The 57,671-nt window shown below is 50.2% G+C and carries 50 protein-coding genes and 2 tRNA genes (1 of these 52 only partly in view); 43 read left to right on the top strand and 9 right to left on the bottom strand.

All coding sequences use genetic code 11. The annotated features are described in order from the left end of the window. The 3 genes from C9I98_RS14115 to C9I98_RS14105 form a co-directional block, all read left to right on the top strand. On the top strand, positions 1 to 518 hold the 3' portion of the coding sequence (locus tag C9I98_RS14115; RefSeq protein ID WP_107272139.1) for a sulfite exporter TauE/SafE family protein. The gene continues 256 nt to the left of window position 1, outside the view; the window shows 518 of its 774 coding nt (coding positions 257-774); the start codon falls outside the window, past its left edge; the stop codon is at positions 516 to 518. A gap of 44 nt (positions 519 to 562) precedes the next feature. Beyond that, positions 563 to 1,369, top strand: coding sequence for a prolipoprotein diacylglyceryl transferase (gene lgt, locus C9I98_RS14110; protein WP_036823867.1), 807 nt, complete (start codon positions 563 to 565; stop codon positions 1,367 to 1,369). A gap of 133 nt (positions 1,370 to 1,502) precedes the next feature. After that, entirely contained in the window at positions 1,503 to 2,354 is an 852-nt protein-coding gene (locus C9I98_RS14105) for a thymidylate synthase (RefSeq protein WP_036823868.1), read from the top strand. Between the two features lie 152 nt (positions 2,355 to 2,506). Here the strand turns inward: C9I98_RS14105 and C9I98_RS14100 are convergent, their stop codons facing one another. Then, complete coding sequence (locus tag C9I98_RS14100) at positions 2,507 to 3,658, bottom strand: Na/Pi symporter (RefSeq protein WP_036823877.1); 1,152 nt, start codon at positions 3,656 to 3,658, stop codon at positions 2,507 to 2,509. 481 nt (positions 3,659 to 4,139) lie between these two features. Between C9I98_RS14100 and nhaA the strand changes: the two genes are divergently transcribed. The 4 genes from nhaA (at position 4,140) to C9I98_RS14080 (ending at position 7,037) form a co-directional block, all read left to right on the top strand. Further along, the gene (gene nhaA, locus C9I98_RS14095; protein ID WP_036821179.1) at positions 4,140 to 5,315 is read left to right on the top strand and encodes a Na+/H+ antiporter NhaA; all 1,176 of its coding nucleotides are present in this window, start codon (positions 4,140 to 4,142) and stop codon (positions 5,313 to 5,315) included. Positions 5,316 to 5,325: 10 nt separating this feature from the next. Continuing rightward, positions 5,326 to 5,595 carry a hypothetical protein gene (locus C9I98_RS14090; RefSeq protein ID WP_036821185.1) on the top strand — a complete coding sequence of 90 codons (270 nt, stop codon included), beginning with the start codon at positions 5,326 to 5,328 and terminating at the stop codon, positions 5,593 to 5,595. Positions 5,596 to 5,746: 151 nt separating this feature from the next. Then, on the top strand, positions 5,747 to 6,634 hold the full coding sequence (gene nhaR, locus C9I98_RS14085) for a transcriptional activator NhaR (protein ID WP_036821176.1): 888 nt from the start codon (positions 5,747 to 5,749) through the stop codon (positions 6,632 to 6,634). A 106-nt stretch (positions 6,635 to 6,740) separates the two neighbouring features. Further along, positions 6,741 to 7,037 (top strand): ArsR/SmtB family transcription factor, encoded by a 297-nt coding sequence (locus tag C9I98_RS14080; RefSeq protein ID WP_036821174.1) that lies wholly within the window; start codon positions 6,741 to 6,743, stop codon positions 7,035 to 7,037. 71 nt (positions 7,038 to 7,108) lie between these two features. On the opposite strand, the gene rpsT is transcribed toward C9I98_RS14080, so the two are convergent. Next, the gene (rpsT, locus tag C9I98_RS14075) at positions 7,109 to 7,369 is read right to left on the bottom strand and encodes a 30S ribosomal protein S20 (protein WP_036821173.1); all 261 of its coding nucleotides are present in this window, start codon (positions 7,367 to 7,369) and stop codon (positions 7,109 to 7,111) included. 207 nt (positions 7,370 to 7,576) lie between these two features. Between rpsT and murJ the strand changes: the two genes are divergently transcribed. The 10 genes from murJ (at position 7,577) to C9I98_RS14025 (ending at position 22,366) form a co-directional block, all read left to right on the top strand. Further along, complete coding sequence (murJ, locus tag C9I98_RS14070; protein WP_107272138.1) at positions 7,577 to 9,136, top strand: murein biosynthesis integral membrane protein MurJ; 1,560 nt, start codon at positions 7,577 to 7,579, stop codon at positions 9,134 to 9,136. A 115-nt stretch (positions 9,137 to 9,251) separates the two neighbouring features. Then, on the top strand, positions 9,252 to 10,223 hold the full coding sequence (gene ribF / locus C9I98_RS14065) for a bifunctional riboflavin kinase/FAD synthetase (RefSeq protein WP_036818069.1): 972 nt from the start codon (positions 9,252 to 9,254) through the stop codon (positions 10,221 to 10,223). Further along, a complete protein-coding gene (ileS, locus tag C9I98_RS14060; RefSeq protein ID WP_036818071.1) occupies positions 10,220 to 13,051 on the top strand; it encodes an isoleucine--tRNA ligase in 2,832 nt (943 codons plus the stop codon). Before ribF ends, ileS begins: the two co-directional genes overlap by 4 nt. Further along, the gene (gene lspA / locus C9I98_RS14055) at positions 13,051 to 13,581 is read left to right on the top strand and encodes a signal peptidase II (protein ID WP_036818073.1); all 531 of its coding nucleotides are present in this window, start codon (positions 13,051 to 13,053) and stop codon (positions 13,579 to 13,581) included. Before ileS ends, lspA begins: the two co-directional genes overlap by 1 nt. A gap of 115 nt (positions 13,582 to 13,696) precedes the next feature. Further along, entirely contained in the window at positions 13,697 to 14,131 is a 435-nt protein-coding gene (fkpB, locus tag C9I98_RS14050; protein WP_036818075.1) for an FKBP-type peptidyl-prolyl cis-trans isomerase, read from the top strand. Positions 14,132 to 14,143: 12 nt separating this feature from the next. Further along, on the top strand, positions 14,144 to 15,085 hold the full coding sequence (gene ispH / locus C9I98_RS14045) for a 4-hydroxy-3-methylbut-2-enyl diphosphate reductase (RefSeq protein WP_036818077.1): 942 nt from the start codon (positions 14,144 to 14,146) through the stop codon (positions 15,083 to 15,085). A 126-nt stretch (positions 15,086 to 15,211) separates the two neighbouring features. Next, positions 15,212 to 16,021, top strand: coding sequence for a 4-hydroxy-tetrahydrodipicolinate reductase (dapB, locus tag C9I98_RS14040; RefSeq protein WP_036818079.1), 810 nt, complete (start codon positions 15,212 to 15,214; stop codon positions 16,019 to 16,021). Positions 16,022 to 16,587: 566 nt separating this feature from the next. Continuing rightward, positions 16,588 to 17,727, top strand: coding sequence for a glutamine-hydrolyzing carbamoyl-phosphate synthase small subunit (gene carA / locus C9I98_RS14035; RefSeq protein WP_107272111.1), 1,140 nt, complete (start codon positions 16,588 to 16,590; stop codon positions 17,725 to 17,727). Positions 17,728 to 17,743: 16 nt separating this feature from the next. Continuing rightward, positions 17,744 to 20,968 carry a carbamoyl-phosphate synthase large subunit gene (carB, locus tag C9I98_RS14030; protein WP_107272110.1) on the top strand — a complete coding sequence of 1,075 codons (3,225 nt, stop codon included), beginning with the start codon at positions 17,744 to 17,746 and terminating at the stop codon, positions 20,966 to 20,968. A 543-nt stretch (positions 20,969 to 21,511) separates the two neighbouring features. Further along, positions 21,512 to 22,366, top strand: coding sequence for a magnesium transporter (locus C9I98_RS14025; protein WP_036824126.1), 855 nt, complete (start codon positions 21,512 to 21,514; stop codon positions 22,364 to 22,366). A 103-nt stretch (positions 22,367 to 22,469) separates the two neighbouring features. On the opposite strand, the gene dacB is transcribed toward C9I98_RS14025, so the two are convergent. From dacB to C9I98_RS14010, 3 genes are all read right to left on the bottom strand, one after another. Beyond that, entirely contained in the window at positions 22,470 to 23,945 is a 1,476-nt protein-coding gene (dacB, locus tag C9I98_RS14020; RefSeq protein WP_245907163.1) for a serine-type D-Ala-D-Ala carboxypeptidase, read from the bottom strand. A 115-nt stretch (positions 23,946 to 24,060) separates the two neighbouring features. Beyond that, positions 24,061 to 25,050, bottom strand: a complete 990-nt coding sequence (locus C9I98_RS14015) for a porin (RefSeq protein ID WP_036827294.1) — start codon at positions 25,048 to 25,050, stop codon at positions 24,061 to 24,063. Positions 25,051 to 25,545: 495 nt separating this feature from the next. After that, complete coding sequence (locus C9I98_RS14010; protein WP_036827291.1) at positions 25,546 to 26,535, bottom strand: porin; 990 nt, start codon at positions 26,533 to 26,535, stop codon at positions 25,546 to 25,548. Between the two features lie 464 nt (positions 26,536 to 26,999). Here C9I98_RS14010 and greA point away from each other — a divergent pair, with 464 nt between their 5' ends. Continuing rightward, positions 27,000 to 27,473: a transcription elongation factor GreA gene (gene greA / locus C9I98_RS14005; protein WP_036828173.1), complete on the top strand. Its 474-nt coding sequence runs from the start codon at positions 27,000 to 27,002 to the stop codon at positions 27,471 to 27,473. Positions 27,474 to 27,564: 91 nt separating this feature from the next. Here the strand turns inward: greA and yhbY are convergent, their stop codons facing one another. Then, positions 27,565 to 27,861, bottom strand: coding sequence for a ribosome assembly RNA-binding protein YhbY (yhbY, locus tag C9I98_RS14000; RefSeq protein WP_036828171.1), 297 nt, complete (start codon positions 27,859 to 27,861; stop codon positions 27,565 to 27,567). 139 nt (positions 27,862 to 28,000) lie between these two features. Here yhbY and rlmE point away from each other — a divergent pair, with 139 nt between their 5' ends. From rlmE to nlpI, 15 genes are all read left to right on the top strand, one after another. Beyond that, positions 28,001 to 28,630, top strand: a complete 630-nt coding sequence (gene rlmE, locus C9I98_RS13995; RefSeq protein WP_107272109.1) for a 23S rRNA (uridine(2552)-2'-O)-methyltransferase RlmE — start codon at positions 28,001 to 28,003, stop codon at positions 28,628 to 28,630. Between the two features lie 49 nt (positions 28,631 to 28,679). After that, a complete protein-coding gene (gene ftsH / locus C9I98_RS13990; RefSeq protein ID WP_036822470.1) occupies positions 28,680 to 30,659 on the top strand; it encodes an ATP-dependent zinc metalloprotease FtsH in 1,980 nt (659 codons plus the stop codon). Positions 30,660 to 30,904: 245 nt separating this feature from the next. Continuing rightward, positions 30,905 to 31,735 (top strand): dihydropteroate synthase, encoded by an 831-nt coding sequence (gene folP / locus C9I98_RS13985; protein ID WP_107272108.1) that lies wholly within the window; start codon positions 30,905 to 30,907, stop codon positions 31,733 to 31,735. Between the two features lie 60 nt (positions 31,736 to 31,795). After that, on the top strand, positions 31,796 to 33,133 hold the full coding sequence (gene glmM / locus C9I98_RS13980; RefSeq protein ID WP_036816173.1) for a phosphoglucosamine mutase: 1,338 nt from the start codon (positions 31,796 to 31,798) through the stop codon (positions 33,131 to 33,133). A gap of 194 nt (positions 33,134 to 33,327) precedes the next feature. Further along, the gene (gene secG / locus C9I98_RS13975) at positions 33,328 to 33,660 is read left to right on the top strand and encodes a preprotein translocase subunit SecG (RefSeq protein WP_036816171.1); all 333 of its coding nucleotides are present in this window, start codon (positions 33,328 to 33,330) and stop codon (positions 33,658 to 33,660) included. Between the two features lie 11 nt (positions 33,661 to 33,671). After that, positions 33,672 to 33,756: transfer RNA gene (locus C9I98_RS13970), tRNA-Leu, on the top strand. A 58-nt stretch (positions 33,757 to 33,814) separates the two neighbouring features. Continuing rightward, positions 33,815 to 33,891, top strand: a tRNA-Met gene (locus C9I98_RS13965). 181 nt (positions 33,892 to 34,072) lie between these two features. Then, positions 34,073 to 34,528, top strand: coding sequence for a ribosome maturation factor RimP (gene rimP / locus C9I98_RS13960; protein WP_036816169.1), 456 nt, complete (start codon positions 34,073 to 34,075; stop codon positions 34,526 to 34,528). Between the two features lie 22 nt (positions 34,529 to 34,550). Then, the gene (gene nusA, locus C9I98_RS13955) at positions 34,551 to 36,038 is read left to right on the top strand and encodes a transcription termination factor NusA (protein WP_036816167.1); all 1,488 of its coding nucleotides are present in this window, start codon (positions 34,551 to 34,553) and stop codon (positions 36,036 to 36,038) included. A gap of 26 nt (positions 36,039 to 36,064) precedes the next feature. After that, the gene (gene infB, locus C9I98_RS13950) at positions 36,065 to 38,821 is read left to right on the top strand and encodes a translation initiation factor IF-2 (RefSeq protein WP_036816166.1); all 2,757 of its coding nucleotides are present in this window, start codon (positions 36,065 to 36,067) and stop codon (positions 38,819 to 38,821) included. Between the two features lie 93 nt (positions 38,822 to 38,914). Further along, positions 38,915 to 39,310, top strand: coding sequence for a 30S ribosome-binding factor RbfA (rbfA, locus tag C9I98_RS13945; RefSeq protein WP_036816164.1), 396 nt, complete (start codon positions 38,915 to 38,917; stop codon positions 39,308 to 39,310). Positions 39,311 to 39,313: 3 nt separating this feature from the next. After that, complete coding sequence (gene truB / locus C9I98_RS13940) at positions 39,314 to 40,264, top strand: tRNA pseudouridine(55) synthase TruB (RefSeq protein ID WP_036816161.1); 951 nt, start codon at positions 39,314 to 39,316, stop codon at positions 40,262 to 40,264. Between the two features lie 213 nt (positions 40,265 to 40,477). Next, positions 40,478 to 40,747 (top strand): 30S ribosomal protein S15, encoded by a 270-nt coding sequence (rpsO, locus tag C9I98_RS13935; RefSeq protein WP_005369538.1) that lies wholly within the window; start codon positions 40,478 to 40,480, stop codon positions 40,745 to 40,747. 248 nt (positions 40,748 to 40,995) lie between these two features. After that, positions 40,996 to 43,119, top strand: coding sequence for a polyribonucleotide nucleotidyltransferase (gene pnp, locus C9I98_RS13930; RefSeq protein WP_036816158.1), 2,124 nt, complete (start codon positions 40,996 to 40,998; stop codon positions 43,117 to 43,119). Between the two features lie 148 nt (positions 43,120 to 43,267). Next, on the top strand, positions 43,268 to 44,194 hold the full coding sequence (gene nlpI, locus C9I98_RS13925; protein ID WP_107272107.1) for a lipoprotein NlpI: 927 nt from the start codon (positions 43,268 to 43,270) through the stop codon (positions 44,192 to 44,194). Between the two features lie 118 nt (positions 44,195 to 44,312). Here the strand turns inward: nlpI and C9I98_RS13920 are convergent, their stop codons facing one another. The 3 genes from C9I98_RS13920 to C9I98_RS13910 all read right to left on the bottom strand — a co-directional run bounded on the left by C9I98_RS13920 (position 44,313) and on the right by C9I98_RS13910 (position 48,412). Then, complete coding sequence (locus C9I98_RS13920) at positions 44,313 to 45,188, bottom strand: U32 family peptidase (protein ID WP_036816155.1); 876 nt, start codon at positions 45,186 to 45,188, stop codon at positions 44,313 to 44,315. Positions 45,189 to 45,197: 9 nt separating this feature from the next. Beyond that, complete coding sequence (gene ubiU / locus C9I98_RS13915) at positions 45,198 to 46,205, bottom strand: ubiquinone anaerobic biosynthesis protein UbiU (RefSeq protein ID WP_036816152.1); 1,008 nt, start codon at positions 46,203 to 46,205, stop codon at positions 45,198 to 45,200. Between the two features lie 164 nt (positions 46,206 to 46,369). Further along, on the bottom strand, positions 46,370 to 48,412 hold the full coding sequence (locus tag C9I98_RS13910) for a sensor domain-containing protein (protein ID WP_036816149.1): 2,043 nt from the start codon (positions 48,410 to 48,412) through the stop codon (positions 46,370 to 46,372). 199 nt (positions 48,413 to 48,611) lie between these two features. On the opposite strand from C9I98_RS13910, the gene ubiT reads away from it, so the two are divergent. From ubiT to C9I98_RS13860, 10 genes are all read left to right on the top strand, one after another. Next, entirely contained in the window at positions 48,612 to 49,133 is a 522-nt protein-coding gene (gene ubiT / locus C9I98_RS13905; RefSeq protein ID WP_107272106.1) for a ubiquinone anaerobic biosynthesis accessory factor UbiT, read from the top strand. After that, positions 49,123 to 49,626: a GNAT family N-acetyltransferase gene (locus C9I98_RS13900; protein WP_107272105.1), complete on the top strand. Its 504-nt coding sequence runs from the start codon at positions 49,123 to 49,125 to the stop codon at positions 49,624 to 49,626. The genes ubiT and C9I98_RS13900 overlap by 11 nt, the downstream gene beginning before the upstream one ends. Before the next feature lie 130 nt (positions 49,627 to 49,756). Next, positions 49,757 to 50,158, top strand: a complete 402-nt coding sequence (locus tag C9I98_RS13895) for a DNA polymerase III subunit psi (protein ID WP_036825492.1) — start codon at positions 49,757 to 49,759, stop codon at positions 50,156 to 50,158. Continuing rightward, positions 50,148 to 50,594: a ribosomal protein S18-alanine N-acetyltransferase gene (gene rimI, locus C9I98_RS13890; protein WP_036825495.1), complete on the top strand. Its 447-nt coding sequence runs from the start codon at positions 50,148 to 50,150 to the stop codon at positions 50,592 to 50,594. The genes C9I98_RS13895 and rimI overlap by 11 nt, the downstream gene beginning before the upstream one ends. Before the next feature lie 190 nt (positions 50,595 to 50,784). Further along, positions 50,785 to 52,365: a peptide chain release factor 3 gene (prfC, locus tag C9I98_RS13885; RefSeq protein WP_107272104.1), complete on the top strand. Its 1,581-nt coding sequence runs from the start codon at positions 50,785 to 50,787 to the stop codon at positions 52,363 to 52,365. Positions 52,366 to 52,551: 186 nt separating this feature from the next. Next, complete coding sequence (glgX, locus tag C9I98_RS13880) at positions 52,552 to 54,639, top strand: glycogen debranching protein GlgX (RefSeq protein WP_170111219.1); 2,088 nt, start codon at positions 52,552 to 52,554, stop codon at positions 54,637 to 54,639. A gap of 3 nt (positions 54,640 to 54,642) precedes the next feature. Further along, positions 54,643 to 54,825, top strand: a complete 183-nt coding sequence (locus C9I98_RS13875; RefSeq protein WP_036831311.1) for a hypothetical protein — start codon at positions 54,643 to 54,645, stop codon at positions 54,823 to 54,825. Next, positions 54,812 to 55,606: a TatD family hydrolase gene (locus C9I98_RS13870; RefSeq protein ID WP_173424725.1), complete on the top strand. Its 795-nt coding sequence runs from the start codon at positions 54,812 to 54,814 to the stop codon at positions 55,604 to 55,606. Before C9I98_RS13875 ends, C9I98_RS13870 begins: the two co-directional genes overlap by 14 nt. 214 nt (positions 55,607 to 55,820) lie before the next feature. After that, positions 55,821 to 57,071, top strand: coding sequence for a NupC/NupG family nucleoside CNT transporter (locus C9I98_RS13865; protein ID WP_036831307.1), 1,251 nt, complete (start codon positions 55,821 to 55,823; stop codon positions 57,069 to 57,071). 271 nt (positions 57,072 to 57,342) lie between these two features. Further along, complete coding sequence (locus C9I98_RS13860) at positions 57,343 to 57,513, top strand: XapX domain-containing protein (protein WP_036831299.1); 171 nt, start codon at positions 57,343 to 57,345, stop codon at positions 57,511 to 57,513. Positions 57,514 to 57,671: the final 158 nt, after the last annotated feature.

Below are 57,671 nucleotides of genomic sequence, written 5' to 3'. Positions count from 1 at the left end.
GCGGGTTGGGCGGCAGTGTGGTGGCCGAGTTGGTGCCAACGGAACTATTGCCGCGTATTTTTGCCATAATAGTGTTACTGCTTGCCTGCCAGATGCTGGCATCAATGCGTTTCAGTGGGCAACGGCCACTGCCTAGTGCTGCTGGGATGTTTGGTTCGGGCTCGTTGATTGGTGTGGTATCAAGCCTGGCGGGGATAGGCGGCGGCTCGTTGACTGTCCCTTATTTAAGCTGGCACGGTATGGAAATGCGCAGGGCCATTGGCAGCGCTGCTTTTTCCGGGGCCTTGATTGCGGTCGCGGGTATGAGCGGCTTCATTGTGGCCGGCGTGGGGACTGCATCGCTACCGGCATTTAGCTTGGGCTATGTGTACCTCCCCGCTTTGTTTGGCATCGTGCTGACGTCCATGTATACCACCCGGTTCGGTGCGGCACTGGTGAGTAAGTTACCGACATTAGTATTAAAAAAGATTTTTGCCGTCTTTTTGCTGTTTGTCAGCATTAGGATGTTTTTGGGATAAGTAAAGGCTGCCACCTGATGGCTGCTGTCTGTTGAGAAGATTACATGAGTCAAGGTTATTTAACGTTTCCGAATATCGATCCGGTGTTGATTGAAATCGGCCCATTGGCAATACGCTGGTATGGCATGATGTACTTGCTGGGGTTTGTTTTTGCATTGTGGCTGGCGAATCGCCGAGCCGATAAGCCGGGCAGCGGTTGGACCCGGGATCAGGTCAGCGATCTACTCTTTGCCGGTTTTCTCGGCGTGGTGCTGGGTGGCCGTATTGGCTATGTCATTTTCTATAACTTCGATTTATTCATTTCTAACCCGCTGTACCTGTTCAAGGTATGGACCGGGGGCATGTCGTTCCACGGTGGCTTGCTCGGGGTGATCACCGCGATGTTCTGGTATGCGCGCAAGCATAACCGGACATTCTTTAATGTGGCCGATTTTGTTGCCCCATTGGTGCCGTTTGGCTTGGCTGTTGGCCGCTTGGGCAACTTTATCAACGGCGAGCTTTGGGGGCGTGTTTCAGACGTGCCTTGGGCGATGGTATTCCCGACCGGCGGGCCGCTACCTCGCCACCCGTCGCAACTGTACCAGTTCTTCTTTGAGGGCTTCTTGCTGCTCATTATCTTGAATATCTTTATCCGCAAACCACGCCCGGCAGGGGCGGTATCGGGCTTGTTCCTGTTTGGCTATGGTGTATTCCGCTTTGTGGCTGAGTACTTCCGCGAACCAGACGCGCACCTCGGCCTATTCGCAGGCTGGATCAGTATGGGGCAGATCTTGTCGCTACCTATGGTGTTCGGCGGTATCTTGATGATGGTTTGGGCCTACAAGTGCCAGCCAAAGGGCAAAACAGCCTAGTGAATTCCAGCCTTCGGGCTAATTGGGTGATGAGCAAAGGGCAGCCTCAACAGAGGCTGCCCTTTTTGGTACTGGCCTTTATGGTGTAGAATTGTGGCCAATTTTTATTGGGTAAACATAGGCCAGCGGGAAGATGAAACAATATTTAGAGCTGTGTCAGCGCATTGTTGACGAAGGGGTATGGATTGAAAACCAACGAACAGGCAAGCGATGCCTGACGGTGGTGAACGCTGACTTGAACTACGATGTCGCTAATAATCAGTTTCCGCTGATCACGACCCGTAAGAGCTTCTGGAAAGCGGCGATTGCTGAGCTGCTTGGCTACATTCGCGGGTATGACAATGCCGCTGACTTTCGTGCCTTGGGCACCAAAACTTGGGACATGAACGCCAATGACAACCAAGCATGGCTAAACAACCCACACCGCAAGGGTGAGGATGATATGGGCCGTGTTTACGGCGTGCAAGGCCGCAGCTGGCAGAAGCCTGATGGCTCCACCATCGATCAGCTGCGTAAGATAGTGGATAACCTAAAGAACGGCGTCGACGACCGCGGTGAGATCCTGACGTTCTACAACCCAGGTGAGTTCGATATGGGCTGTCTGCGCCCTTGTATGCACACCCATACCTTCTCGCTGTTGGGCGATACCCTATACCTAACAAGTTACCAGCGTTCTTGTGATGTACCGCTGGGCCTCAACTTCAACCAGATCCAGGTCTACACCTTGTTGGCATTGATGGCGCAAATCACCGGTAAGAAGCCGGGGCAGGCCTACCATAAAATCGTCAATGCCCACATCTATGAAGATCAGCTTGAGCTGATGCGTGACGTGCAATTGAAGCGAGAGCCGTTGCCACTGCCTCAACTGAAGATTAATCCAGAGATCAAAACGCTGGAAGATTTGGAAACCTGGGTGACGATGGATGACTTTGAAGTGGTGGGCTACCAGCACCACGACCCAATTAAGTACCCTTTTTCTGTATAAGAATGTTTCATGGGGTAACTGTTTATACCATCTGACACATTTGCATGGTGAATGAATTGGTGGTAATGGCAGCCCCTTTACAGGTTACATTTTCTCCAGATAACAAAAAGCCCCGCATGTGCGGGGCTTTTTATTGCTTGTTTTACAGTTAGTTAGGCTGTGAAGGCCAAGATAACGCCTGGGACCAGTACGAATACCGTACTTAGGTAAGCGACAACTGCCATCTTGCTCTTCGCTGCAAGCTCCCCCAGCCAGAACGCGCCTTTAATTGGTAGCTCACGCATGAACGGGATACCGAAGATAAACAGCGTTGCCATGATGTTGAAGATCAGGTGAACCAGTGCGATTTGCAGAGCGAACACAGCGAACTCACCACTTGCAGACGTTGCTGCGATTAGCGCTGTGATACAGGTACCGATGTTCGCGCCAACAGTAAACGGATACACTTCACGAACCTTCAGTACGCCAGTACCAACCAAAGGAACCATAAGGCTAGTGGTTGTCGAAGATGACTGTACCAGAATGGTTACTACACTGCCTGAAGCAATACCGTGTAGAGGACCACGACCGATTGCCGCCTTCAGAATGTCACGGGCACGACCAACCATTAGGCTACGCATTAGCTTACCCATCACACTGATTGAGATCATGATAATGGCAATACCCATGGCGATCATCACGATACCACCAGTCGTTGGAGCGAACATGCCACCTACTGATTTGAACAGGTCTGCTGTCGGGCCAGTTAGCGCCTTGATGAAGTTGAAGCTGTTTGCTGCACTCATGTCGCCAGCTGCCATAATCGGCGAGATCAGCCATTCAGAAATGCGGTCCAAAATACCGAACATAATTTCCAGTGGAAGGAAGATTGCCACGGCGATTAGGTTAAATACATCATGAATGGTTGCCGAAGCAAATGCACGTCGGAATTCTTCTTTGCAACGAGCGTGGCCAAGGCTGACAAGGGTGTTTGTCGTTGTCGTACCGATGTTAGCCCCCATAATCATTGGGATTGCTGTCTCAACCGGTAGGCCACCCGCAACCAAACCTACAGTAATAGAGGTAGTGGTGCTTGATGATTGGGTCAGTGCAGTCGCAATAAGACCGATCATTAAACCCGCAATAGGATGCGAAGCAAACTCAAATAGCGTTTTAGCCTGATCGCCAACCGCCATCTTGAAGCCTCCGCTGACTACGGAAACAGCAACAAGAAGTAGGTAAAGCATAAATGCAAGGTTAGCCCAGCGGACCCAGCGCATAGAGCTGCTCATTGGTTGTTCAGCAGTAGTGGCTTGGGTAGTCATAATCATTTCTCCGTGACAGGAATATGTCGTTTGGGTTTCATTTTTTTGAAATCTGAGGGCGATGGTAGAGATCGAATATTTCAGAAATATGACACTGACTGTCATAAAGTGGATTTCTGCTTTTTTTGCGACCGATACAGGGCTGAATTACTGTAAAGATTACTGAACTTTATTTTTAACTTGCTGATATTTATGTCTTATTTTTGATACAAAATGAAAACTGAACCAGAAGGCAGTTTTTTATTTTATTTGAAAATTTTCGCTTTTCGGCGACTGAGTGCCATGCTTTATGACAGGTAGATAGTGAAATATTTCAGGGTAATTATTGATAGTGCGGATATTACTTTGTATGAGCCTTAACACTTCGGTTTTTTCGATGTGTTACTTCTGAACAAACGATTTAACAGTTTCGTGCTGTGACGGCTAAACTAAATTTACATTTTTATTGTGATATCTGTTTCATGGATAGGAGTTCCGGTCGATGACCGATGCAATTCGTAAGTTTCTAAAGTTAGAGTCTGCTGGCGGAATTATTCTGATCATAGCTGCGGCTGTTGCGATGGTGATTGCTAACTCTCCGTTGCAGGATGTATATAACGGCACTCTACATTCTTATATTGCTGGGCTGTCAGTTGCCCACTGGATTAACGACGGCCTGATGGCTGTGTTCTTCCTGCTAATTGGTTTGGAAGTTAAGCGCGAGCTAATCGAAGGTGCGCTTAATACAAAAGAAAAAGCCATCTTCCCGGCGATTGCCGCTGTGGGCGGTATGATTGCCCCTGCGCTGGTTTATGTCGCATTTAACTTTGCCGATCCGCAAGCCATCCAAGGCTGGGCTATCCCTGCGGCAACCGACATCGCTTTTGCCCTGGGTATTATGGCGCTGCTAGGTAGCCGAGTGCCGGTGACCCTGAAAGTCTTCCTATTGGCTTTGGCCATTATCGATGACCTTGGCGTTATCGTGATCATTGCACTGTTCTACAGTAGCGACCTGTCTACGCTGGCGTTGGCTGTGGCCTTCGCTTCGACCGCGGCGCTGTTCGTGATGAACGCGAAGAACGTGACCAAGCTGTCTTGGTACTTGGTCGTCGGTGCGGTGCTGTGGATCAGCGTATTGAAGTCGGGTGTTCACGCAACACTTGCCGGTGTGGTACTTGGGTTTGCAATTCCGCTGTCTGGCGAAGATGGCCGCTCCGATACCCATTCGCCGCTTAAGCACCTAGAGCATGCACTGCACCCATATGTTGCATTCTTGATTCTACCGCTGTTTGCTTTTGCCAACGCAGGTATCTCGCTTGAAGGGGTGTCGCTATCGGGTCTGACATCAATGCTACCGCTGGGTATCGCACTGGGTCTGTTTATTGGTAAGCCGCTGGGCATCTTCACTGCTAGCTACTTGGCTATCAAGACCGGCATGGCAAAAATGCCAGAAGGCATTGGCTTTAAGCAAATCTTCGCCGTGTCTGTGCTGTGTGGTATCGGCTTTACTATGTCAATCTTCATCTCGTCGCTGGCTTTCGTTGGCGCACCAGAAGAATTCAGCACGTACTCTCGTTTGGGGATCTTGCTAGGGTCAACTGTGTCAGCGTTGGTGGGTTATGCCATGCTGAGCCGTTCTTTGCCAAAGCATGCTGCAACGTGCGCTGTTAAAAACTGAGGGGGTTAATATGAAAGGATTTGTTGCTCTTATCGCGATGGTGGCGTCGGCCTCAGTAGTGGCGGTCACACCTGACTACGACAGCTGCTTAAATGACAACAGTAGCGAGGTTTGCCAAGCTTACCTAGCGGGTTTAAACCAAGGTAAATCGGCGACAGTGACGGCGGCTAACATTGAACCTGAGAGCACTTTCCGCTCTCGTGCACTTGAACAACGTGTTGGTGAGCGTGCGCGCAAGATGGCACTGATTGAAAGGAAAGATGTGCCGTCGGCTAACTAATAGAGTTATATAGAACGCCAATTATCGCGTAATGCGGTAATTAGTGTTGAAGCTCCCAGGGCCTCAGCGTAAGCTGAACCCTGGGATTTTTTATATTGGGTAATAGTAAATGCAAGATATTACTCGATGTTTTGGATAATGGTTTCTTACGATGTCTCACTTAAACTATAACCACCTTTATTATTTCTGGATGGTATGCAAACAAGGCTCTGTGACCAAGGCGGCTGACGCCCTGTTCCTTGCCCCGCAGACGGTGACAGGGCAAATCAGGGCATTGGAAGAGCGTCTTAAGGGCAAGCTCACCAAGCGTGTTGGTCGCAATATCGAACCGACGGAGCTTGGTCAGTTGGTCTTCAAGTATGCCGACAAGATGTTTGACCTCAGTTACGAGATGCTCGATATCGTCAATTACACCCAGCGCGAAAACTTGCTGTTGGAAGTGGGGGTCGCCGATGCCCTGTCCAAGCGCTTGGTGAGCAAGGTCTTGATGGAAGGCCTGCCTGAAGATGAGCGTATTCACCTACGCTGCTACGAGTCGACCCACGAAATGCTGCTGGAGCAGCTCTCTCAGCATAAGCTGGATATGATCTTGTCTGACTGCCCGGTTGATTCAGCGCAGAGCCCTGGGCTTTACAGCAAGAAGCTGGGGGAGTCGACCATGAGCTTCTTCTGTACCGAGCCTGAGCCGGTGATGAACTTCCCTGCTTGTATCGAAGACTACAAGCTGCTGATCCCTGGGCGCAGGACTTCGATGGGGCGTAAGCTGCACCATTGGTTCGATCAGATGGGGATCACCCCGAATATCCTGGGCGAGTTTGATGACGCGGCGTTGATGAAGGCATTTGGCCAATACCAGCGCTCAATGTTTGTTGCCCCTTCTATCTATGCGGCTGAAATCGAGGATGACAGCAATATCCGCGAAGTAAGGCGGGTGAAGGAGATCCGGGAAGAGTATTACGTTATTTTTGCCGAGCGAATGATCATGCACCCGGCGGTGAAGAAAATTTGTGAGGCTGATTTTAGGAAAATGTTTAAATAACGTTGGCTTTTTGGGCCTGATAGCAGAAATAATGCCTGTTGTGGCTAGAAAACCCCTGATAAATTAAGTAAATTAGCGTTAACTTAATTTATCAGGTGGTAGCAGTATGGAACTACAGCAGATGGAGCAAAATGCCCCTAAGGCCGTAGCACTGCTTAAAGCCATGGCGAATGAACGGCGTTTGTTTATTCTTTGCTATTTGCTGGAAGAAGAAATGTCGGTCGGAATGATGAGCGATAAGCTGGGGCTAAGCCAGTCAGCGTTGTCTCAGCATTTAGCTTGGCTTCGGCGCGATGGCCTGGTGGAAACAAGGAAAGAGGCTCAGACGGTGTACTATCGCCTGAAGAGCGATGAAGTGAAGGCGATGATCCAACTACTTCATAAAATGTACTGCGGTGAGTGAGCCACGCAGTAAACGGCAGATATAAAAAAACCGGCGCAAGCCGGTTTTTTTATCGAAAATCAGCACTCAAATTAAAGAGCTTTGATTTTAGCTACTAGACGAGCTTTATGACGTGCAGCTTTGTTTTTGTGGATCAGGCCTTTAGTAGCCATGCGGTCCATAACAGGTTGCATTTCGTTGAAAGCTTGAGTAGCAGCTTCTTTGTTACCAGCTTCGATAGCAGCAACAACTTTCTTGAAGAAAGTACGCATCATTGAACGACGGCTAGCGTTGTGCTGGCGACGTTTTTCTGAAGTAAGCGCACGTTTCTTAGCAGATTTGATATTTGCCAAGGGTATAACTCCAAATCTTGGTACGGTGACAATTTAAGGCCGAGGACTATGCCTCTTAAACCGAACAATGTCAAATGATTTGTGCAAATAACCGCCTAACCAATTGAATTGGCACTTGCGGATTAACACGGTTAATATGGCGGCAGATTTTACCAGCATTTGGACTCAGAAGTCACCTTTTGGGGCCATCTTTATGAGGTTTTTTTTGTGAGCAAGCGTCTTTTACGCTCAGGACTGATTGTCAGTACCATGACACTGGTCTCGCGAGTACTGGGTTTGGTGCGTGATGTGGTGGTGGCAAACCTAATGGGGGCAGGGGCGGCAGCCGATGTTTTCTTCTTTGCCAACAAGATCCCCAACTTCCTTCGCCGCCTATTTGCCGAAGGGGCGTTTTCTCAAGCTTTTGTGCCGGTATTGACCGAATACCATGCCTCCGGCGATATGGATAAGACCCGCCACCTGATTGCAAGGGCATCAGGCACCCTGGGAGTGATTGTATCCATTGTAACCTTACTGGGTGTGTTGGGCTCCGGCGTCGTCACGGCATTGTTCGGGGCGGGTTGGTTTATCGACTGGCTCAATGATGGCCCGTCTGCGCCAAAATTCGAGCTCGCGAGCTTGTTGCTCAAAATCACCTTCCCGTATTTGTGGTTTATTACCTTTGTTGCCCTGTCTGGGGCCATCCTCAATACCTTGGGCAAGTTTGCTGTGTCATCGTTTACCCCGGTGTTCTTGAATGTTGCCATTATTGGCTGTGCTTGGTTCTTGGCACCGCAGCTGGCGCAACCCGAGATCGGTTTGGCGATTGGTGTTTTCCTTGGTGGCCTTATCCAGTTCTTGTTCCAGCTGCCTTTCTTATATAAGGAAGGCATGCTGGTGAAGCCCAAATGGGGCTGGCGCGATCCTGGGGTGGTAAAAATTCGCACCTTGATGATCCCGGCGTTGTTTGGCGTGTCGGTTAGCCAAATCAACTTGCTGTTCGATACCTTTATTGCCAGTTTCCTGGCCACGGGCTCGATTAGCTGGCTGTATTACTCCGACCGCTTGCTGGAGTTCCCGCTGGGGTTGTTCGGTATTGCCATCGCAACGGTTATCCTGCCTGCGCTATCGCGTAAGCATGTTGACCAAAGCCCTGAGCAATTCTCCCATACCATGGACTGGGGCGTGAGAATGGTGCTGCTACTGGGGGTGCCTGCCATGCTAGGCTTGATGGTACTGGCCAAGCCTATGTTGATGGTGCTGTTCATGCGCGGTGAGTTTAGCCCGACCGATGTGGAACAGGCTTCGCTGTCTTTGTTGGCCTATGCGTCAGGTCTGCTTAACTTTATGATGATTAAAGTGCTGGCGCCGGGGTATTACGCCCGCCAAGACACCAAGACGCCTGTGCGCTACGGCATTATCGCCATGGTGACCAACATGGTGTTTAACGCTATCTTCGCGTATTTCTATGGCTATATCGGCTTGGCGATGGCAACGGCCTTGTCGGCTCTGGTTAACGCCGGTTTGCTATACCGTGGCTTGCACCGTGGCGGGATCTATCGCATTAGTAAGGAAACACTGCGCTTTGTGGCGAAACTGGCCCTGGCGGGGGCTGCTATGGTTGGGGGGTTGCTGGCCGTATTGCCGGCGATGGCGCAATGGCTCGAATGGACCTTGGTGATGCGGGTTATCTGGCTGGCTGGCCTGATTGGCGCGGGTGCGCTGGTCTATTTGGTGGCTGTGGTGGTGCTGGGTGTTCGTCCACGTCATTTACGGGCTGCAAGCTAGTGCTAGACCGATATGATGGATCTGAAGCTATAAATTCACGCTGAAAGATGCATAACATAGGGGTTTGGGTATATAATCCGTCAGTTTTTCACTCTGCGAAAATTAATAACGGCGCATGGAATTAATCCGAGGTATACATAATATCCAATCAAGGCATCGCGGTTGCGTGCTGACGATTGGGAATTTTGACGGTGTTCATCTAGGCCACCAAGCAGTATTGCGTAAGGTGATGGCCAAGGCGCAGGCACTGGCATGCCCCGCGACTGTGATGAGCTTCGAGCCTCAGCCGCAAGAGTTGTTTGCCGGCGACCGTGCTCCGGCCCGCTTAACCCGTTTCCGCGACAAGTATTTGCAGCTGAAACAGGTCGGGCTTGATCGTTTTTTATGCGTGAACTTTAACAGCCACTTTGCCAACCTGACGGCACAAGATTTTATCCGTCGCTTGTTGGTTGAGCAATTGGGTGTTAAGTTTCTGGTAGTTGGTGATGATTTCCGCTTCGGCAAAGGCCGCAGTGGTGATTTTGCATTGCTAGAAGCTGCCGGAAAAGAATTTGGCTTCACTGTCGTGAGTACGCAAAGTTTTTGCGTCTCGGAGCAACGTGTCAGCAGCACAGCAATACGTCAGGCCTTGGCCAATGACAAGCTTGAGCTCGCTGAGTCCATGCTAGGGCGTCCATTCAGTATTAGTGGGCGCGTCTCCCATGGGCGGAAACTCGGGCGGACTATTGGCTTTCCAACAGCAAATATTCCCCTTAAGCGCCGCGTTTCTCCGGTGTCCGGCGTGTACGCTGTCGAAGTACACGGTGTTGCCAGCACCCCGCTACCTGGGGTTGCCAATGTTGGTCGACGACCAACTGTCAACGGGGTACGCCGCCAACTGGAAGTGCACCTGTTTGATTTTAAGTCTGATCTCTACGGAGCTCAGCTAGACGTCGTGCTAAAGCATAAATTGCGCGACGAAATTAAGTTTGAATCATTTGATGCACTAAAAGCACAAATCGAGCGTGATGCTCACTCAGCACGGGTGTGGCTGAATGAGCGTAATAATGTCCAACTTCGCCCAAGTAACGGAATCGAGAATCAATGAGCGACTATAAAGATACCCTGAACCTGCCTGAAACAGGGTTTCCGATGCGAGGCAACCTAGCTCAGCGTGAGCCAGCTATGCTAAAGCGTTGGTACGATGAAGATCTTTACGGTGAAATTCGTAAAGCCAAGAAGGGCAAAAAGTCCTTCGTACTACACGATGGCCCTCCATATGCCAACGGTGATATTCACATTGGTCACGCGCTAAACAAGATTCTTAAAGACATTATTATTAAGTCAAAGACTCTGTCAGGCTTTGATGCGCCATACATTCCAGGCTGGGACTGCCACGGTCTGCCAATCGAACTGATGGTAGAAAAGAAAGTGGGCAAGCCGGGCCATAAAGTGACAGCGGCTGAGTTCCGTGAAAAGTGCCGTGCCTATGCTGCCGGCCAGGTTGAAGGCCAAAAAGAAAGCTTCATTCGCCTAGGTGTACTGGGTGAGTGGGACAAGCCTTACCGCACCATGGACTTCGGTACTGAAGCTAACATTATCCGCTCTCTGGGTAAGATTGCTGACCAAGGGCATCTGCTGAAAGGTTTCAAACCTGTTCACTGGTGTACAGACTGTGGTTCGGCACTGGCTGAAGCGGAAGTGGAATACAAAGACAAAGTGTCTCCTTCTATCGATGTGCGCTTCAAAGCGGCAGACGAAGCGGCGACAGCGGCGAAGTTTGCGTGTGCAGACGGCCACACCGGCGAAGGCGATATCTCTATCGTTATCTGGACGACAACCCCTTGGACCCTACCTGCCAACCGTGCGGTAGCGGTACGTGACGATCTTGAGTACGTGCTAATCCAGGTTGAAGGCGAGCAGAAAGAGCGCCTAATCGTTGCTTCTGAGCTGGCGAAAGATGTGATGGATCGTGCTGGTATCGAGCACTACCACAACCTGGGCTTCTGTAAGGGCGCGGATCTGGAGCTAGTACGCTTCAACCACCCGTTCTACAGCTTTGACGTGCCAGTAATCCTTGGCGATCACGTTACGACTGAATCAGGTACTGGTTGTGTTCACACAGCCCCAGGCCATGGCCAGGAAGACTTCGCTGTTGGTCAGAAATACGATCTTGAAGTCGCTAACCCTGTAGGCAGCAACGGTGTTTACCTGCCGGATACCGAGCTTTTCGCGGGCCAGCACGTATTCAAGGCAAACAATGCGGTTGTTGAAACGCTACAAGAGCACGGTTCACTGCTTCACCACCACTCTTACGAGCACAGCTACCCGCACTGCTGGCGCCATAAGACGCCAATCATCTTCCGTGCGACTCCTCAGTGGTTTGTATCGATGGACCAAGCCGGTCTGCGTGCAAAAGCATTGGAAGAGATCAAGAGCGTACAGTGGATGCCGGAGTGGGGCCAGAGCCGTATCGAAGGTATGGTTGAAGGTCGCCCTGAGTGGTGTATCTCGCGCCAGCGTACTTGGGGTGTGCCAATTGCTTTGTTCGTTCATAAAGAAACATCAGAGCTTCACCCGAACTCACCTGAGCTAATCGAGAAAGTGGCTCAGCTTGTTGAGCAAAAAGGTATCCAGGCATGGTGGGATCTCGATCCTGCTGAGCTAATGGGCGAAGAAGATGCCGCAAACTACGAGAAGGTACTTGATACCCTAGACGTGTGGTTTGACTCGGGTGTGACCCACTACTCAGTGGTAGATAGCCGCGAAGAGTACAACGGCAACGCTGCTGATCTATACCTTGAGGGTTCTGACCAGCACCGAGGTTGGTTCCAGTCGTCGCTAATCTCATCGGTAGCGATGAAGGGCAAGGCTCCTTACAACCAAGTACTGACTCACGGTTTCGTGGTTGACGGCCAAGGCCGCAAGATGTCGAAGTCTATCGGTAACGTGGTTGCACCAAAAGACGTTACCAACAAGCTAGGTGCTGATATTCTGCGTCTATGGGTTGCATCGACTGACTACACGGGCGAAGTTGCCGTTTCTGATGAGATCCTGAAGCGCTCAGCGGATGCTTACCGTCGTATCCGTAACACATCGCGTTTCTTCTTGGCGAACCTAAGCGGTTTCAACCCAGAAACGGATCTGGTTGCGCCACAAGATATGGTTGCACTTGACCGCTGGGCAGTGGGCCGCGCGATGGCGGCACAGGAAGAAATCATCAAGGCATACGATGAGTACAACCTGCACGCAGTAACTCAGCGCCTAATGCAGTTCTGTTCGGTTGAAATGGGCTCGTTCTACCTAGACGTGATCAAAGACCGTCAGTACACCGCGAAACGTGGTGGCCATGCGCAACGCAGCTGCCAGACCGCACTATACTACATCGTAGAAGCCCTTGTTCGCTGGATGGCACCAATCATGTCGTTCACCGCTGACGAGATCTGGAACGAAATGCCTGGCCAACGCGACAAGTTCGTGTTCACTGGCGAGTGGTTCGAAGGCCTATTCGGCCTGGCTGAAGGCGAAGAGCTGAACAACGAATTCTGGGCTGAAATCCAGACTGTTCGCGGTGCCGTGAACAAGCTGCTGGAAGGTGCACGTAAAGACAAAGTGATCGGTGGCGCACTTCAGGCTGAAGTGACACTGCACGCTAACGAAGCACTGGCTGCCAAGCTGAACAAGCTGGAAGACGAGCTACGTTTCGTTATGTTGACATCGAAAGCTGAAGTGGTTGTTGCAGACGCGAAGCCGGAAGGCGCGCAGGAAACTGACGTTGACGGTCTATTCGTCACTGTAGCGGCTTCTGATGCGAAGAAGTGTGATCGTTGTTGGCACCATGTTGCTGATGTAGGCACTATCGAAGGTCACGAAGAAGTTTGTGGTCGTTGTGCAAGCAACGTCGATGGTGAAGGTGAAGAGCGTAAGTTTGCCTAATGACCAAGATATCGTCTGAAAAAGAACTACCGCTGAAACAATCTGGAGTGCGCTGGCTTTGGCTGGCTGCTCTGGTGTTCATCGTGGATATCGCGACCAAGCTGGTTGTGATGAATACAATGGAATACGGTTGGCCGAACCGTATCGAACTGCTGCCATTCTTTAACTTGCTCTATGTGCACAACTACGGTGCGGCATTTAGCTTTTTGAGTGATGCTGGTGGTTGGCAGCGTTGGTTGTTCACGGCGATAGCCTTGGGTGTTTGTAGCATGCTGATCTACTGGATGCGCAAGGCGCCAGCCACCCACAAGATGGCAAACGTGGCCTATGCGCTGATCATCGGTGGTGCGCTGGGTAATCTTTTTGACCGTATCTACCATGGTTTCGTGGTCGATTTCCTCGATTTTTATGTCGGCACTTACCACTGGCCGGCCTTTAACCTGGCCGATACCGCGATTTGTATCGGTGCCGGGTTGATCATTATCGAAGGCTTCCTGTCGGATAAAAAGAAACAACCAGTTAAGCACTAAACGCTGACAAACCCGAAAACCCTAAGCGCCGTCCGTTGATACGGGCGGCGCTTTGTTGTTAAATGGGGCAGTATTTAGGCTATAGACAAACAAGACTGCAATCAAAGGAAGTACTATGTCGGTTATCAAGGAAAACAGCGAAGTGCTGATGCACTTTGCAATCAAGCTCGAAGATGGCTCGGTCGCAGATTCAACCCAGGCGATGGGCAAACCGGCAAAATTCCGGATGGGCGACGGCAGCCTGACGGAGAACTTTGAGAAATGCTTGTTGGGCTTGGCTCAAGGGCAGAAGAGTAGCTTTGAACTTGAGCCAGAAGATGCCTTTGGTCTGCCTAACCCGGATAATATCCACCATGTTGATCGCACCAAGTTTGGTGCCGATGCACCAGCGGAAGTCGGCAATATTATTGCCTTTGCTGGGCCTGACGGTAGTGATATCCCAGGTATTATTACAGATGTCACCGGTGACTCGGTTACCGTTGATTTCAACCACCCGCTTGCGGGGCAGCGCGTGACTTTCGATGTAGAAGTCGTTGCCATTGAACATTAAGAGCTGTTAGTAATGAAAATCTTACTCGCAAACCCTCGTGGTTTTTGTGCCGGTGTTGACCGTGCCATCAGTATTGTTGAGCGTGCGCTGGAAATGTACCAGCCGCCTATCTATGTCCGCCACGAAGTTGTTCACAATCGATTTGTTGTTGAAGGGCTAAAGCAACGCGGTGCTATTTTCGTTGAAGAGCTTCACGAAGTGCCTGACGACAATATTGTGATCTTTTCGGCTCACGGCGTATCCCAGGCTGTGCGCAATGAAGCCAAAGAGCGCCAGCTCACGGTATTTGATGCCACTTGCCCATTGGTGACCAAGGTACATATGGAAGTGGCACGAGCAAGCCGCCGTAATATGGAAGTGGTACTGATTGGCCATGCGGGCCACCCTGAAGTTGAGGGTACCATGGGGCAGTATGCGAGTGATGCCGGTGGTATGTACCTGGTTGAGAAGCCAGAAGATGTCGAGACCTTGCCGGTCAAGGATCCGAGCAACTTACACTATGTGAGCCAAACGACGTTGTCAGTAGACGAAACCGCTGATGTGATCGCCAAGCTACGCGAAGTCTTCCCTGACATCCAGGGGCCGCGCAAAGATGATATTTGCTACGCCACCCAGAACCGTCAAGATGCGGTGCGTGAAATGGCCGAAGGCGTTGACGTGATGATTGTTGTGGGCTCGAAGAACTCCTCGAACTCGAACCGCCTGCGTGAGCTGGCTGAGAAGTTGGGGACGCCGGGTTATCTGACCGATTGCCCAGAAGATGTGGACGGTAATTGGTTTACTGGCAAGGCGAAGGTCGGTGTTACCGCTGGCGCATCGGCCCCGGAAGAGTTGGTGAATCAAATCATTGCCCGGATTCAAGAACTCAGCGGCGCCGAAGTGGAAGAACTCAGTGGCCGTGAAGAAAATATGTTCTTTGAAGTACCGCGTGAACTGCAAGTCAAAAACGTTTAAGTACGTTGCATAACGTCAGTATTTAGAAGCCCCGGCAAAGCCGGGGTTTTTTTATGGCTTTTTTTATTGTCGTCAACAGGCTACATTGGAGGTCACGCAAAATGATAACGAGGGAGATCGAACGCAATGGTTAGAGTTGCGATTGCTGGTGCAGCAGGACGTATGGGGCGCCAATTACTGAAGGCGACTTATTTGGCTGAAGCGGCAGAAATTGGTGCGGCAACGGAGCGCCCGGAATCTACGCTGGTGGGCGCGGATGCTGGCGAGTTGGCTGGTGTAGGCGCGGTGTCGGTACTGATCGTTGATGATCTGGCGAAAGCCGTTGACGACTTCGATGTGCTGATTGATTTCACAGCACCTGCCGCGACATTGGCAAATATCGAGGTTTGCCAGCAGCATGGCAAAAAAGTTGTGATTGGCACCACGGGTTTTACCGATAAAGAGCGCGAGCAAATCGATGCGGCAGCCCAAACGATGCCAATCGTCATGGCGCCAAACTACAGCGTGGGGGTGAACCTGGTGTTCAAGCTGCTGGAAAAGGCAGCCAAGGTCATGGGCGACTATTGCGATATCGAAGTGATTGAAGCGCACCACCGTCATAAGGTCGATGCTCCGTCAGGAACTGCGATTGGCATGGGCGAAGCCATTGCGGGGGCTATGGGCAACAAATTGAGCGATGTAGCAGTGTATGCCCGTGAAGGTATTACTGGCGAGCGTAGCCGCGATGAAATTGGTTTTGCGACTATTCGTGCTGGCGATATTGTTGGCGAGCATACCGCGATGTTTGCTGATATTGGCGAACGTGTCGAAATTACCCACAAGGCAACGGATCGTATGACCTTCGCCAACGGTGCTGTGCGTGCCGCTGTGTGGCTAAATGGCATGCAGCCGGGTTTCTACACGATGCACGATGTTTTGGGTTTAGATGAACTATAAGTAACCACTAGGCTGCAATCGTGTTAACGGCTATGCCCTCTGGCTGATATTGCTAGAGGGTATATTTCAATTCCATATTCCCTTCAAAATTCCCCTAAATTGCATAAAACACTAAAAAGTGGCTGGCTTTTTTATTGGAAGCTTAACTTTACCCTTAGGTGCTTTTTTGTGCTGGTATTCTTTTGTTTTTATCTGTTTTGTTTGATTTTTTATTGGTTGCCTGTGTTTTTGTGTCTTAACTTTGGGTTTTGTGGCTTTCAAACGGCAGGTAAATTTTTGTTGGTGTTTGTCAGGTTGGCGCAAACGATAAAATAACTCGGTGCTCGATCTTGAATGCTTAAATTGCCACTTAATTTGTGTGTTTTTGCGGTTTGGTGCGGTTTGTGGGGCAAGTTAGCTGTAATTAAAATTTATTTTTCGTGTTATGTTGACAGAGACCGCAGTGATCCCTAGAATGCGCGCAATTTGTCAAAATTGCGCTTGACTCGGTTTTTGACTTTGTATGGAATGGGTAATTGCAACTTTATCTGTTTTAATTGCATTTTTATTATATTTTGGAGGTTGTCTTGAGCAAATCAGCGCTGTTAGTCCTTGAAGATGGGACAGTGTTCCGCGGCGTGTCCATTGGGGCAGATGGTTCGGCCGTTGGTGAAGTTGTTTTTAATACCTCGATGACGGGGTATCAGGAAATTCTTACCGACCCTTCTTATTCTCAACAGATTGTTACTCTTACTTATCCTCATATTGGCAACACCGGAACTAATTCCGAAGACGAAGAATCCACTTCAATCCATGCGCAAGGCTTGGTGATCCGCGACCTCCCTCTTATCGCTTCTAACTTCCGTAGTCAGCAATCCCTTTCTGATTATCTGAAATCCCAAAACATCGTCGGCATTGCAGACATCGATACCCGTAAGCTAACTCGCCTTCTCCGCGAGAAAGGTGCACAAAACGGTTGTATCGTTGCAGGCAACAACCTAGACGAAGCATTGGCATTAGCGAAAGCAAAAGAGTTCCCGGGTCTGAAGGGGATGGACTTGGCGAAAGAAGTCACGACAGCAGAAACTTACCAGTGGAAGCAAGGTTCTTGGACGCTAGAAGGCGGTTTGCCGGAAGCGAAAGACGACAGTGAATTGCCATACCACGTTGTTGCTTATGACTTCGGTGCGAAGCGTAACATCCTGCGCATGCTCGTTGACCGTGGCTGTCGCCTGACAGTGGTTCCGGCTCAAACGTCAGCAGAAGAAGTACTGGCGCTAAACCCAGACGGCGTATTCCTATCGAATGGCCCTGGTGACCCAGAACCATGTACTTACGCAATTGAAGCGACAAAAGTGTTCCTAGACAAGGGCCTACCAATTTTCGGTATTTGTCTTGGCCACCAGATCCTGGCACTGGCAAGTGGTGCTAAGACGGTGAAAATGAAGTTTGGTCACCACGGTGCCAACCACCCGGTTAAAGATCTTGACCGCAACGTTGTGATGATCACCAGCCAGAACCACGGTTTTGCTGCTGACGAAGAAACGCTGCCAGAGAACCTGCGCGCGACCCACAAGTCGCTGTTCGACGGCTCGCTTCAGGGTATTCACCGTACCGACAAGCCTGCATTCAGCTTCCAGGGTCACCCTGAGGCAAGCCCGGGTCCGCATGATGCAGCGCCACTATTCGACCACTTTATTGACCTAATTAAGCAGCACAGCGCCTAAGCCGGAGTAGTAAGAAATGCCAAAACGTACTGACATTAAAAGTGTTCTAATTCTGGGTGCTGGCCCAATTGTTATCGGTCAGGCTTGTGAGTTTGACTATTCAGGTGCTCAAGCGTGTAAAGCACTGCGCGAAGAGGGCTACCGCGTTATTCTGGTGAACTCTAACCCAGCCACCATTATGACTGACCCAGAAATGGCGGATGCAACTTACATCGAGCCTATCCACTGGGAAGTGGTACGTAAAATCATTGAAAAAGAGCGTCCAGATGCGGTACTACCGACAATGGGTGGCCAGACTGCACTGAACTGTGCGCTTGATCTTGAGAAGCACGGCGTACTGGAAGAGTTCGGCGTGGAGATGATTGGTGCAACGGCTGACGCTATCGATAAAGCGGAAGACCGTTCTCGCTTCGATGCGGCAATGAAGTCAATCGGCCTAGAGTGTCCTCGCGCCGATACGGCGAAAACCATGGAAGAGGCTTACAAAGTACTCGATATGGTTGGCTTCCCGTGTATCATCCGCCCATCATTTACTATGGGTGGTACCGGTGGCGGTATCGCTTATAACAAAGAAGAGTTCGAAGAAATCTGTCGCCGTGGTTTGGACCTATCGCCAACCAACGAGCTGCTTATCGACGAATCTTTGATTGGTTGGAAAGAGTACGAGATGGAAGTGGTTCGTGACAAGAACGACAACTGCATCATCGTATGTTCAATCGAAAACTTCGACGCAATGGGTATCCACACTGGTGACTCAATCACAGTCGCACCGGCTCAGACCCTAACAGACAAAGAATACCAGTTGATGCGTAACGCATCGCTAGCGGTACTGCGTGAAATCGGTGTTGAAACTGGTGGTTCAAACGTCCAGTTTGGTATCAACCCGAAAGATGGCCGTATGGTTATCATCGAGATGAACCCGCGTGTATCTCGCTCTTCTGCACTGGCGTCAAAGGCAACGGGCTTCCCGATTGCAAAAGTAGCAGCGAAACTGGCTATCGGCTTCACCCTTGATGAGCTAATGAACGACATCACTGGCGGCGCGACGCCAGCCTCGTTCGAGCCAACTATCGACTACGTTGTTACCAAGATCCCTCGCTTTAACTTCGAGAAATTTGCCGGTGCAAACGACCGTCTAACGACTCAGATGAAGTCGGTAGGTGAGGTGATGGCTATCGGCCGTAACCAGCAAGAGTCACTACAAAAAGCACTTCGCGGTCTGGAAGTGGGCGCGAACGGCTTCGATGAAATGGTTGACCTGGATGCGCCTGACGCACTGACGACTATCCGTCATGAGCTGAAAGATGCCGGTGCCGAGCGTATTTGGTACATCGCGGACGCATTCCGTGCTGGCCTATCTGTCGACGGTGTGTTCAACCTAACCAACATCGACCGCTGGTTCCTGGTTCAAATCGAAGAGCTAGTGAAGCTAGAGAACGACGTGAAAGAGGGCGGTTTTGCTGGCCTGAACGCAGACGTGCTACGCAAGCTGAAGCGCAAAGGTTTTGCTGATGCTCGCCTGGCTAAGCTACTGGGTGTGGCTGAGTCTGAAATCCGTAAACTGCGTGACCAGTACGATATCCACCCGGTATACAAGCGTGTCGATACCTGTGCGGCTGAGTTCTCTTCTGACACGGCTTACATGTACTCATCTTACGATGAAGAGTGTGAAGCCCAGCCAACCGACAAAGACAAGATCATGGTATTGGGCGGTGGCCCGAACCGTATCGGTCAGGGTATCGAATTCGATTACTGCTGTGTTCACGCTTCATTGGCACTACGCGAAGACGGTTACGAGACCATCATGGTTAACTGTAACCCAGAGACAGTATCGACTGACTACGATACCTCAGACCGCCTGTACTTCGAGCCGGTAACACTGGAAGACGTATTGTCTATCGTGCGTGTTGAGAAGCCAAAAGGCGTTATCGTTCAGTACGGTGGCCAGACGCCACTTAAACTGGCGCGTGCACTAGAAGCCGCTGGCGTGCCAATCATCGGTACTAGCCCTGATGCCATCGACCGCGCGGAAGACCGTGAGCGCTTCCAAGCAGCCGTTGAGCGTCTAGGCCTTAAGCAGCCAGAGAACGCAACCGTAACTGCGCTTGAGCAAGCGGTTGAGAAGTCAAAAGAAATTGGCTTCCCGCTTGTTGTTCGCCCATCGTATGTACTGGGTGGCCGCGCGATGGAAATCGTATATGACGAAGCTGACCTGCGCCGTTACTTCAACGAAGCGGTTAGCGTGTCTAACGAGTCGCCGGTACTACTTGACCGCTTCCTAGACGACGCAACTGAAGTTGATATCGATGCTATCTGTGACGGTGAGCGCGTGGTTATCGGCGGTATCATGGAGCACATCGAGCAAGCCGGTGTTCACTCAGGTGACTCCGCATGTTCACTGCCTGCTTACACCCTAAGCCAGGAAATCCAAGATGTGATGCGCCAGCAAGTTGAGAAGCTAGCCTTCGAGCTTGGTGTACGTGGCCTGATGAATACCCAGTTCGCGGTGAAGGACAACGAAGTTTACTTAATCGAGGTTAACCCACGTGCTGCGCGTACTGTCCCATTCGTCTCAAAAGCGACAGGTGCACCACTGGCTAAGATTGCTGCGCGTGTAATGGCTGGTCAATCTCTAGAGTCGCAAGGATTTACCAAAGAGATTATTCCACCTTACTACTCAGTGAAAGAAGTGGTATTGCCGTTCAACAAGTTCCCAGGTGTTGACCCACTACTAGGCCCAGAAATGCGTTCTACCGGTGAGGTGATGGGTGTGGGTGACACATTCGCGGAAGCATTTGCTAAAGCCGAGCTAGGCTGTGGTAAAGAGAAGCTAGCGAAGGGCCGTGCCCTACTATCTGTTCGCGGTAACGACAAGCAGCGTGTTGTTGACCTAGCTTCTAAGCTGGTTAAGCAGGGTTACGAGCTGGATGCAACCCACGGTACGGCAGTTGTGCTAGGTGAAGCGGGCATCAACCCTCGTCTAGTGAACAAGGTACACGAAGGTCGTCCTCACATTCTTGACCGTATCAAGAACAACGAGTACTCGTACATTGTTAACACTGCGGAAGGCCGTCAGGCTATCGAAGATTCGAAAGTACTCCGTCGCGGTGCATTGGCTGAGAAGGTGAACTACACCACTACGCTAAACGCAGCCTTTGCAACGTGTATGGCTTGGACTGCCGATGACCGTAACAAGGTAACATCAGTACAAGAGCTACACGCTCGTCTGAACAACGCTTAATCAAGCATTGCTTTGAACGAAAACGGCCTGCATTAGCAGGCCGTTTTTTTATTTGCTGGGTATTTCATTCACCCAAATGACATAGTGTTGTGAATATGTGTTCTCATTAATAATTTGTGGCACTTATGGATCAAATTCCCCTTGAACTGACAAGTGAAGGGCGTACAATTAGCCGCGTCGCATAAGCGATACTTATTTTTTGGAGACTTAGATGAACGATACCGACCATCCCCCGAGTATGAAGGTGGAAAATCAAACCTGCTAAGGTGTCGGTCTCCTATGATTCCGAGCCAGCCCCAGGTTCGGAATAGTCTGTTCTCTTATCAATTTATTGATACCCCTTTAGACAAACTCTTCCTCGGTTTTCCCAACCATTTAACTCAATATAGAATCTCGCCAATGTGTGGTGAATGACAGGCTTTTTTGCTGTCTGTGGAGTGGCTTTAGAACATAGCTTTTCCAGATAGTGACTAGCACATTCACGCCGTGTTATGGCGTATTCTGGTGGTCGTTGCCGTGACCTAGCTAATCGGGAGATTCGCCATGGCGGTAATGAACTATGCAGCTGATGCTGCAGTGGTAAACGAAGAATTGGCTCAGAACGACGTTCTGGCCGCACGCAACGCGTTTTTGAAATATGACATCAATGAACAGGCGAAGCTGTTGGTCAAGATGCCTATTTCAGAAGCGATTGCGATATTACATGAAATCCCACTTCGCCATGTCCAGACCTTATTGGATCTGCTGGACGAAATGGACGAAGAAGTGTGCATGCGCCACTTGGCCAACGGCCTGGGCTTGATTTGCTCTGAAGCCGAGCCAGCAGGCCATTACTTGCAAAACAGCGTATTCAGCCATGTGCGTGAGCGTATCGGCTGGATTGTAGGCTTGGCATTGCTGGGGATTGTATCGGGACTGATTATCTCCCATTACGAAGACACCCTAAGCCAGCTGGTGCTGCTGGCGGTATATATGCCGGTGATCGCAGCAGCGGGGGGGAACACCGGTTCCCAGGCTGCCACATTGGTGGTGCGTGCTTTGGCAATGGAAGAAATACGCTGCCGGGACTGGGCAAAGGTTTTATGGAAGGAATTCCGCGTCGCATTGGCGATTGCCGGCGTGCTGGCTGCAGTGATCATGGGCCGGGTGATGATGTTCAGCGATGGCTCTTCGCTGCCAATCGGCATGGAGCTGATGGATATCGCGATGGCTATCGGGGTGGCAATCTCGCTACAGGTTGTCCTGTCGACCACGGTCGGTGGGGTGCTGCCGATGATTGCCCGCGCAGCCAAGCTTGACCCCGCGGTACTGGTGAGTCCGGTGTTGGCCTCGGTGGTAGATATCACTGGCATGATCATCTACTTCAAGACGGTCAATGCATTCCTGGGGCTTGCCTAGTCTAGTTAAAAATAGATCACAGCGTAAAAACGACGGGGAGCCCATGGTATGGACTCCCCGTTTTGTTTGCCTCTAGTAGAAGATAACTTAATAGAGAAGCAACTTAATAGCTATCGTAAAGCTGGCGGTAAAGTTGGCGCTCGAATGCCTCGATCGGCGTGGCTACCGCTGGCGCATTTTCATCGCGCTCGGGCGGATGGTAGTTAGTGACCATTTGCACGAAGAGCAGCGTTTTGCCAGATTTCGCCGTTAACTGGCCAGCCAAATTATAGGTACCGTAAAGAGAACCACTCTTGGCTGCGATAGCCCCCTTTAATGGTGGCTGGCGCAAGCTTTGGCGATAGCGCAAGGTGCCGCTCTGGCCGCTGATTGGCATGGTATTGAGTAGCTCGAGTTGCTCATCTTGCTGGTGGATGTAAGTGATCACTTCAGCCATTTTGGCTGCTGTGATGCGGTTATTACGCGATAACCCTGATCCGTCAGCCAAAATACTGCTTTCCAGGTTAATGCCTGTTTTCTCTTTAATGATTGCCTTGATAGCTTCAGTACCGTTGGCAAAAGTACCGGCTTGTTGGAAGTAGCGCGCGCCGAGGGTTTTGGTGAGGTTATCGGCAATCAGGTTGTCAGAATCCTTCATCATGGTGTCAAGCAACTCTGGCAGGGCCGAGGAATAGTGCGTAGCGATAAGCTTGCCCTTGGCGCTATCATCGCGTTTTACTTTTCCGCTTAACCGAATGCCTTGGTTACCTAGTTCCTGCTTGATCACGGCAGTGATAAAAGCGGTGGTGTCTTGTACCGCGAAGTTAAGCGGGAGGGGCTTGTCGCGTTTAACAAGGCAGCCATCGAGCTGGTAGCGGTTGTTGTAGCCTGTAGTTAATTCCAAATCGCAATGGCTTTGCTGTTGTTGATCTTTGCTGACAACCTTGGCTTTGGTGGTGACGTTAATCGGCTGGTGGCTCGGGATATTCACCCGGGTCGTTTGGCCCAGTGCCTTGTTGCTATATAAGGCACCTTGTACGCAGTTGTGCTCAAGGCTAAGGCTACTTGATGGCGCACTGTAGCAGACGCCCAATATATCCCAAGGCCATCCCGCTGCACGCTCGTAACCATTAAATTGCCCACCGTTGAGCAGCACATCGCCTTTTACGGCGGTGATGCCCTTTTGCCTCGCTTGTCTAAGCAAACGAGCCAAGTCGGTGCGCATCAAGGTGGGGTCGCCACTGAAACGAACGATTAAGTTGTCGCCTTGCTGTTCTATACGGGTGCTAAAGCGAAAATCCTTGGGTAGGTAGCTTGCGGCTGCAAGGGCGGTGATGGTTTTTTGGATACTGGCTGGAGGCTGAAATTGCTCCTCCCGTTGTTGGTACAACCGAGTGCCGGTGTCGGCATCAATGACCACGATGGCCGCATCGCTTCCTGCCGGTAAATAGGAAAGTGCTTTGTCTAACGATATAGCCTGATCTTGGGCAATGCTCTGGTGGCTCATAGCCAGGGTGATAAAAAGCAACAAGCGAGATGCTAAGAGGGTATTGGTTTTATTGCGGGGAGTAGAAAATCGTTTTGCGAAGCGTGCTAGCATGGCAAACCTGTATCGGGTTAGGCGGTTTGGGGATAGCCCTCATCATAGAACAAAAAAATGCAGACCCGAAGGCCTGCATCTTTATTTGTGCGTAACGCTTTTAATCCAAACGGGATTAGAAGTCGTAACGTGCACCTAGTACGAACTCGTCAGAAGTGTCTGCACGAGTTGCAGCGCCTGCATCAGAAGTGCTTAGGTTGTTGAACTTGTAAGATGCGTAAGCACGGAAGTTCTTATTGAAGTAGTGAGTTGCGTCAACTGCGATAGAGTCAGCTAGAGCTTCGTTAGATGAAGCGTCTGCATCTTCTAGGTAGTTGTAAGTTGCGACGAACACGGTGTTACCGTAAGTGTAAGCTGCAGCAAATTCGTAACCACGAACTTTATCAGCATCAGTGTTACGAGAGTCTTGGTATAGACCCGCTACGTAGAAGTCACCGTAAGTGTAAGAAAGACCAGCAAAAGCATTCTTCGCAGTATCACGATCTTCTGTGTCTTGCTCACCGTAACCAGCACCGAACGCTAGACCCATGTCTAGTGTGTAGATAGCACCAGCTGAGTAACCATCAACATCGTAAGTACCGTTTAGGTCTTCGTTTTCACCAGCAAATACGTAGTTAGCTTTCACTGTTAGGTTGTCGCCACCTAGGTCGAAAGAACCAACATATGCTAGGTTGTTAGAAGTACGGTCAGCTGCAGCAATTTTGCCACCAGCTTCATTACCGTGGTATGACATGATATCAGTCATGTCAGTGATCATACCTAGAGAACCGTCAGTTTTACCGTAACGGATTTGACCGAAGTCACCACCGATACCAGCGTTTAGGTGACGGTTGTTAACTTCGTTACCATCAGTGTATTCGCCTTCCCAGAAACCGATACCGTAGATAGTGTCAGTGATGTCTGTTTTACCAGCGATGTTTACACGAACACGAGTAGCGTCAGAAACTTTGCTGTCGCCTTCGTTGTTGTCCGCCATTACTGCACGAGCTTCAAAACGACCGCCAACAGCTAGGCTTGAAGTTTCGTCAGAGTAAACTTCAGCAGCTGTAGCTACAGAAGAGATAGATGCTGCTGCTACTGCTAGAGCAATCAGTTTTTTGTTCATTGTCGAATCCTTTTGGAATTATTTTGTTGTATGCATATATAACTGTGCTAAATGCATGGTGTTCTTTTTACTTGCTTATAAGCGTTGAGGGTTAGTAAAAAGTTCTTAAAAAAAGACAGGGTGAATGGTTTTAGTGGGCTTTATTGGTATAGTTTATCAATTTAATCAGTGGCTTACATGTGATCAATAAAGTTCACTGAAAGTATTCGTTTTTAGTATGTTTTAGGGTTTTCTTTAGCTTTTTTGTGATTTTAAAAATTGAAAGTGTGTGTATTTTTGTGATGTAAAACACGTTATGTTTGGTGGGTTTATGTTTGCTGGATTGATGCTTGCTGGTTTATGTGAGCTTGGTGGGTTTTTCGACTTTTCACGGTATCGCACGGCATTGGCGTGAGGTTGCCGATTTTTACCAAGGGTGGCGGCAGGGATCTAGCAGGGATAAAAAAGCGCAGGCCAGTGGCCTGCGCAAATTAGCATTCAATGTAGGGGAGAATCCTAGAATAGGAAGCGGGTACCAACCATTACCTGGTCGCTCTTACCTTCGATACCTTCGAACTTGTAAGAAGTGAATACGCGGAAGTTAGGCTTGAAGTAGTAAGCCGCTTCTACTGCAACCATGTCTTTAACGTCAAGGTTACGCTCTGTATCTTCAAGGTAGTTGTGCGTTGCTGCAATACGTAGCTTGTCGATAGTGTAAGCGGCGGTTAGCTCGTAACCAGTACTTTCTTCAACTTCTTGGCCTGCAAAGTCACGGAAGTTGCTAGAGTCTTGGTAAAGACCTGCTAGGTATAGGCCGCCAGTTTGGTAGGTAATAGAAGCGAAGCTTTGAGTTTGCTTTTCATCATCAACACGGTTTTGTTCTGCGTGGCCGATACCAAAGCCTAGGCCCATTTCCATGTTGTACATGGCACCAACAGAGTAACCTTCGCTATTTGACGATGTCGTATCTTGCGTTGCGATATCAAATGCGTAGTTGGCTCGAAGAACTAGGTTGTTACCGCCTACTTCGAAAGAACCCAGGTAAGATAGGTTGCTGCCTGTACGGTCACCGGCTGCAATCTTGCCGCCCACTTCGTTACCGTGGAAGTGCAGGATATCAGTTGTATCCGTTAGCATGCCTAGGGCGCCGTGCGACTTACCGAATACCACGCGACCGAAATCACCGCCGATACCCGCGTAAGCGAAACGGTTGTTTACGTTACCGTTGTCACCCTGATCACCTGCACTGGTCATCTCACCTTCCCAGAAACCGATACCGTATAGGTTGTCGGTTAGCTGCATGTTACCGCCAAGGTTAAGACGGATACGGGTACGGTCGATAGCGCTTGACTCACCTTCTGGTGCGTCAGTATTGAATACTGCACGTGCGTCGAAACGGCCGCCCATTGATAGGCTGTAAGTGTCGTCTGAGTAGATTTCTGCTGCTGTTGCCGTACTTGAAAGCGCTGCTGCTGAAAGTGCAATAGCTAATAGTTTTTTGTTCATTGTCTGATCCTTTGTAAGGTCGTTATTGGTTGCTTTTTATGGGTTTAAAAGCACGGGTTCTTTGTACGCAAGTTGGCAGGCAGGGTGGTAGTAAAATGAAATTAAAAGATCGGTGAAAACGTTATCACTTTCTTGTAAGTGATTGTTTTTCACTTAATTATTAAGTGGTTACGTTTACACTAAAGGGTTCTATTTTTATCGGAAATGGCTTGCATTTAGATTTTTTTTAAAAAGTGATTAATTATCAGAGCCCGTTACTTTGTGATGGAGGCAACTTTTTTCTTTGTTGCGATCGTTTAGGACTGCGAGGCATGAAGTTGAATCGCAGGTGACCTGCGGCGAATCTTTGTTTAGAATGATTAGGTTCCCTATTAATAATCGGTGAGTTCGGTATTGGTACCGGGCTGGCTTTTTTTTGCCTTTATATAGCTATCGCTATTGGGGGCGTTGAGGTAAGTAAATTTATGGATAAGATTCCAATGACGGTTCGCGGCGAGAAGCTGCTGCGCGAAGAATTAGATGTATTGATGAAGCGTCGCCCGATTATTTCGCAGGCGATTGGCGAAGCACGTGAACTGGGTGACCTTAAGGAAAACGCAGAGTATCACGCTGCCCGTGAAGAGCAGGGTATCTGTGAAGCGCAGATCCGCGATATCGAATACAAGCTATCAGTTGCTCAGGTCATTGACGTAACGAAGATGGAAAACACTGGCAAGGTGATTTTTGGTGTGACGGTAACGCTAATCGACGTTGATACCGAAGAAGAAGAGACTTACCAGATCGTGGGTGACGACGAAGCTGATATCAAGGCGGGTCGTATTTCGGTGAACTCACCGATTGCCCGTGGCCTGATCGGTAAAATGCAAGATGACGAAGTGACTATCACGACACCGGGTGGTCAGCGTGAGTTTGAAATTGCAGAAGTCGCTTACATCTAACAGTTTTGTTAATAAATGTGACTAACTGCAATCAATCACGGCATTCCATGCCATGATTAACGTATAAAAAAGGCCGCAGCGGCGGCCTTTTTTATTTGCGAGGAAGCTCGATTTTGCGCTCTTCGCTCTGACGGTAAAGAACCAATGTCTTACCAATAACCTGAACTTTTTCAGCTTTGGTTTCGCGGACAATCGCGTCAACGATCAAAACTTTGGTCTCACGATCTTCTGAAGCAACTTTAACCTTGATAAGCTCATGGTGGTTAAGTGCCAGTTCGATTTCAGCCAGAACCGCTTCAGTAAGGCCGTTTGCACCCATAAGGACAACAGGTTTTAGGTTGTGAGCAAGACCCTTCAGGTGTTGCTTCTGTTTGGTGCTTAGATTCATGTCGACTCTATTTTGTATATTAGGGTTGAAAACAGGGTATTCTAACGCCATATAGTCTAGAAGACTAATTTGTTTAGTATACGCCAGCGAATTTGTCGCTGAGTATACTTGATAAGTACCCAAACTCATTAGGTAAATCATGAGTAAAAAAAAGCATTCGGCCAGCTCAGGCCGTTGGCTGAAAGAGCATTTTGATGATAAATATGTTCTAGAGGCGCAAAAAAAAGGTTATCGCTCTCGTGCCATCTTCAAAATTGAAGAAATCCAAAATAAAGATAAATTACTGAAACCTGGCATGACCGTAGTTGATCTGGGTGCTGCACCTGGTGGTTGGTCACAATATGCTGCTGAGGTTGTCGGTGATGACGGGCAAGTTATCGCCTGTGACATCTTGCCGATGGATTCGCTACCTGGTGTGAGTTTCCTGCAAGGGGATTTCCGTGAGGAAGCGGTACTAGACGCGCTGCTTGAGCGCATTCAGCCAGACATGGTAGATGTCGTCCTTTCGGATATGGCGCCTAACATGAGTGGCAACTTGGCTTCAGATCAGCCTAGAGCAATGTATCTTGTTGAACTAGCATTAGATATGTGTAGGCAAGTACTTGCACCAAACGGCAGCTTTGCGGTAAAAGTTTTCCAAGGCGAAGGCTTTGACCAGTACTTGGCAGAAGTGCGCAGTATGTTCAAAGTTGTCAAAATTCGTAAACCGGACTCGTCACGAGATCGCTCTCGTGAGGTATATATTGTAGCTACAGGCTATAAACTGTAGTACCCTAAATTCATCTATTAGTTATCGCGGGGTTAACACCTTGAGTGACATGGCAAAAAACTTGATTTTATGGTTGGTCATCGCTGTGGTTCTGATGTCTGTATTTCAGAGCTTCGGTCCTGGTGATAGTGCTGGCCGTCAAGTCGACTATACAACCTTTGTCCGTGAAATCGGTCAGGATCAGATAAGGGAAGTACGATTCAATGATCGTGAGATTACCGTATACAAACGTGATAACACGCGATACGTCACTTATCTACCTGTCTATAACGACCAAAAGCTGTTAGACGACCTAATTAACGCTAACGTAAAAGTAATGGGCACACCGCCTGAAGAACCAAGCCTGCTGGCTTCCATCTTCATATCGTGGTTCCCAATGCTATTGCTGATTGGTGTCTGGATCTTCTTTATGCGCCAAATGCAGGGCGGCGGTGGCAAGGGTGCCATGTCGTTCGGTAAGTCCAAAGCTCGAATGATGAGCGAAGACCAAATCAAAACAACGTTTGCCGACGTGGCAGGTTGTGATGAAGCAAAAGAAGACGTAAAAGAATTGGTTGACTACCTACGTGATCCAAGCCGTTTCCAGAAACTGGGCGGTAAGATCCCTACGGGTGTGTTGATGGTTGGTCCTCCTGGTACGGGTAAAACGCTACTTGCGAAAGCCATTGCCGGTGAAGCGAAAGTACCATTCTTTACCATTTCGGGTTCTGACTTTGTTGAAATGTTTGTTGGTGTGGGTGCATCCCGTGTCCGTGACATGTTCGACCAAGCAAAGAAAGCTGCTCCTTGTATCATCTTTATCGATGAGATCGATGCTGTCGGTCGTCAGCGTGGCGCGGGTGTAGGTGGTGGTCACGATGAACGTGAGCAAACCCTTAACCAGATGCTAGTTGAGATGGATGGTTTCGAAGGTAACGAAGGTATCATCGTTATCGCGGCAACTAACCGTCCTGACGTACTTGACCCAGCCCTACTACGTCCTGGTCGTTTCGACCGTCAGGTTGTGGTTGGTCTACCGGATGTACGTGGTCGTGAGCAGATCCTGAAAGTACACATGCGTAAGGTACCGCTAGACGGTGACGTGAAGCCTGAGCTGATTGCTCGTGGTACGCCGGGTTTCTCGGGTGCTGACTTGGCTAACCTAGTTAACGAAGCGGCACTGTTTGCAGCGCGCGGTAACAAGCGCACCGTATCCATGGTTGAATTCGAACTGGCGAAAGACAAAATCATGATGGGCGCAGAGCGTAAGTCGATGGTGATGTCTGAAGATCAGAAAGAGTCAACGGCTTACCACGAAGCTGGCCACGCCATCATCGGTCGCCTCGTACCGGATCACGATCCTGTTTATAAGGTATCTATCATTCCACGCGGTCGCGCGTTGGGTGTAACCATGTACCTACCTGAGCAAGACCGTGTTAGCCACTCACGTGAGTTCCTTGAGTCAATGATCTCTAGCCTATACGGCGGTCGTCTGGCTGAAGAGCTGATCTACGGTGTGGATAAGGTATCAACGGGTGCATCGAACGATATCGAGCGTGCGACAGACATCGCCCGTAAGATGGTGACCCAGTGGGGCTTCTCTGACAAGCTTGGTCCATTGCTGTACGCAGAAGACGAAGGTGAGGTATTCCTTGGTCGTTCAGTGACGCAAAGCAAGCACATGTCGGATGACACCGCTAAGCTTATCGATAACGAAGTTCGCGCTATTATCGATCGCAACTACGAGCGAGCACGTGAAATCCTAGAGCAAAACATGGATATCATGCATGCGATGAAAGATGCGCTGATGAAGTACGAAACTATCGATGCTGGTCAGATTGATGATCTGATGGAGCGTAAGTCAGTTATCCGTGCGCCGAAAGGCTGGGGTAACGAAGACGACACCATGAAGCCTGCAGAAGAGACTGCGGCTGCACCAGCTGCTGAAGCACCGGAAGAGAAAACTGAGGAAGCGCCAGCGTCTCCTGAGCAATCACCGGAGTCACAGCCAGTACAGAATAAAGAAGACGATACCAAGCCTCAGGCTTAATCCTCTTCGATGAAACTATAAACCCCAGCCTTGGCTGGGGTTTTTTATTACCGGTCGGTGATAATACCAACCCCATTCATTATCTAATCTTTTTTGCAGGTTAACTCTGACCAGATAGTTAATGGGATTGGTACAACACTTATTTATCAAATGAGCTATTGGAATTTTCTTATTTGCTGTCATGGCTCTGACAGGAATATGCTAGATTGTCGCGATAGCTAAAAGGGAATAATTAGGAGCACGCTGTGATACTGACCAGCAAGGATAAAACCCTTGATTTGTCCCGTCCCCACACCATGGGGATTTTGAACGTTACCCCAGACTCTTTTTCTGACGGTGGCAAGTTCAACCACCTGGATAATGCACTCTTCCATGTTGAAAGTATGCTCAATGCTGGCACCAGTATTATTGATATCGGCGGTGAGTCGACCCGCCCTGGTGCTGCCGACGTTGCGCTGGCACAGGAGTTAGAGCGGGTGATCCCCGTTATTGAGGCTATCCGAACCCGTTTTGACTGCTGGATTTCTATTGATACCAGCAAGGCACAGGTCATGACCGAGGCGGTTCAAGCCGGTGCCGATTTAATTAACGATGTTCGTGCATTGCAGGAAGCAGGGGCGTTGCAGGCCGCGGCTGATGCCGGGGTGCCTATTTGCTTGATGCATATGCAAGGCCAACCGCGTACAATGCAGGCCCAGCCAAGCTATAAGGATGTGATTGCAGACGTTGGCGATTTCCTTGCAGAGCGGGTTGCCGCCTGTGAGAGTGTCGGTATTCAGCGTGAACAACTTCTGCTTGACCCCGGCTATGGTTTTGGCAAAACAATAGAACATAATTACCAATTGCTTGCACATTTGGATGAGTTTCATCGTTTCGGGCTCCCGCTTCTTGTGGGGATGTCGCGCAAATCGATGATCTTTAAATTGTTAAATAAACAACCTGCAGAGTGTCTTGCCGGTAGCCTTGCTTGCGCTGCCATTGCCGCAATGAAAGGCGCACAGATTATTCGGGTACATGACGCCAAAGAAACCGTCGATGTGCTTAAGGTGTGCGAGATGACCCTATCCCAGCAGTAAGTGGCTACTCACTGGTGGTAGGAATAAATAGAATGAATAGAAATTTGCTAGGAGCGAATAATGGCTGAACGTAAGTTCTTTGGTACCGATGGCGTACGTGGTTTAGTTGGCAAAGCACCAATCACCCCTGATTTTGTTTTAAAGCTGGGTTGGGCGGCTGGCCGTGTGCTTTCCCAGCAGGGTACGAAGAAAGTCATCATCGGTAAAGATACCCGTATTTCAGGCTACATGCTGGAATCGGCACTTGAGGCAGGCTTGGCGGCTGCGGGGCTTAAGGCGGCATTCACCGGCCCGATGCCAACCCCGGCTGTTGCGTACCTTACCCGTACGTTCCGTGCTGAAGCGGGCATTGTGATTTCAGCCTCGCACAACCCTTACTACGATAACGGTATCAAGTTCTTCTCAGCAGAAGGTACCAAGCTGCCGGACGAAGTGGAACTGGCGATTGAAGCTGAAATGGAAAAGCCGCTGACATGCGTTGAGTCGGCCATGCTGGGTAAAGCGTACCGCATCGAAGATGCCGCTGGCCGCTACATTGAATTCTGTAAAGGCACATTCCCGTCGAAGTATGATCTGGCTGGCTACAAGATCGTGGTTGACTGTGCCCACGGCGCAACTTACCACATCGCGCCTAATGTATTTAAAGAACTTGGCGCTGAGGTGATCACTATCGGTTGCGAGCCAAACGGTACCAACATCAATGATAAAGTGGGTGCCACCGACGTTGCCGCGCTACAGGCGAAAGTGTTGGAAGAGAAAGCCGACTTCGGTATTGCCCTAGACGGTGACGGCGACCGTGTGATCATGGTTGACGAGGAAGGCAACAAGATTGATGGCGATCAGATCGCTTACATCATTGCCCGCGATGCCCTGCGCCGTGGCGAACTGAAAGGCGGTGTCGTCGGTACCCTGATGACCAACCTGGGTATGGAGAATGCGCTGAAGAACCTGGGTATTCCATTCGTGCGCGCCAAAGTGGGCGATCGCTACGTAATGGAAGAGCTGAAAAAGCACGATTGGCTAATTGGTGCCGAGAACTCGGGCCACGTTATCCTGCTTGACAAGGTGACCACCGGTGACGGTATCGTGGCTGGCCTGCAGGTGATGGCATCGATTGTTGGTAGCAAGATGACATTGAAAGAGCTGGCTGACGGCATGACCATGTACCCGCAGGTACTGGAGAACGTACGTTTTGCTGGTGATTCTAACCCATTGGAATCTGATGCAGTTTTGTCGGCACAAGCGGCTGCAGAGGCTAAACTGGGTGAGAAGGGGCGTGTACTATTGCGTAAATCGGGCACCGAGCCGTTGATCCGCGTAATGGTAGAAGGTGAAGATGCCGAGCTTGTAAAGGCGTCAGCACTGGATATTGCCCAGGCTGTTAAGGATAATTGCTAAACGGCATAAAATCCGAAACTTAACGTCGGCTTTGTTTAAATCTTGGACAAGTAATTCACAAATAGGGTTTTTCATCCAAATTTTACTTGTCAGTCAAGATGGCTTTCGCTAGTATTCATTCCGCTCCTGATAAAGGAGTGCGCTGGCACTGCTAAAGCAAAGCCGGCACAACAACTTAACCATAGGTGGAACCCATGTACGAAATTCTACTTGTGATTTATCTGTTGGCTGCGCTTGGTGTAATTGGCCTAGTTTTGGTTCAACAAGGTAAAGGCGCAGATATGGGAGCTTCATTTGGGGCTGGCGCATCAGGAACCCTGTTTGGCGCGAGCGGCTCTGGAAACTTTCTAACCCGAATGACTGCAATTTTTGCAACTGTGTTTTTCGTTATTAGCCTTGTTCTAGGTAACATGAGCGCGAAAGATGCAAACCAAACCAGTGGTTGGGAAGACCTAAGCGCCCCAGCGACTGAGCAAGTTGCAGAACCAACTGAGAATGTACCTGCAAACAGTGATATTCCTCAGTAATTAAAGATTTAGCCGAGATGGTGAAATTGGTAGACACGCTAGCATGAGGTGCTAGTGCCGCAAGGTGTAGGGGTTCAAGTCCCCTTCTCGGCACCATTATTCTGTTACTTGAAAGAGTAACATCTGAGCGATATAATCGCCTTCAGATTACGGACGCGGGGTGGAGCAGCTTGGTAGCTCGTCGGGCTCATAACCCGAAGGTCGTCGGTTCAAATCCGGCCCCCGCAACCACTTTCCGAAAAAGCGACTATCCTATTAAGGACGTCAGTTTTTTCTATCACAGCTCAGTGTTGTGATAATCAGGGTCCAGTGATAAAAAACCCCGTAATTCGGGGTTTTTTATTATCTGAAACATGACCATTCAGGTATCTACTGGGCTTTATAGCCCTTTTTTTGTTTCCGGGGGGTTGTTTTGACAGCTTTAGAGATGCAATTGACCGAACTGCTTGAGGCGCCGGTAACGGCAACAGGCTACGAGCTAGTGGGTTTGGAATTTATTCGCGCCGGTGAGCACTCGACACTACGTGTGTTCATTGATCATGAAAACGGGATTAACGTTGATGATTGTGCCGAAGTTAGCCGCCAGATCAGTGCGGTGATGGATGTTGAAGATCCAATCACGGTTGCTTACAACCTGGAGGTGTCTTCCCCTGGTCTAGAAAGGCCGCTATTTAAAGCCGCGCATTACCAACAGTTTATTGGCCACGAGGTCAGCCTAGTGTTGAAAATGGCGATGGGCAACCGTCGTAAGTGGAAAGGTGACATCATTGCCGTTGACGGCGAGCTAGTCACGCTAAAAGTTGATGGCAATGAAGAAACATTTGCACTGAGCAATATTTCCAAGGCCAACCTGGTTCCAAAATTCTAACCGCTAAATTGGGGCATTAGAAATGAACAAAGAAATCTTGGCTGTCGTTGAAGCGGTATCCAACGAAAAAGCTGTTCCTCGTGAGCGTATCTTCGAAGCACTTGAGATTGCACTAGCAACAGCAACAAAGAAAAAATACGAAGCAGAAATTGAAGTTCGTGTAGAAATCGACCGTAAAACTGGCGAATTTGAAACGTTCCGTCGTTGGAAAGCTGTTGAAGAAGTAACTCAGCCTACGCTGGAAATTACTTTGGAAGCGGCCAAGTTCGATGACGAAACTATCGAGCTTGATGGCTACATCGAAGATCAGATCGAATCTGTTACGTTTGACCGTATCACTACGCAAACGGCGAAGCAGGTAATCGTACAGAAGGTACGTGAAGCCGAGCGCGCGCAGATCGTTGAACAGTTTATTGACAACGAAGGTGAGCTAATCACTGGTGTGGTCAAGAAAGTTAACCGTGATGCTGTTATCATTGACCTTGGTAACAATGCTGAAGCTGTTATCCAGCGTGATGACCAGCTGCCTCGCGAAAACTTCCGCCCGGGTGACCGTGTTCGTGGTCTGCTATATGCAGTTCGCCCTGAAGCGCGTGGTTTCCAGTTGTTCATGACTCGCTCTAAGCCAGAGATGCTGTCTGAACTATTCCGCATTGAAGTGCCAGAAATCGGCGAAGAGATGATTGAACTAATGGGCGCGGCTCGCGATCCAGGTTCTCGTGCGAAAATCGCAGTGAAGACTAACGACAAGCGTATCGACCCTGTTGGTGCATGTGTTGGTATGCGCGGCGCACGTGTTCAGGCTGTTTCTGGCGAGCTTGGCGGCGAGCGTATCGATATCGTACTTTGGGACGAAAACCCAGCTCAGTTCGTTATCAACGCAATGGCACCAGCTGAAGTTAGCTCTATCATCGTTGATGAAGACAACCACACTATGGATATTGCTGTTGAGAAGGACAACCTTGCTCAGGCAATCGGCCGTAGTGGTCAGAACATTCGCCTAGCGTCTCAGCTAACTGGCTGGGAACTGAATGTAATGACAGTAGAAGATCTACAGAAGAAGCACCAGGAAGAAGCGCAAGAGTCAATTGAGGTTTTCTCTAAGCACCTAGACATCGATGCAGACTTCGCAACAGTACTTGTTGAAGAAGGCTTCACGACACTAGAAGAAATTGCTTACGTGCCTGTTGCTGAGCTGATGGCAATCGACGGTCTTGATGAAGACACGGTAGACGAACTTCGTAACCGTGCTAAAGAAGCACTGACTACCCTAGCTCTTGCTCAGGAAGAATCTTTTGAAGGCGTTGAACCGGCAGAAGACCTACTAGGTCTTGACGGCCTAGAGCGTGAGCTTGCGTTCAAACTGGCTGCAAAAGGTGTTGCGACACTGGAAGACCTAGCAGACCAAGCTACCGACGATCTTACTGACATCGAAGGTATCGACGAAGCTAAAGCGGGTGAGCTGATCATGGCTGCTCGTAACATTTGCTGGTTCAGTGACGAAGCATAAAATTTTATACGCAAGGGAGAAGCAGCATGTCAGAGGTTACAGTTAAAGCACTAGCCGAGGAAATTGGTACGCCAATTGACCGTTTGCTTCAACAGTTCGCCGATGCTGGTATCAGCAAGAAAGCTGAAGAAAGCGTAAGCCAACAGGAAAAGCAGTCCCTGCTAGCCCACCTTAAGAAAGAGCACGGTGGTGATAGCAGTGCTGGCGAGGCTCCTACACGCCTTACTTTGCAACGTAAAACTCGAAGCACGCTAAGTGTTTCGGGTACTGGCGGCAAAAGTAAAAGTGTTCAGGTAGAAGTGCGTAAAAAGCGTACCTACGTCAAACGTTCTGCGCTTGAAGAAGAACAGCGCGCTGCTGAAGAAGCGAAACGCCAGGCAGAAGAAACTGCCAAGCGTGAAGCTGACGAAGCCGCTCAACGTGCAGCCGAAGAAGCTGCCAAGCGTGAAGCAGAAGAGCAGGCGAAGCGTGAGGCTGAACAAGCCGAGCAGCGCGCCGCTGAAGAAAAGCGTTTAGCCGACGAAAAGGCTAAGCAAGAAGCAGAACTAAAGGCCGAACAAGTTGCTGAGGATAAGCAATCTCGTGACGCTGAAGACAAGCGTTTAGCTGAAGAAAAAGCAAAACGCGCCGCCGCTGATGAACAGGCTAAGAAAGAAGCCGAGGCGCTCCAACGTCGCCGGGAAGAGGAAGCCAAGCGTAAAGCCGAAGAAGAGAGTCAGCGTCAGCTAGAAGAGGCACGCAAAATGGCAGAAATGAACGAAAAGAACTGGTCAAAACCTGACCAGGAAAAAGGTAATATGGATAAAGCAGACTACCATACTACAACGTCTAGCTACGCACGCGCAGCGGAAGACGAGCAGGATCGCAAAGAAGAAGGCGGTCGCCGTCGCAAGAAGAAGAAAGCTGGCGGTAAGCAAGACGATCGTAACGCACGCGGTGGTCGTAACCAACGCGGTCGCGGCAAGCAGCAGATGAGCAAGCCTAGCTCAATGCAGCAGCACGGTTTCGATAAGACGGCAACCGTTGCTAAGCAAGACGTTGTTATCGGCGAAACTATCGTTGTTTCAGAACTTGCTAACAAGATGTCTGTTAAAGGCGTTGAAGTTATCAAAGTGATGATGAAGATGGGTGCAATGGCAACCATCAACCAGGTTATCGACCAAGAAACTGCTGCACTTGTAGCGGAAGAAATGGGTCACAAGGTAATCCTACGCAAAGAGAACGAGCTGGAAGAAGCGGTACTATCTGACCGTGACGAGAACCTAGCTGTTGTTCCTCGTGCGCCGGTTGTAACTATTATGGGTCACGTTGACCACGGTAAGACGTCAACACTTGACTACATCCGTAAAGCACACGTTGCTTCGGGCGAAGCGGGTGGTATTACCCAGCATATCGGTGCATACCACGTTGAAACCGACAACGGCATGATCACCTTCCTTGATACTCCGGGACACGCCGCGTTTACCGCAATGCGTGCTCGTGGTGCTCAGGCGACAGATATCGTTGTTCTTGTTGTTGCAGCAGACGATGGCGTGATGCCACAGACAGTTGAGGCAATCCAGCACGCGAAAGCGGCAGGCGTTCCTCTGATTGTTGCTGTGAACAAGATCGATAAAGAAGATGCAAACCCAGACAACGTTAAGAATGAGCTAGCTCAGTACGACGTTATCCCAGAAGAGTGGGGCGGCGAGAACATCTTCGTACACATCTCTGCGAAGCAGGGTACCAACATCGATGGCCTACTTGAGTCTATCCTTCTACAAGCAGAAGTTCTTGAACTGACTGCTGTTGCTGAAGGCATGGCGAAGGGTGTTGTTGTTGAATCACGCCTAGATAAAGGTCGTGGTCCAGTTGCAACTGTCCTTGTTCAGGAAGGTACGCTACGTAAGGGCGATATCGTTCTTTGTGGCCTTGAGCACGGTCGTGTTCGTGCAATGCGCGATGAGCTTGGTAAAGAAATCGAAACTGCAGGCCCGTCTATCCCAGTTGAGATCCTAGGTCTTTCTGGTGTGCCTTCTTCTGGTGACGAAGCCACTGTTGTTCGTGACGAGCGTAAAGCACGTGAAGTAGCACTATACCGTCAGGGTAAATTCCGTGACGTGAAACTGGCTCGCCAGCAGAAAGCGAAACTAGAGAACATGTTCTCTAACATGGCGGCAGGCGAAGTTGCTGAACTTAACGTGGTACTGAAAGCAGACGTACAGGGTTCTGTAGAAGCGATTGCTGACTCACTACGCAAGCTGTCTACTGACGAAGTTAAAGTTAACATCGTTGGTTCTGGTGTAGGTGGTATCACAGAAACTGACGCAGTACTTGCAGCAGCATCTAACGCTATCATCCTTGGCTTCAACGTTCGTGCTGATGCATCAGCTCGTCGTACAGTTGATACCGAGAACCTAGACCTACGCTACTACTCAATCATCTACCAGCTGATTGACGAAGTGAAAGCGGCAATGGGCGGTATGCTTTCTCCTGAATTCAAGCAGGAGATCATCGGTCTTGCTGAAGTTCGTGATGTGTTCAAGTCACCTAAGATTGGTGCTATCGCGGGCTGTATGGTAACGGAAGGTATCATTAAGCGTAGCAACCCAATCCGCGTACTGCGTGATAACGTTGTTATCTACGAAGGTGAGCTAGAATCACTACGTCGCTTCAAAGATGACGTACAAGAAGTTAAGAACGGCTACGAGTGTGGTATCGGCGTTAAGAACTACAATGATGTTCGCGTTGGTGACCAGATCGAAGTTTACGAAATTGTTGAAATTCAGCGTACTCTTGACTAATAACAAGGGCAACAAGCTGTTTTATAACAAGTAATTTTATGGGGAGCTTCGGCTCCCCATTCTTTCAAGAGAGTTTTCTCTAAGAGAGGAATGATGTCTAAAGAGTTTAGCCGCACCCAGCGCGTTGCGCAGCAGCTACAAAAAGAGTTGGCGGTGATCCTACAGCGCGAACTAAAAGACCCGCGCATTGGCATGGCGACGATTTCAAGCGTTGAAGTGTCTCGCGATATGGGTTACGCGAAAGTGTATGTCACTTTCCTGACTATCGGTGAGCAAACCCCTGAAGGTAGCCTAGAAGCCCTGCGCGAAATGGCCCCTTACATCCGCTCGCTGCTTGGTAAGCAGATCCGCCTGCGTGTAACACCAGAGTTGAACTTTATCTTCGACAAGTCTTTGACTGAAGGTATGCGTATTTCTAACTTGGTATCTAAAGCCGTGCGTGACGATGAAGATCGCCGCGGTGACGAAGAAGCAGAAGGCGAGGAATAAGGCATGGCACGTCGTCGTAAGGGCCGTCCTATTGACGGTGTTATCCTGGTAGATAAGCCAACGGGTATCAGCTCAAACGATACGCTGCAAAAAGTGAAGCGTATCTTTTTTGCCCAAAAAGCCGGTCATACAGGCGCATTGGATCCTTTAGCGACGGGCATGCTGCCGATTTGTTTCGGTGAGGGTACCAAGTTCTCACAGTTCTTGCTCGATTCAGACAAGCGCTACCGCGTGATCGCCAAGTTGGGGGAGCGTACTGACACCTCCGACTCTGACGGCGAAGTGGTTGAAACGCGTGAAGTCAAAGTGGATCGCGGTCAGCTTGAGCGCTGTATTGCCAAGTTCCGTGGTACGACAGACCAAATTCCGTCGATGTACTCGGCATTGAAATACCAAGGCCGTAAGCTCTACGAATACGCGCGTGAGGGGATTGAAGTCCCACGCGAATCGCGCAAAATCACGGTTTATTCGGTTGAGCTGCTGCGCTTTAGTGATAACGAAGTGGAAATGGAACTGCACGTGTCAAAAGGCACGTACATCCGTACCATCGTTGACGATCTTGGCGAGATGTTAGGCTGCGGTGCCCACGTGACTTACTTGCGTCGTACCGGTGTTTCAAACTTCCCGATGGCGCGCATGGTGACCATCGAGCAGCTTGAAGCTTTGCTTGAGCAGGCAAAGGAGCAAGACATTTCGCCTTCTGAGCTATTGGACCCGTTGCTGCTGCCAACTGATACGGCGGTGCAGGATCTGCCTGAAGTGAATATTACCCCGGCGCTGGCCGTGTATATCCTTAACGGCAACCCGGTACAAGCTGGCCGCGTGCCTGCCGAAGGTACCTTGGTTCGCATCACCGTTGCCGAGCAGAAAGAGTTCATTGGCGTGGGTGTGATCGACCAAGACGGCATGCTGGCACCGAAGCGTGTGATGGCGAATAAGCAGACCCAGCAATAATCTGTACCTAACAGTTTGAACTGAAATGCCTTTTTGCTAAATGCTAGAGCCGAATACACCCAGTGGTATTCGGTTCTTTTATTTCAGGTGCTTTTCTACCCAATATTCGCTTGTAGTCATGGCGGCCTACACGTATAATCCGCGGCTCGGGTGTCGGCTGAATCAGAGATTGGCTGGCACAAATTAGAAACATCTTTGTATTAGGAATGAGTTATGTCTCTGAATGCAGAAACTAAAGCAGCAATCGTTGCTGAATACGCGCAGTGCGAAAACGACACTGGTTCTCCTGAAGTTCAGGTTGCTTTGCTAACAGCACAGATCAACCACCTTCAAGGTCACTTTGCTAACCACAAGCACGACCACCACAGCCGTCGCGGTCTACTACGCATGGTTTCTCGTCGTCGTAAGCTTCTAGACTACCTAAAAGGTAAGAACCTAGATCGCTACCAAGACCTAATCAAGCGTCTAGGCCTACGTCGCTAAGATTGCTTTCTGAAAGGAGCCGAATGGCTCCTTTCTTTTTATTAGCGCACCTCAGTTTGTAATAACACGAGTCGTTTTCGTCGACCTTCAGGTCGCGGCTAATGACAGTTCGTCCTCAAAGAGGGAATTTTCATTAGTCGCGATACGTGAAATTACGCTAAAGTGCCTTTCATCACATGACGCTTTTCCTTGTGTCAGATATACTTAACGGCGCAAATAGAAAGCGGAATAATATTAAGGAAATTCACGTGAATCCTATCGTAAAGACTTTCCAGTACGGTAACCACACGGTTACCATCGAAACTGGTGTTATGGCGCGTCAGGCGACCGCTGCTGTTATGGTTAGCATGGACGATACATCTGTATTCGTTTCTGTGGTTGGTAAGAAAGAAGCTGTCGAAGGTCAAGACTTCTTCCCGCTAACGGTAAACTACCAAGAGCGTACTTACGCTGCAGGTAAAATCCCTGGTGGTTTCTTCAAGCGTGAAGGTCGTCCATCTGAAGGCGAAACACTAACAGCCCGTCTGATTGACCGTCCAATTCGTCCGCTATTCCCAGATGCATTCAAAAACGAAGTACAGGTTATCGCCACTGTGGTTTCTGTGAACCCAGACGTACAGCCTGACATCGTGACTATGATCGGTACTTCTGCAGCGCTTGCAATTTCTGGTATCCCGTTCAACGGTCCAATCGGTGCAGCACGCGTAGGTTACGTTAACGACCAGTTCGTGCTTAACCCAAGCAACACTGAGCTTGAAGAAAGCAAGCTAGACCTTGTTGTTGCAGGTACTGAAAGCGCAGTACTAATGGTTGAGTCAGAAGCTGACCGCCTGTCTGAAGAGCAGATGCTACAAGCTGTTGTTTACGGTCACGACCAGCAGCAAGTTGTTATCAACGCAATCAACGAATTCGCAGCTGAAGTTGCTACTCCAGCATGGGAATGGGAAGCGCCTGCAGTGAACACCGAGCTTAAGGCTCGCATTGCAGAACTTGCAGAAGCTCGCCTGACTGAAGCGTACCAGATCACTGAAAAAATGGCGCGTTACGAGCAAGTTGGCGTTATCAAGAACGAAGCGGTTGAAGCGCTTCTTGCACAAGACGAAACATTGGATGAGCGCGAAATCCGCGGCATGCTTGGTTCGCTAGAGAAAAACGTTGTACGTAGCCGCATCATTGCTGGCAACCCACGTATCGACGGCCGTGAAAAAGACATGGTTCGTGCCCTAGACGTACGCACTGGCGTATTGCCACGTACTCACGGTTCTTCACTATTTACCCGTGGTGAGACTCAGGCGCTAGTTACCGCTACGCTTGGTACTCAGCGCGATGCTCAGATCATCGACGAGCTAACTGGTGAGCGTAAAGACCACTTCCTACTGCACTACAACTTCCCTCCATACTGTGTGGGTGAGACTGGCTTTGTTGGTTCACCTAAGCGTCGTGAAATCGGCCACGGTAAGCTAGCTAAGCGTGGTATTGCAGCGGTAATGCCTTCTGTTGACGAATTCCCATACACAGTACGTGTAGTATCGGAAATCACTGAATCTAACGGTTCATCTTCAATGGCTTCTGTATGTGGTACTTCTCTAGCCCTTATGGACGCTGGTGTGCCAATCAAGGCATCTGTTGCGGGTATCGCAATGGGTCTTGTTAAAGAAGGCGACGACTTCGTAGTTCTTTCTGACATCCTGGGTGACGAAGACCACCTAGGCGACATGGACTTCAAAGTAGCGGGTACTGAAGACGGTATCACTGCACTGCAGATGGATATCAAGATCGAAGGTATCACTAAAGAAATCATGCAGATTGCACTAAACCAAGCGAAAGGTGCGCGTACGCACATCCTTGGCGTGATGGACGAAGCAATCAACGCACCTCGCGAAGAGATTTCTGAGTTCGCGCCACGTATCCACACATTGAAGATCAACCCAGAGAAGATCAAAGATGTTATCGGTAAGGGTGGTGCAGTTATCCGTGCTCTAACTGAAGAAACGGGTACAACTATCGAAATCGAAGACGACGGTACAGTGAAGATCGCTGCAACCGAAGGTACTGCTGCGAAAGAAGCTATCCGCCGTATCGAAGAGATCACTGCCGACGTTGAAGTTGGCCGTATCTACACAGGTAAAGTAATGCGTATCGTTGACTTCGGTGCGTTCGTATCTGTTATCGGTGCGAAGGAAGGCCTAGTACACATTTCTCAGATCTCTCAGGAGCGCATCGAGAAAGTGGCTGACCACCTAGAAATGGGTCAGGAAGTACAGGTTAAAGTACTTGAGATCGACCGTCAGGGCCGTATCCGTCTAAGTATGAAAGAAGCACAGGCAGAGCAGAACCCAGCACCCGCTGGCGACGCGAAGCCAGAAGCATAAGTCTTTTTTCTAAAAGCATGATATAAAGGGGCTATTCAGCCCCTTTTTTTATTGCTATTCGCATTACCACGCCATTATGATGGCCCGAATGGTATATGCTAGAGATAGACATACACAGTCCGTCGTATCCACCCTAGGGAGAATTGCATTGTTTGCAAACAGGATAAAAATTGCTTGCCTGGCATTGGCCATGATGCTGGCTGGTTGCTCATCACCCAATTCCCAATGGACCCAGCCGCCTATGGCTGTGCCTTTCCAGCCGACGATCCAGCAGCAGATCCAGTTGGCTCGTATTGACCAGTTATTAAAGCGTGATGATCTCGATAATCAGACGCTTGCCCAGGTGTATTACGAGCGCGGCCTGTTGCACGATAGCTTGGGGTTGCGTGACTTGGCGCGATTGGACTTCAACCAGTCATTGTCGCTCAAGCCCGATCAGCCTGACGTCTTCAATATTCTGGGCGTTTACTTTACCCAGAGTGCCCATTTCGATGCCGCCTATGAAGCGTTTGACTCGACGCTGGAATTGAATGTCCGCCATCCTTTTGCCCAGCGCAATCGCGGGATTGCCTTGTACTACGGTGGCCGCTACGCCTTGGCATTTGATGATCTTAACGCCCATTACCAGCAGCACATCAATGATCCGTACCGGGTGATTTGGCTGTACCTGGTTGAGCTGGAACAAGATCCAGAAATGGCGCAGGAGAAGTTGCGTAACCGCTTTGAAGCCAGCGATAAGCAAGATTGGGGTTGGCAAATTGTTCGTTATTACCTCAACGACATCACTGAAGGCGAGTTCCTGCGTCAAATCGCGGTTGAGAGCGAAGACAACGATATGCTGGCAGAGCGCCTAACCGAAGCCTACTTCTATATGGGCAAGCTCTACCATTACAACAAGGACTACCCGGCAGCCTTGATGCTGTATAAGCTCACGCTGGCTGGCAACGTCTATGAGTTTGTCGAGCACCGCTTTGCCACGCTTGAACTGAGCAGGCTAATGAACGAGGCCAACCAAAGCCTGCCTGCCCCAGAGCAAGCACCCGAGCCCGTTGTTGAAGGCGAGGCAAACAACTAAGGTTAATACCAACCTACATCAGTGTTTGATCAGCCTTACTGGTTAACACCGTTGATATATAACAAAGCCGCGATTATCGCGGCTTTGTTTATTTTCGGGTATCGAACGGGCGTAATCGCTATTCGATATTGAGGCCGGCAAGGTTATGCCAGTAACCGTTGCAGTGGTGCCCGCCTTCAAGCGGGTGCTGGGTTGCCCCCTCTTTGTTGTTGCGGAAGTCATCCACCAGCGACAAGGTATCGACGCCCAATGGGCTGAGTCGCACCACGTCCACAAGGCCACCCATTCCTTGCTGATCATTGATCAGGTTGTAGCAGTAGCCAGACTGGGTTTGGATACCATTGAGGGTGAAGACCTTCTGCTCTTCCTGGCTGTTGACCGTGATCCCGGTTGGGTACTTGATACAGCAGGTTTCGCAGTCGTCTTTGGCGCGATCCTCGGCGCGGGCGGTAAAGCAGCGCGCGGAATAGGCCAGTGGCAGGTAGCCATAGCTAAAGACTTCGGTCTCGAACTTGTCGCGGATCCCCATCCGCTCACATTCGGTGACCACGTTTTGCAGCCATTCGCGAGATAGCTCCACCGGCATGCACCAGCGGGTCATGCCTTTTTTCAAAAACAAGTTCAGGGTTTGGGCGTTGTAGCAGTTGATTGCCGGGCCAACCACAAACGGCACCTTAGACTCGTGCGCCAACTGGATAGCCGACACGTCATTGGCCTCGACAATGAAGTCACCGTTATCAATGTACTTTTTCATCACATTGACTTCGCTTGGTGCTTCCAGCAAGGCCATGGTCGATAGGACGACCTGCTTACCCGTTGCCGAAATGTCTTTGGCTATTTCCATCCAGTGCGCGGGCTTCATTTCGCGGCGTTTCGAGCATACCGTTTCACCCAAATAGATAATGTCGGTATTGCTGTTTTTTGCCTGTTGGTAGAAATCTTCAACGTCGGTCTTTGGCCAGAAGTACAGCAGGGGGCCAAGGGAGTATTTCATGTTGGCTCCTTATTGCCATTTACGGTGGTAAGCACCAAGGGTGGTTTGCTTGCCTTCGGACACGTTGCCAAGGCAGCTGTTCCAAGCCGGCTCAACGCTGTAGCTTTCTGGGTTTGCCTTGTAGCGGTCAATCGCTGCTCGCCAAGTCTTCGTGACTTGCTCAACATAGGCAGGGCTGCGCTGGCGGCCTTCGATTTTGACCGATGAGATATTGGCCTTGAATAGCTCGGGCAGGATCTCAAGAGTGTTGAGGCTGGTCGGCTCTTCCAGGGCATGGTAACGGCGGTTTTCGCCATCAAGGTTCACATCGAAGCGGCCTTTGCACAAGGTGGGGTAACCGGCGTTTTCGCCATGGGCGTAACGGTCGATCAACACTTCGTTAAGGCGTGATTCCAACCCCGTTGCGGTTTCTTGCCAGCGCACAAACTTGGCCGGCGAGCAAGCGCCAACCGTGTTTGGCGACTCGCCCGTCATGTAGGACGACAGGTAGCAGCGTCCCTCCGACATAATGCACAGGCTGCCGAAGGCGAAAACTTCCAGTTCGACATCGGTATTGCGGGCCAGCTGCTTCACTTGGTGGATAGACAGCACGCGTGGCAGTACCACCCGCTTGACATTGAAGTTCTGCTTGTAGAAATCAATCGCAGCCACATTGGTGGCTGAGGCCTGTACCGAAAGGTGTAGCTCGAGATCCGGGTAGTTGGTCGCGGCATAATCCAGTACGGCGATGTCGGCCACGATCAGGGCGTCTACCCCCATGGCTGCTGCGTTGTCTACTGCCTTGCGCCAGCGTTCGAAGCCGTCTGGGTGAGCAAAGGTGTTTAAGGCAACATGCAGTTTTCTATCGTGATCACGTACATATTGCACCGCTTTTTCAAGTTTGCGACCTGTAAAATTGAGTCCTGCAAAATGGCGCGCGTTGGTATCGTCTTTAAAGCCGATATATACCGCATCTGCACCGTTATCAATGGCAGTTTTCAGCGCCGGCAGGTTACCGGCGGGGCAAAGTAGCTCCATATTATTTTTATCTACCAGTGTTGGAATAAAGTTATGGAACAAATAGTAGGGGGCGTATTGCCCCCGTGTTTTGATGTCAGGCAGGTTTTTGTTGATTTAGGACAACTTATTTTGCATTTTTATCACAAGGGGTTATACCTCGTTAACGAATGCAGGTGCGCGGCCTAGTGGCGGGCGTGCTTGTGCAAGATAGCCTCAAGCTCGTTTTTCGGTGCCGGCTTATAGAAGTGGAAGCCTTGGATCGAGTTGCAGTTGAGGTTTGACAGTAGGGTTGCCTGCTGGCGGGTTTCCACCCCTTCGGCCACCACACTCATATTGAGCGACTTGCCCAGGTTAATGATGTTCTCAATCAAGGTAACCTGCTTTGGCACGGTCTCGATGTCTTTGATAAAGGCACGGTCGATTTTAAGCTCATCGAGCGGGAAGCGCGCCAAGTAAGACAGTGATGAATAGCCGGTACCAAAGTCGTCAATCGATAGCGAGAAGCCTAGCTTCTTGATGGCATTGAGCATTTGGATGGTATGTTCCCCGTCGCTCATTACCGCGCTCTCGGTCAGCTCGAAGGTGATATCATTCGGGTTAACGCCGGTACTCTTGCGAAGCTTGTCAACAAAGGCGATCAGGTTCGGGTTGCCAAACTGTTGCGGCGAAAGGTTGATGGCCACCTTGCCGGTCAGCAATCCGTGCTCTTTCCATTTCCGGACCGTGGTAAATACTTCGCGCATCACCACTTGGCCAAGTTGTTCGATAAGGCCGGAGCGCTCCGCCACCGGGATAAATTGGCCCGGGCTGATGTAGCCCTCAACCGGGTGCTTCCAGCGCACCAATGCCTCGGCCCCATCAATGGCAAAGTCACGGGCATTGACCTTGGGCTGGTACCATACTTCAAGTCCGTTGTTTTGCAGGGCTTTCTGAAGCTCAATTTCCAGCCACAGCTGCATTCGCGCTTCTTTGTTCATCTCCTCGCTGAACTTCACCAACCGGTTGCGACCACGGTTCTTCGCCTCGTACATGGCGGTATCGGCGTTTTGCAGCAAGATGCGGGCATCGTTGCCATCGCCGGGGTAGCTCACCATGCCGATAGAGCAGGCCAAGTGCTTGCTAAAGTGGTGGAGATCAAAAGGCTGGTTAATCAACGAGATAATTTGCTGCGAGGTTAGCTCGCCGGTGCGTGCATGCTCGGGGTTGGGCAGCAGCACGGCAAACTCGTCACCGCTAAGGTGGCCCAGAACGGCATTGTTCGGCAGCAGGCGCTCCAGCCGCTGCGAGATTTCCTGCAGTACGCGGTCGCCAATGTGGTGGCCCAGCGAGTCGTTGATGTTCTTGAAGTTATCAATATCCAGGTACAACATCACCAGCGGGGTTTCGTTGGCGATCAATTGTTCCAGCTGGCGGCTGAAGCCGTGGCGGTTGTACAAACCGGTCAGGGGATCGGTATGGGCCAATTGTTCAAATTTGCCTTGGTCGAGTTTAGCTTGGGCCGGCTCTGGCTGTGCTTGGAGCAAAACCAGCTTCGCCGGGGAGTTTAGCAGGGTAATATCCGAGGCTGAAATGAGCAGGGGCTGGGCTTCCTTGCTGCGGGAGTGGGTATGGCAACTGCGTGCCTCGCCGTTGCTTAGCTTATTGATTTGATTGCCAAGCAGCTGCTTGCTGTGGCTATCAAACAGCAACCGCCCTAGTTCTTCCCCCTTAAGCTCGCCGGCGGAGTCGAATCCAAGCAATTCGGCGGCTTTTTTGTTGGCGCTGATGATGGTGTTGCCTTCGACCACGCAGCTGCCATCGGTGATCATCTGGTTGAGGTGTTGCAGCTGGTGCTCGATTTCATGCAGTGAGTTAACCAGTACCTGGCGCTCTGAGGTATCGGCGCAATGCAGCACGATATGGCTGACATCACCGGCTTGGTTGCGCAGCGGTGCCAGGCTGAAGTGCATGCTGGTATCGTGGCGGTTGTCGTCCAAGACGACCTCGCTTTCAATGGTTTCACCGTTGAAGGCCCGCTGGTAATAAGGGCGCATCGATTGGTAGAAAGCCTGACCGAGCACATCGACATCGTTGCGGCCAACCAGCTCGTCACGCTCTAGCCCGCTGACTTCGCAATAGCGGTTGTTGACGACCAAGTAGTTATGGCTTGGATCCAGCACCGCAAAAAGAAACGGGCTGTTATCGGTCAGTAGGGGAAACCAGTAGTTGAGTTGCTCGGTTGGCATGGGTGCTTACGTATGTCCGTATTTTTTGCCTGATCACTGCAAGACGGCAAGTGTGTGTTGTTGGTAACTATAACCCGTGTTTCATGACTATTTCCAAACTTTGCCATAACAGACGCCTATTTTTTGACTCAAGGCATAAAAAGCATGTCTAGTCTTGCCATACAATCGGAGGATTGCGACCCATACAGGAAAATAAATAGTGATTGCTCAACTAAGAAAGCACATGGTGCAGCATGGTCCGTCAATTTTACGTGTACCTGCGAAGCTAACGCCGTTTCCCGTTCAAAAGAAAGTCATGCTGGAAGGCTTGGCAATGGTATTCAAGGAAGCCCTTGAAGATGGGGATTTCGAATTCCTGGAAGATCGTTGGCTGAAGGTTGAAGTACGCGATTTGGGGTTGCAGTGGTTCATCAGCTACCAAGATGAGAAGCTGGTGGTGGCCGAGCATATTGAACAAGAAGACGTGAGTTTTAGCGGCGAATGCAATGATCTGGTATTAATTGCCGCGCGCAAGGAAGATCCTGATACACTGTTCTTCCAGCGTCGCCTTCGTATTGAGGGTGACACCGAATTAGGCTTGGAAGTGAAGAACCTGATGGATAGCATCGATCTGGACTCACTTCCGGCACCTGTTAAATTTGTCTTGCAGCAGTCGGCCGACTTCATCCACAAAGGGATGCAATCGCCGGCCGAGCAAAAAGAGGTCATGAATGCTCATTAGAACTGAAGCCCCAGCAGATATCTTGCCGATCGATACCCTGCTCAAGTCGGTTTTCGAGACCGAAGCCGAAGCTAAGCTTGTTATGAAGTTGCGGGAGAATGGTCAGCGCACCCTATCGCTGGTGGCATGCAGTGATGAAGGCGAAGTGGTTGGCCATCTGTTTTTCAGCCCGGTAACCCGTGACGGTGTGGATGAAAATTGGCAGGGGCTGGCGCCGCTTGCCGTTAAGGCGGAATACCAGCGTCAGGGCATTGGACAGGCCTTGATGGAAGAAGCCAAGCAAACCTTGCTGGAGCTTGGCTACCCGGTTGTGGTGGTACTTGGCCATAGCGACTATTACCCGAAAGTCGGCTTCGTGAAAGCCGCTGACCACGGCTTGGCATGTCAGTGGCCTGTGCCGGAAGAGGCGTTCATGGTGCTGGAGTTGGCCGAGGGCACTTTGGCGGGCAAGACCGGTACCATCGAGTACAGCAGCGAGTTTGCCGAGCTATAATCACCCCTTGGCTACCGAGTCTGAAAATACCACCGCGAGGTGGTATTTTTTTCGCTGCGGGCAATTCCGTTTAGCAGGAGATCTGGTAGTATCGCCCTTCAAAAGTGACACCCGATAGGATAATGACTGGATGAAACAGCGTGATTTGCAGCTAATGCAGGAAATAGGCCTGACCTACTGGCAGGTTCGTAACCCTGCGTTTTATCCGGAAATGGAAGTGCCGAGTATTGATTTGCCTGAGTCGTGCCAAGTGTTGTTTGTGTGCAACGAGGATCTGGACGAGCATGACCGTTGGCTGTTTGGCAAGATCCTCAGCAGTATGAAGCTTACCCCTGAGCAAGCGCTGTGCTTGCCGCCGTCGGCCATTGAGCAAATCCGAGAGCATCACTTGGTCTGGTGCTGGGTAGCCGGGTGCGAATCGGCACATCCTGCTGGATGCCAGTTATTGACCTCCGTGTCCTTGAAGCAAATGCATACACAACCGGCAAGCAAAAAAGCCCTTTGGCAACAGATTTGTTCTTATGACACATAACATTGTACCGCTACAATCCCATCACCTTGATGATGTTTGGCGCATCGAGCAGGCGGCCCACGCTTATCCATGGGCGGAATCATTAATTCGCCAGTCACCCAATAAAATTGCGGCCAACTATGGTCTCGAAGTGGACGGCAAATTGGTTGGCTATTGCTTCGGCCAGCTGGTGGCGGGCGAGGCAACCCTGCTCAATATTGCCATTGATCCGGCTTTTCAGGGCAAGGGCTTCGGCAAGGTATTGCTGGAAGGCTTTTTGGCGCAACTGGAACAACAACAAGCCGAGGAGGTTTGGCTTGAGGTGAGGGCGAGCAATGTTTGCGCATACCAGTTGTATGAAGCCTTGGGGTTCAATGAAATCAACCGCCGGGAAGGTTACTACCCGTCGCCGACAGGGCGCGAGGATGCCCTGATCATGACCTATATGATGCTATAGCATCGGGGCCGATGCCATTTGGGCGTCCCCCGGCGGTGTTAGCACTGTCGCTTTGGCTGGAGTTTGCGTATAATTCCGCCATCTTTGGGCCTGTACCCTAAAAATCAATTTGGAACCTGCTGCCGTGCCGCTGATGAAAGTGCGGGCGGTAGGCTCAATCAGAGAAATCTCTCACAGGATTATCAACGCTATGTCTTTTCTACCTGAAGTGAACAAACGTCGTACGTTTGCCATCATTTCTCACCCGGATGCGGGTAAAACAACCATTACTGAAAAAGTTCTGTTATTCGGAAACGCGATCCAGAAAGCCGGTACTGTTAAAGGCCGCGGCTCTAAGCAGCACGCTAAGTCAGACTGGATGGAGATGGAAAAAGAACGTGGTATCTCGGTAACGACCTCGGTAATGCAGTTCCCATACAACGAGTGTCTGGTAAACCTGCTTGATACCCCGGGACACGAAGACTTCTCGGAAGATACCTACCGTACCCTAACAGCCGTTGACTCCTGTCTGATGGTTATCGATGCGGCGAAGGGTGTCGAGGATCGTACCCGTAAGCTAATGGAAGTAACGCGTCTGCGTGATACGCCGATCGTGACCTTCATGAACAAATTGGACCGTGATATTCGCGATCCGATGGAACTGCTGGATGAAGTAGAAAGCGAGCTAAACATCGCATGTGCACCAATTTCATGGCCAATTGGTTGTGGCAAGGAGTTCAAGGGTGTTTACCATATCCACCGTGACGAGACTATCCTGTACGCGACCGGCCAAGGCCACACGATTCAGGAAGAGCGCATCATCAAGGGCCTAGACAACCCTGAGCTTGACGAGCAAGTGGGTGCCGACTTGGCTGAGCAGTTGCGTGAAGAGCTGGAGCTGGTTATCGGTGCTTGCCCTGAGTTCGATCGCGACCTCTTCCTGGCTGGTGAGCTTACCCCGGTATATTTCGGTACCGCATTGGGTAACTTCGGTGTCGACCATATGCTAGATGGCCTGACGGAGTGGGCGCCAGCGCCAATGCCGCGTCAGGCAAACGAGCGTGAAGTAGAAGCAACGGAAGAGAAGTTTTCGGGCTTCGTGTTTAAGATCCAGGCCAACATGGATCCTAAGCACCGTGACCGTATTGCCTTCATGCGTATCGTATCGGGCACTTACAGCCAAGGTATGAAAATGAACCACGTGCGTACCGGCAAAAATGTCAGTATTTCGGACGCGGTAACCTTCATGGCCGGTGACCGTGCTCGCGCCGAGCATGCTTACGCTGGTGACATTATCGGTTTGCATAACCACGGTACTATCCAGATCGGTGATACCTTCACCCAGGGTGAAAGCTTGAAGTTCGCGGGTATCCCTAACTTCGCACCTGAGCTATTCCGCCGTATCCGCCTGAAAGATCCACTGAAGCAGAAGCAGCTACTAAAAGGCTTGGTTCAGCTATCGGAAGAAGGTGCGGTACAGGTATTCCGTCCGCTACAGAACAACGACTTGATCGTTGGTGCGGTTGGTGTGCTTCAGTTTGATGTGGTTGTTGCCCGTCTTAAGGCGGAATACAACGTCGAAGCTATCTACGAAAGCGTGAACGTGGCAACGGCACGCTGGGTTGAGTGTGGCGACGCGAAGAAGCTGGAAGAGTTTAAGCGCAAGAATCAGTCTAACCTTGCGTTGGATGGCGGCGATAACCTGAGTTACATCGCACCGACCATGGTTAACTTGAACCTGGCGAAAGAGCGTTTCCCTGATGTTGAGTTCCGTGCCACCCGCGAGCACTAATCGCTTAGCGCTGCACTGAAACAGAGCACTCTGATAGAGCCGTCACAATTGTGGCGGCTTTTTTTATTCTTTTGTGAACTCTTTACATCTCCTTCTTATTCAAGTCTATTATTCTGGTTGGTGCATATTGGATGCTGCTGCACCAATGCGCCCGGTTTGATAGAGATGGAATAAGGAGTATCAAGGATGATGGAACTCGCACATGGCAATGAGGTTTACACATGGCCGGGAGAAGCTTTCCCGCTCGGGGCATCGGTAAAGCAAAACGGTGTCAACTTCAGCCTTTACTCCAAAGACGCGACCCGGGTGACCTTGCACCTGTTTGCCAGCGCCGACGCGGCGAGCCCGCAGCATTCTTTCGAGCTCAATCCCTCTATTCATAAGCGCGGCCACTATTGGTTTATTTTCGTGGGCAATATCGGCCATGGCCAAGTCTATGGCTTTCAGGTTGATGGCCCGTGGCTGCCGGAAAAAGGCTTGCGCTTTGACAAAGACAAAGTATTGATTGACCCATACAGCCAAGCCATTTGCTTTGGCCGGAACTATAGCCGCGAGCGGGCGATAGGGCCGGGGCGCAACATGGATGCGAGCATGAAAAGTATCGTGGTTGATCAGTCCGACTTTGATTGGCAAGACGTGATGGCGCCAAGGCATTCGCTCAACGATACCGTGATTTATGAAATGCATGTCGGTGGTTTTACCAAGCACCCTTCATCCGGCGTCGATAAAGGCAAGCGGGGCACTTTCGCCGGGATCATCGACAAGATCCCGTATTTGAAGGAAATGGGGGTCACCGCGGTAGAACTGATGCCGGTACAACAGTTTGATGTCAATGATGCCCCGCAAGGGCGGCAAAATTATTGGGGCTATAGCCCGATCAACTTCTTTGCCGTGCATGCCGGCTACAGTGTTGAAAATGACCCGCTGGCTGCTATCAATGAATTTAAAACCTTGGTGCGGGAGCTGCACCGTGCCGATATTGAAGTGATCCTCGATGTGGTATTCAACCATACGGCGGAAGGGGATGAAAACGGCCCGACGTTCTGCTTTAAGGGGCTGCAGAACGGGGCGTATTACATTACTGATAAAGAAACTGGTAATTACGCTAACTACAGCGGGTGTGGCAACACGTGCAATGCCAACCACAGCGTGTTGCGGCGGATGATCATCGATGCGTTGCATTTTTGGGTAACCGAGATGCATGTTGATGGTTTCCGCTTCGACTTGGCATCGGTGCTGGCTCGGGATAGCAACGGGCACCCGATGAAAGAGCCACCGCTGCTATGGACAATCGACACCGATCCTATCCTATGCAGTACCAAGATCATTGCCGAGGCATGGGATGCGGCGGGGCTTTACCAAGTGGGGTCGTTTATTGGCGATCGCTGGAATGAGTGGAACGGCAAATACCGGGATGACATTCGTGCCTTCTGGCGCGGGGACAGCGGCACAGTGAGCCGCTTTGCCTCAAGGGTGCTTGGCTCGCCCGATATTTATTGCAGCCGCCACCATTCTCCCCACCGTTCGGTCAACTTTATTACCGCCCACGATGGCTTTACCCTCAATGATCTGGTGAGCTACAGCGAGAAGCATAACCTTGCCAATGGCGAGGGCAATAATGATGGCGATAACCACAACATCTCGAGCAACTACGGTGTCGAGGGGCCGACCATCAATAAAGAAATCGAGGAGATGCGTAACCGCCAGTGCAAGAACATGCTAACCACCTTGTTCTTGTCGCTGGGGACACCAATGCTGAATATGGGGGATGAGGTACGCCGTACTCAGCAAGGGAATAACAACGCCTATTGCCAAGACAACGAGATCAGCTGGTTTGATTGGAGCTTGCTGGACAAGCACCAAGATATGCTGCGGTTTGTCACTGGCTTGAGCCAAATTCGCCGGGCCGAGCCTACCATTGATTGGAACATGCATATCTCACTGAGCTCGGTGGTCGATGATGTTCAGATCCGCTGGCATGGCCTGCAGCCGGATCAACCGGATTGGTCGGAGGATTCCCACTCGCTGGCCCTGACGGTGAATCACCCGATCACGCAGGATGAGCTATATGTGATCTGTAATGCCTATTGGGATCCGCTTGAGTTCACCTTGCCGGATCGCCGCAATAGCGAATGGCACTTGTTGGTGAATACGGCGAAAAGTTCGCCTTACGATATTTATTTGCCCGATGAGGCACCGATCTATCCTCACGATACCATCTTGGCCACAGGTCGTAGTATGATCGTGATGGTAGCAAAATCGACTCAGGAGTAAGGCATGCTAGCAACAATGAAGAAGTGGGTAGCCGCGTACGATCGCTGGTGCGAGCGAATGGGCTTTGTACCGGAGAACCGCCGTTGCTGCGCCCCGGTCCGTTATGACCATGACGACGAACGCCATCCGGATAACCGTCACCAGCAATCCGGTACCACCTGCGATAGCAAGCATGCTGATCGATAGCCATTGCCACTTCGACTTTGCGCCATTTTGCGATGATCCCAAGGCTTATCTTGAATTGGCGCATAAGGCCGGGGTGGGCAAATTGGTGATCCCCGCTGTTGGCGAGCGCAATTGGCGCTTGGTTCGCCAGTTGGCCGAACAGTTCGATTCCCTTCACTATGCCCTTGGTTTGCATCCATTTTTCAGCGCAGAGCATTCACGGCAGGCGATGAATGCTTTGAAAGCGGAGTTGGAAGCTGAATCACTTTTGAGAGAAAAAAATGCCTCCCGCTGTGTGGCTGTGGGGGAATGTGGTCTAGACTTTGCCATTACGGATGTTAACCGGAATCAACAGATTTCGTTACTAACCCAGCAATTGGAACTCGCCAATGAGCATAATTTACCGATTATTCTGCATTGCCGAAAAGCATTTCCAGAGTTGGTGCGGGTTTTGAAGCATAATCCACCAGTGGCTGGCGGGGTGTATCATGCGTTTAGCGGCAGTCTCCCGCAAGCAAAGCAAATTATTGATCTAGGTATCAAAATTGGCGTAGGTGGAACGATTACATATCGCCGAGCCAATAAGACCCGCAATACAATAGCAGCGCTGCCCTTAACGGCGCTGATGTTGGAAACGGATGCGCCGGATATGCCGGTATCAGGCTTTCAGGGAGAGCCGAACCGACCGGATAGGTTAGTAGATATTATGCATGAGCTTGCAACGATTAGAGCAGAATCTAAACAGGAAATTGAACAAGTTGTCACCTTAACAACGGCTGAACTTTTCCGGATTTCCTTGTGAACCTGAGTCACAAAAAAAACGATTGCGCTAAACGGTTGCGTAAATCGTTTGGTTTTTTGTGATCGCTCTCACAGATGAAATTGAACTTTCACTCTATTTCCTTGCAAACTGTGAGCCCGGCATTATTTTATCGGGCGCTGCATGAGTATAATGCGCCGGACTCAACTATGAGCCGAATTGTCGAGACGCCAAATTTTTTAGGAAGCCATAAACTATGAGCCTGCTTATGAGCCTGATCGGAATGGTAGTACTACTGGCTATTGCCGTACTACTATCTGAAGATCGCAAAGCAATCAATCTACGTACTGTGGGTGGCGCTTTTGCTATCCAGTTTACCCTTGGGGCATTCGTTCTATACGTGCCTTGGGGCCAGCAAGCACTAGGTGCATTCTCTCAGGGTGTATCTAATGTTATCGATTATGGTAAGCAGGGTACTGAATTTATCTTCGGTAACCTTGTAAACTTCTCTGTTGAAGGCATTGGTTTTATCTTTGCTTTCCAGGTACTACCAACGCTGGTTTTCTTCTCTGCACTAATCTCTGTACTTTACCACCTAGGTATCATGCAGGTCGTAATCAAGATTCTTGGTGGTGCACTACAGAAGGTTCTGGGTACATCACGTGCGGAATCAATGTCTGCAACAGCAAACATCTTCGTGGGTCAAACTGAGGCACCTCTTGTTGTTCGCCCTTTCATCGCTAAGATGACTCAGTCTGAGCTATTTGCGGTAATGTGTGGTGGTCTAGCTTCTATCGCTGGTGGTGTAATGGCTGGCTTCGCTGGTCTTGGCGTTCCTCTAGAGTACCTGATCGCTGCTTCTTTCATGGCGGCACCAGGTGGTCTTCTATTTGCTAAAATCATCCGTCCTGAAACTGAAAAAGTTGACGAAGACAACGTGAGCGAGTTCGCTGACGCTGACGACAAGCCTGCGAACGTTATCGATGCGGCAGCTGGCGGTGCGGCGTCTGGTATGCAGCTAGCACTAAACGTTGGTGCGATGCTACTAGCATTCATTGGTCTAATCGCACTACTTAACGGCATCCTTGGTGGCGTTGGCGGTTGGTTCGGTATGCCAGAGCTTACGCTTGAGCTTATCCTTGGTTACGTGTTCTCACCTCTAGCATGGATCATCGGTGTGCCATGGAGCGAAGCTGTACTTGCAGGTTCTTTCATCGGTCAGAAGCTGGTTGCTAACGAATTCGTAGCATTCCTAAACTTTGCACCATACCTAGGTGACGCTGCACCAGTAGTTATGTCTGAGAAGACCAAAGCGATCATCTCATTCGCACTATGTGGTTTCGCAAACCTATCTTCGATTGCTATCCTACTAGGTGGCCTTGGTAGCCTTGCACCAAGCCGTCGTCACGACATTGCTCGTATGGGTATGAAAGCGGTAGCTGCAGGTACTCTATCTAACCTGATGGCTGCAACAATTGCTGGCTTCTTCCTAACGCTAGCACTTTAATTAGCAACGAATACCGTTACTAAAAAACGCCACAGCAAAGCTGTGGCGTTTTTGTATCTAAAGCTCTTTGCCCCCTCGCAGCCCTTCGCACGCCACCCTTCAACACATATGGTAAACACTTGGCGTTAAAGTCCTAATTTGTGCCATAAAATCGATTGCGCTCCAATTTCTGCCCCTTAGGTCTGCTAGCATAACCACAGTGATTAAAACAACGTATCGCGCTAGGCCGACTACACTTTCTCTTGTGCAATAGCCCTATGAGAGAATGATTATGAGTGAAGTCATATTGGCATTAGTCGCTGGCTTTATGGTCGGTGTGTTGTTTTCAGCCATTAAGCTCCCTATTCCTGCGCCGCCGGTGTTATCGGGCGTGATGGGCATCGTTGGTGTGTACGCTGGCGGTATTGCTTACCAGTGGATAGTTGAGCGGTTTTTCACTTGATTGAGCATGCGAAAAGGTATGCCGAGTGGCCTTGAATGTTTTTCTTAGCGTAAACACATTGTCCACAGTGGGAAACGTATCTTTCGTGGTGGCGGGTAGTCCGGCTTGGTATTATAGGACCGCACCATCACAAACTGATTAACGCTATTTCAACCACA

This window comes from Photobacterium sanctipauli (genome assembly GCF_003026495.1).
In the GTDB taxonomy this organism is placed as follows: domain Bacteria; phylum Pseudomonadota; class Gammaproteobacteria; order Enterobacterales; family Vibrionaceae; genus Photobacterium; species Photobacterium sanctipauli.
This window is presented reverse-complemented; position numbering and strand designations above follow the sequence as displayed.

Coding starts and splice junctions, on each gene's coding strand:
- fkpB (WP_036818075.1), top strand. CDS start 13,697: ATGTCGGTTATCAAGGAAAACAGCGAAGTGCTGATGCACTTTGCAATC.
- C9I98_RS13910 (WP_036816149.1), bottom strand. CDS start 48,412: ATGCCAACCGAGCAACTCAACTACTGGTTTCCCCTACTGACCGATAAC.
- nusA (WP_036816167.1), top strand. CDS start 34,551: ATGAACAAAGAAATCTTGGCTGTCGTTGAAGCGGTATCCAACGAAAAA.
- C9I98_RS13865 (WP_036831307.1), top strand. CDS start 55,821: ATGAGCCTGCTTATGAGCCTGATCGGAATGGTAGTACTACTGGCTATT.
- ubiU (WP_036816152.1), bottom strand. CDS start 46,205: ATGGAGCTACTTTGCCCCGCCGGTAACCTGCCGGCGCTGAAAACTGCC.
- C9I98_RS14080 (WP_036821174.1), top strand. CDS start 6,741: ATGGAACTACAGCAGATGGAGCAAAATGCCCCTAAGGCCGTAGCACTG.
- C9I98_RS13895 (WP_036825492.1), top strand. CDS start 49,757: ATGAAACAGCGTGATTTGCAGCTAATGCAGGAAATAGGCCTGACCTAC.
- ileS (WP_036818071.1), top strand. CDS start 10,220: ATGAGCGACTATAAAGATACCCTGAACCTGCCTGAAACAGGGTTTCCG.
- C9I98_RS14010 (WP_036827291.1), bottom strand. CDS start 26,535: ATGAACAAAAAACTATTAGCTATTGCACTTTCAGCAGCAGCGCTTTCA.
- lgt (WP_036823867.1), top strand. CDS start 563: ATGAGTCAAGGTTATTTAACGTTTCCGAATATCGATCCGGTGTTGATT.
- rlmE (WP_107272109.1), top strand. CDS start 28,001: ATGAGTAAAAAAAAGCATTCGGCCAGCTCAGGCCGTTGGCTGAAAGAG.
- C9I98_RS14025 (WP_036824126.1), top strand. CDS start 21,512: ATGGCGGTAATGAACTATGCAGCTGATGCTGCAGTGGTAAACGAAGAA.
- nhaR (WP_036821176.1), top strand. CDS start 5,747: ATGTCTCACTTAAACTATAACCACCTTTATTATTTCTGGATGGTATGC.
- nhaA (WP_036821179.1), top strand. CDS start 4,140: ATGACCGATGCAATTCGTAAGTTTCTAAAGTTAGAGTCTGCTGGCGGA.
- rimI (WP_036825495.1), top strand. CDS start 50,148: ATGACACATAACATTGTACCGCTACAATCCCATCACCTTGATGATGTT.
- C9I98_RS14100 (WP_036823877.1), bottom strand. CDS start 3,658: ATGACTACCCAAGCCACTACTGCTGAACAACCAATGAGCAGCTCTATG.
- rpsO (WP_005369538.1), top strand. CDS start 40,478: ATGTCTCTGAATGCAGAAACTAAAGCAGCAATCGTTGCTGAATACGCG.
- truB (WP_036816161.1), top strand. CDS start 39,314: ATGGCACGTCGTCGTAAGGGCCGTCCTATTGACGGTGTTATCCTGGTA.
- C9I98_RS13900 (WP_107272105.1), top strand. CDS start 49,123: ATGCTCATTAGAACTGAAGCCCCAGCAGATATCTTGCCGATCGATACC.
- rbfA (WP_036816164.1), top strand. CDS start 38,915: ATGTCTAAAGAGTTTAGCCGCACCCAGCGCGTTGCGCAGCAGCTACAA.
- infB (WP_036816166.1), top strand. CDS start 36,065: ATGTCAGAGGTTACAGTTAAAGCACTAGCCGAGGAAATTGGTACGCCA.
- ftsH (WP_036822470.1), top strand. CDS start 28,680: ATGGCAAAAAACTTGATTTTATGGTTGGTCATCGCTGTGGTTCTGATG.
- dapB (WP_036818079.1), top strand. CDS start 15,212: ATGGTTAGAGTTGCGATTGCTGGTGCAGCAGGACGTATGGGGCGCCAA.
- ispH (WP_036818077.1), top strand. CDS start 14,144: ATGAAAATCTTACTCGCAAACCCTCGTGGTTTTTGTGCCGGTGTTGAC.
- dacB (WP_245907163.1), bottom strand. CDS start 23,945: ATGCTAGCACGCTTCGCAAAACGATTTTCTACTCCCCGCAATAAAACC.
- lspA (WP_036818073.1), top strand. CDS start 13,051: ATGACCAAGATATCGTCTGAAAAAGAACTACCGCTGAAACAATCTGGA.
- C9I98_RS14090 (WP_036821185.1), top strand. CDS start 5,326: ATGAAAGGATTTGTTGCTCTTATCGCGATGGTGGCGTCGGCCTCAGTA.
- C9I98_RS13875 (WP_036831311.1), top strand. CDS start 54,643: ATGCTAGCAACAATGAAGAAGTGGGTAGCCGCGTACGATCGCTGGTGC.
- secG (WP_036816171.1), top strand. CDS start 33,328: ATGTACGAAATTCTACTTGTGATTTATCTGTTGGCTGCGCTTGGTGTA.
- ribF (WP_036818069.1), top strand. CDS start 9,252: ATGGAATTAATCCGAGGTATACATAATATCCAATCAAGGCATCGCGGT.
- greA (WP_036828173.1), top strand. CDS start 27,000: ATGGATAAGATTCCAATGACGGTTCGCGGCGAGAAGCTGCTGCGCGAA.
- carB (WP_107272110.1), top strand. CDS start 17,744: ATGCCAAAACGTACTGACATTAAAAGTGTTCTAATTCTGGGTGCTGGC.
- yhbY (WP_036828171.1), bottom strand. CDS start 27,861: ATGAATCTAAGCACCAAACAGAAGCAACACCTGAAGGGTCTTGCTCAC.
- C9I98_RS14015 (WP_036827294.1), bottom strand. CDS start 25,050: ATGAACAAAAAACTGATTGCTCTAGCAGTAGCAGCAGCATCTATCTCT.
- C9I98_RS14105 (WP_036823868.1), top strand. CDS start 1,503: ATGAAACAATATTTAGAGCTGTGTCAGCGCATTGTTGACGAAGGGGTA.
- C9I98_RS13920 (WP_036816155.1), bottom strand. CDS start 45,188: ATGAAATACTCCCTTGGCCCCCTGCTGTACTTCTGGCCAAAGACCGAC.
- C9I98_RS13860 (WP_036831299.1), top strand. CDS start 57,343: ATGAGTGAAGTCATATTGGCATTAGTCGCTGGCTTTATGGTCGGTGTG.
- glgX (WP_170111219.1), top strand. CDS start 52,552: ATGATGGAACTCGCACATGGCAATGAGGTTTACACATGGCCGGGAGAA.
- prfC (WP_107272104.1), top strand. CDS start 50,785: ATGTCTTTTCTACCTGAAGTGAACAAACGTCGTACGTTTGCCATCATT.
- C9I98_RS13870 (WP_173424725.1), top strand. CDS start 54,812: ATGCTGATCGATAGCCATTGCCACTTCGACTTTGCGCCATTTTGCGAT.
- glmM (WP_036816173.1), top strand. CDS start 31,796: ATGGCTGAACGTAAGTTCTTTGGTACCGATGGCGTACGTGGTTTAGTT.